Raw genomic sequence first — 57,671 nt, 5'->3', positions numbered from 1 at the left:
ATCTAAACTTGTCTGTTTTTTCTTTAGGCACAATGCGCTATCTGGCTTCGGAAGAAATTGCAATAGCTACTGTAGATCGTGCAGTCTCTATGGGAATTAATCACCTAGAAACAGCTAAGGGTTATGGTAAAAGTGAGGAATATCTCGGTGCAGCTATTGGTACTCGATTGCCAAGAGAGCGCGATCGCCTTCACATTACCACAAAAATTTCCCCCACTCCCAACGCTGCAGCAATAGATCGCTCTATCGATGAATCTCTAAAACGATTAAATCTAGATTATCTCGACTGTTTAGCAATTCACGGCATCAATACCTGGGAACATTTAGACTCCGTACATACTTCTATCCCAACTATTCGCAAGGCTATAACTGATGGCAGAGTGAGGCATATCGGGTTTTCTACTCACGGGTCTTTAGAGTTAATTCTAGCTACCATTAATACAGATTATTTTGATTTTATTAATCTACATTATTACTATTTTTTTCAGCGGAATGCGCCAGCAATCAAGTTAGCCTCGGAAAAAGATATGGGCGTTTTTATTATTTCTCCTGCTGATAAAGGAGGAAGACTTTACACCCCGCCCGAAAGCCTTAAAAAATTATGTTTGCCCTTTTCGCCCCTAGAATTAAACTATAGGTTCTTGCTAAGTGACCATCGAATTACTACAATCAGTGTTGGGCCAGCTAACCCAACTGAATTAGAATTGCCTCTGCAATGTTGCGATCGCGATTATCCCCTGACATCCGCAGAAATTGACATCTTTGAGCGCTTAGAAACACAATCCGCAGCGAGTTTAGGAACAGATAAATGCAGTCAGTGTTATGCTTGCTTACCCTGTCCAGAAAATATTAATATTCCTGAAGTATTACGCTTGCGTAATCTCGCTGTTGCCTATAACATGACAGACTTTGGTAAATACCGTTATGGAATGTTTGAAAATGCTGGACATTGGTTTCCGGGTGTTAAGGGAAATCGATGTACAGATTGCGGCGAATGTCTACCTCGATGTCCAGAAAATCTAGATATTCCAGCTTTATTAAAGGATACTCATCAACGGCTATCTGGTACTAGCGGCCGTCGGCTTTGGGATTAATTAACTGTTATGTTAGTAGTTAGTAGTTAGTTGTTGGTGGTTAGTTGTTGGTTGTTGGTTGTTGGTTGTTAGTCATTGTTAGTTATTGGTTTCTGTCATTGTTCGCTGTGCGAAGCAATCCCAAACCCTTCCTACATCGTTAAAATGCTAAGTATTGTCTATGCTATTCTTAACTAATCAAAGCAAAATTACGATCGCAAAGTTAACCTTTAGCAACCCGAAGCAATCTCGGTCTAAGGCGATTGCTTCGGGCAAGATCCAGCTTGCTTCGTTCCTCGCAACGCTTCGCGCCTCAGATTGCTGCGCTTGGCTCGCAATGACAACTAACAACTAACAACTAACCACTAACCACTAACCACCAACAACTAACAACTAACAACTAACAACTAACAACCAACTAACAATGCAGTATGAAAATATTAAACCTATTTATTCTTATTAACTTTTCCTTTTTTCTTCCCAGTTTACTAGGGCAAAAAACTGCGATCGCAGTTGCTCAACAGTCAACCTGTCCAACTGCAAATTGGTATCAATTGCCATCACCTCCTCTATCTCAAATAGAGCTGAGTATCCCCAGCCTTTGGTTGACAAAACAACAATTTGGAGGGAAACTATTAGACAACTGGTTTGTTGAATCTAATAATAATTGGGTAATTCTGATAGTTAACCGCCAACTCTGGAGCTTATTGGATTATTTAGAGAGATACCAATTTGTCAATCAATTCGGTACAGCGGCGAGAGATTACGGTTATAACGTTCGCGTTTGTAACCCTCAAGGAGAAGCTTTAGCAATCTACTCTTGCAAATTCTCGACCGCTCAAAATAATCCTTCTACTCAACTAGAATGTAACCTAGAACTAGATTCTTTATCTAATGGTGGACTGCGCGGTAAACCAAGACGATTTTAATTCTCGGCTGGGTTAGAAACCGGGTTTCTATCAAAATCTCTGCTTCTTTAAGCCAAACTGTCTCAGAAACCCAGTTTCTCAACTTGTAATATAATATTGGGAAATGACACAATATTAGATCTTTCCAGACCAGGTGTCTGGGAAACTTATGCGGTAACAGTCCGCGATGTAGAGCATCTAACAGGTTATAACTTCTTCTCCGGACTTCCTCAAGAACTTCAGGATGCTATTGAGGAAGACCGTAACACCAACTTTTTCCTCAATACATCTACCTAATGCGAGACTGATATCATGTCCTGTTGATTACCATAACAAAAACTGTTAGTAGTGCAGGTTGCAGAAGGCAGGCTCTTGCAGATGGCAGCCCGCACTACTAATCAAAATCCGATGGCTGGTTGAGCCGTCGGGGACGATCTAACTTTCCGTTTCGCTTAATGAACTCCCAAGCATCTTTGAGGAACTCTCCATCAGGAAGGATGATATTGTTTCCAGCAATATCGTCTGGATCGAAACCGATGGCTCCCGTCAAATCAACATTCCATATACCCCCACCGTTAGAATCATTCCATATCGCTCCCTCCAGATTAATATTTCTCATGTTACACTCGGAAAAAGTTATGCGATTTAGTTGAGCGCCTCGGAAAGTAGCTCCTTCCAAATCGACAGATTTTAAGTAAGCATTTTGCAGGTTAGCACCATCCAAATACACTCTCCTCCAGTTGGCATGGTGAGACCAAACAAGACACAAATCGGCACCAGATAAATTAGCGCTTTCCAAGTTAACTTCGTGAAGGTTGCTGTCTATCAAACTAGCTCCGCTCAAACTAGCTCCGCTCAAATTAGCTCCACTCAAATTACTACAATCGAAGCAGATTCCAGGTAAGTTAGCTCCGCTCAAATCGATACCGCTCAAGTTAGCCCTCCTAAAATGTCTGTTTCCGGCAGCATAGCTACTTAGCAAATGCTCGGTAGTTATATCAGTCATACTTTAACACCTCGACTGAATGATAGTAAAATCAGCATCAGTTAAGTTAGCATATCCAAAAGAAGTTTCCAGTACCTTCGATCCACTAAATTTACACCCACCCTACATTTAATTGTATCCAGATACTAACAACTAACAACTAACAACTAACAACTAACCATGCTTAATATTTCTGATTTCTTGCCACAAGGAGCGATATTGCTCAATAGCTACATCCGGGAGAGGAAAAAGAAATTCACTTTTAGAAATAACCTCTGATTCCGGTAAAAGTAAACGATTAATACGAAGTTCTTCGGGCAAATCTTCACGCTTCATGCTAATAATAATAGGAGAGCTAGCTTGAGTTAGCAGAGACATTTGAGTAGCTATTTGTGGCTGCCAACAAAAATCCATCCATTGTTCTGCTAACGATAAATTTGATGATTGATTAGATACCGGTTGTACCCACAAATCTACCCACATTGATGTTCCAGAAATTGGAACTACTGCCCCAATTTCTTTCTGATTCTGCATTAGCCGTAATACATCCCCAGACCAACCAACAGCCGCCCAAGTATCTCCTAAAATTAGAGGTTGTAGGTAAGAATTAGAACTGTAAAGTTTAGATTGGCGGTGTAAGTTGCTTAATTCTTCTTTGAGGTTAGCTACTTTATTAAGATCGCGGGTATTGTAGGATTTACCAAGTTTCTTTAAAGTCAAGCCGATAACTTCTCTAGGATTATCCAGCAAAGAAATGCGATCGCGCAATTCTTCCCGCCAGAGATCGCTCCAGTCTGTAGGAGGTTTCAAACCCAAGGACTTAAATTTGTCAATTCGATATACTATAACTGTCGTGCCCCAGCGGTAGGGTGCAGCCCAAATTTTGCCTTTTTCATCCGCAATACCAGAGTCATTACGCCTTACTAATGTTTGCCAAGCAGGAGGTAATTGCGACCAGTTTGTAAGCTTTGCAGGGTCAAGAGGTTGAATTAATTTTTGTTGAATTGCCTTTGCTAACCAGTAATCACCAATCATTACTAAGTCAGCTTTTTCCTGTTCCTTACCCTGGTTTTGTGCTGAAGTTTTGCTCTTCCAAGTTTGCAATAGAGCAAATAATTCTTGTAACTGCGTTTGTGGCACAATCTGTAAAAGCGGCGATGGTTGCAGTTGCTTGCGAAATTGAGCGACAACTTGTGCGGGAACGGAATTTTTCAGCGATCGCACTTTTAGCGCCGTCTGGGTTCCGCATCCCCCCGCTAATTGACTCAGAGTTAGGGCGCTAGCCCCCAATAGCAAAGACCTTCGTTTCACTTTATCTGCATCCGCTTTTTTAGATACTGACCAAAAGATTGATTATATAACACCACGATCGCAAATTATACCAATTTTATTTATATAGCAACCGCTTTCGTCGGTTAGGACATTCTAAATTACTGAAACCCGCTGATTCTATTCCCTTGTTCCTGAGCATCGTAGCAAGAGAGCCCCTAGTCCCTAACTATATCATTACTCCTGCTCCCAAACAAGTGCAATCGCCAACCTTACCGCCTCACCAACCATCGAAAACCGAGCGTGTTCGGAAGCCGTTTTTTCCCATCTTATTAATTGCTCTAAAAACCCCCGATCTTGCTTAGCCCGCTGTAAAATAACTTGACCTACAACCTTCTTTTGAATATCCTCAGTTGAAACCCCTTGTAGCTTCAAATAGTCCAACAACCGCTCCACACTTTCTACAAATTTATCAGGAGTTTGAGTCATCACAATAAACTTAATTTGACGCGATATCTCCTTATATATCTCTCGCCGTTTATCCGTTAGCTCCTGTTGGCGAGGTGGCGAGGAAACCGGCATTGTTGTCTCCTCAATATCTCTAGATTTATCCTTAACTACAACAGCAAGATCGAGCAATTCCAAGATTTCTATCCGCCGACTTAAAACTCGTTGTAACATCTCAGAATAAAGCTGTAAAATATGCTCAGCTAAAATTTTCGCGTTCACCAAATTGTTCGCGCTTAGCCGTAGTAAATGCCTATCCTCCGCAGATTCAAAAAATTGGATATTCAGCTTGAGTTCCCGACTTTCCAGTTCCACCTGAGCCACCGTAAAAACCAAAGCTTCCCAATTAGGAAATTCAGGAAACAATACCTCGATTATAGAACTATTTTCTCGATCTTGGTTGCCAAATTCTCCCGGCTCAAAATCCCGACCCACAGGATAACGATTACTAGGACTTTTAGTAGTATAATTAAATTGATTAAATACATATCTGCAATCAACCTTCGATAAATTTACTTCCTCAGTATGCCAATTATGAATACAGCATCCAGTTAGCTGCGCTCCCTCCAAATTCGTGCGGATTAGATGGCTCTCAATCAACAGAGCATCTCTTAAATCAGCTTCACTTAATATCGCATCGCTGAGATAAGCTCCACTTAAGTCTGCCTTGCGTAAATCCGCACCGCGCAAATTTGCCTCTGTCAAATCTGCCCATAGTAAATAAACTTCTTGTAGATTAGAGCGGAGCAAATGTGCTTTCTTAAAACTCGCTTTTAACAAATAAGCACCAGTCAAATTAGCCCGACTCAAATCAGCACCATTAAGTACCGCTTCCGTTAAATCTGCACCTGTTAAAATCACCCGGTGCATATCAGCTTCAGTCAAATTTGCTGACCGTAAAATTACGCCATTCATGTCAGCTTCAATCAAATTAGCGCCCTTTAAAATAGCCTCTCGCAAATTAGCCTCTGCTAAGTGTGCTTCTCGCAAATTAGCACCAGTTAAATTCGCCCCCGCAAGACTGGCACGATTAAGATTTGCCTCCATTAATTCCGCATCCATTAATCTCGCCCCATCGAGTCTAGCCTTTTCTAGATTAATTTGATCGGATTTAGCTCTTTGAAGGTCAGCGCCGCTAAGATCGGCTTCTTGAAATATTGCCCAATTCAGATCGGCTTCTTGTAAATAAGCGAGTCGTAGATCTACTTTAGTAAGATTTGCCCCGCTCAAAATTGATTGATTAAGATTAGCACTGGTGAGCATCGCACTACGGAGATCTGCTCGCCGTAAGCAAGCGCCTACTAATTTAGCGTGGCTTAAAAATGCCCAACTGAGATTTGCACCTGTGAGGTTAGCACCTGTGAGGTCAATTTCCCGCAGGTTTGCTCCGCTTAAACTCGCACCGCTAAGGTCAATGTGAGCAAAGTTGCGCTCTCCCTGTTGATACCGCTCTAGAAACTCTTGCGTTTGCATACAGCAGAGATGGGGAAGAAAGAAGGAATAGGGAAGAAGGAAGAAGGAAGAAAGAAGAGGGAAATTTCGCTATTTTCCCCATTTCTGCATCTCCCATTTTCTCTTATTTTTTCCCTTTTAATATTTTACTTGTACGCTTTGAATATCTTTATCTGAAATGCCTAATCCCCGCAGAATCGTGTAGGCAATAATGCGGTTGCCGGCCTGGTTGGGGTGTACGCCGTCCCTTGTTAATAGATTAAGCGATCGCCCTGCGTGTTTCTGAAATGCGATTAGCACTTCCCGAAAGGGCGAGTTGAGGTCAATATACAGGCAGTTATTCTCGATCGCGATCTGACGCATCACAGCCATATACTCTGGTAGGCGGCGATTTTCTGGGCCGTGCAGCACTTCTCTGATTGGGGTGGGAGACAGCAATGCAACTCGAATACCTGCGGCTTGAGCCGATCGCACCATTTCGGTGAGTTTTTGGCGATACACTGCTAATGTTACACCGGCTGGGAGGTTGCCTTCGGGGTGGACTTGGTTGGTGTTGAAGTCAAAAAATGCCAGCCAAACATCGTTAACGCCGACATTGATAGTAATTAAATCGGGATTTTTAGCGATCGCATCTTTTTGGAAACGTGCCTGCATATCTGTAGACTTGTTACCTGAGATCCCCGCGTTGACGATCTCAATTTTTTGACTAGGGTAGAGAGCGTTTAAATAGTTTTGTAACAGCCAGACATATCCACCTGTATACTTCCCCGCTTCGGTGATGCTGTCGCCAACCGTGACGATTTTGCGCTTACCTTTGAGTATATTCTCTATTTCGGGCGGCGGTGTGGCGATCGATTGAGGTGTCTGGAACACGGTAGTTAAATCTGGGTAGAAAAGAATGGTGGCAATAGCCGTAAATACTGCTAGGGCTAGTACGATTAAAATTTGAAGCAGTGGGCGTTTGGGACGGGGCGATCGCGCATTTACAGGCATCTGTGACAGTCTTAAGGGAAGAGTTGAAATATTTTTAAATTGTAGCAATTCTCACTATTTTTTCCCTCGGCAGTGAAAGCTGAGCAATTGTGATTATTGTCACATTATATCAATGACAGTTATCACTTATGTTGATGCTTCAGCTCATATTTATATAGTCTTCTCATCACTCAACACTTTAGAGATTATAGAATATATTATAACTAAGGGTAAAAAATGAATTTTAAAGGAGATTATAAAGATGCTGGATAAGTCAAGTTTTTTATATCCTAAATGTCGTTACTACGGCGATGTCAAGCCAGAGAATTTAGTTTTTGATGCTAACTTACAGGAATTTGCTCATCGAGTGGGTTACATCAGTGCTTTAGCTACTAATGGGAAGATTCCTCTAGCTCAGGCAATTTCTGAGATTGAATTACTTTGGGAAAAGTTGGAAAAGTCGAAAAAAGAGTTAGGCGTTGGGGAACATCCGTTTGCGGCTTGAAAGCTTGTAGAACTGGTAGGGATATGAAATATACAGGTTAAATGTATAGGACTTACGCAAGTGTCACAAGATAGGAGTTAATTTTTTGGTATGTAGTTGCGCTTCAGCGCTCTTAGCATACGAAAGAGCGCACAAGCGCAACTACATACTTTTTTAACGATGCCCATTGAGTAAGTCCTGATGTAGAACAGCTTATCTGTTGTTGATATAATTCAATTTGTTGTAGAGAAAAATTTACTTAATTAGTGATTATTTCCGATAAGATTGCTATACTATTTACATCATAGATTGAAAAGCATTCCGATCGCATGGAGGCGCAAAAGCTATGTTAAGTGAATCTTCGCGCCTTGTTTACGGCGATGAATTAATTACCGCAACGGAATTAAACCAACAACCGGGTCGAGTTCTAGATTTGGCAATGGAACACCCTGTCACCATCATTCGCAACGACCAGCATTTTGCTTTACTGCGCCGCGAGGATATGGCGCTGTGGGTAAAAGCTGCAACCCTTTCTTTGAATGTATTTGAGTTGACGGCGGCGGCTTACCGGCTGCGCTTGGGAGAAGCCATTAGTTCAGAACATCCCTATCAGTGGTTGAAAGTATTTGACTCTGAGGAACTCAGCGAATTGATTGCAGAATTAGAAAAAGCTTACCGACTTGCGGAATCGGAACCTGGGGCGTGGACTCTGATTGAGATTATAATCCATGAATGGCATGAGAGCGCGATCGCACTTTATAGCCCGGAACTCGCAGCAGCTTTCAGCGATGAATTTGACGAAGTGTTGCTAACTCCACCTCAACTAGAAATTAATTAAACATTCTCAACTTTTATAAACCAAAACAGTAGCGAATCGCCGCTTCAACTTCTAGCATCTTTTCTGCTGAAATTTGCCCTACTGAATCCCTAGAAAATCGCTCTTTATCCAAAGAGCGAATCTGAAAACAGAGGAAAACTGTTTCTATTAGCAAGCCACTTTCAGACGGAGAAACACGCACATTTGTTGGATATTCCCGGTGAATGTTAATTCCTTTAGTGCCTACAATTACAGTAACAACTAAAGGTAACTGATTAATAGCGTTAATGGAAAGCACCAAAACAGGTCGCATTCCAGCTTGCTCCCTTCCCTGAATTGGGTTAAGATTGACAAAATAAATTTCCCCTCGCTGAATGCTCATAGCCCTTCTAAACCATCGATTTCTGCAACAACAAACTCTTGATTGATAGCAGCAATTTCAACTTGAATATCGGGATCTAAGGCCATCATTGCTATTTGTTCCTCCATATATTTAGCATCACCCAATTTATGAGCTGTGTAAGTTCTTTCTCGCACTTGATGAGCGATGCGTTCCAGTAGCCAAAGTTGTTCCTCGATGGACAGAGAAAGAATTGAACGTTCAATCTCTAGTAAAGTTTGTGAAATCATTTTGCTTCCCTCTTGTTTTTTTGATGATTATAAATTATCCAGAAATTCTTGCAGGAAATCGCGCCAATTACGAATAGACTGATCGTTAGGCGCGATCGCCAAGGAGCGATTAAACGCCGCTAGTGCTTCTTGGTAACTCTCCTGCGCCTCCGGTTTCAGAGATAACTTTTGCTGCAAATTACCTAGTTTTTTAAGCGCTTCTCCTTTGTTATTGTAAGCAATAACATAGTCAGGGGCTTTTTCTAAGGCTTTATTGCAGGCGAGGATAGCTTCTCCGTAAGAGAATAATGCCTCTGAAGGCTGATTTAGTTGATCTTGCAAGTCCCCTAAATTTATCCATACCTTGCCTTTATTTTTTAAAGCTGCAACAAAATCAGAGGTTAATTGGAGAGCTTGAGTATAGACATAAATTGCCTCTTTATAGGATTGCAAAGCCTGTACATTTTTATTAAATTGAGCTTCCAACTTGCCTAATCTTCGCATTACCTTACCTTTGTTATTAAGGAGATAGACATCTTTTGGGGCAATCTTAAGGGATTGATTGTAGAGCACAAGGGCATCTTTATAACTCTCTAATGCCTCTGAAGACTGATTGAGCTGATGTTGCAAATCTCCAATACATCTCAGCACTTTACCTTTGCTGCTAATAGTATAAATTTCATCGGGGTCACATTGGAATGCCCGATCGTAGATATCAATAGCATCTCTATAACTCTTCAGGGCCTCTGAAGACTGATTCAGCCGAGCTTGTAGTTTTCCTAAACTTCGGAGGGTATTACCTTTGTTGTTAAGAACATAAACGTTATCTGAAACATAATCAAGGGAAATTGTGTAAGCTGCGATCGCGCCTTGATAAGAATGCAAGGCATCTGGATACTCAGAAAGCACAGCCTGCAAGTCTCCTAAACTTCGTAGTGCTAGGCCTTGATTATTGAAAATAATATCATTTTTAACGATTTCTCGACCGTAAGCAGCAACAGCCTCTAAATATCCCTGCTTTGCTTCCTGATATCCAGCTAATCTGAAAAAGTAATCCCCTTTAGCTCTTGAAACACTTCCCCTCCAAAACTCACTCTCAATTACGAGTTCATTCATAACTTCTAATAAGCTACGGCATAGATCGTAGATACTATTCTCTAATCCCTCATTAAAAACTCCTACCCATTCATCAACACCCCATTCCCAATCCAAGCGATTAGCATGATAAATTGCCTCTGGTACATTTCCTAATTCTCGATAGTGTGCCTCTAAAACTTGATGAGCTTCACAAGTTATAGAATTGTCCCTTTCATAATCCAATCGATGCAGCAACTCATGGATGCGATACCATTTTTCACCCCGTTGTCGATCGCGCCAAACAAACGAAAAGCTAGTCAGAATCTCAAAATTAGCAGCACTAGCCAGGAAGTCACAACCTCCTCCCAATTTCATATACAACTCTTGATTAAAAGCACGGCAAGCACTCAGCGAATTAACCGCAGATTTTACTTCCCTATCTGCATACCGCAATAAGCGCTCTGTCAATTCCCTAGCCTTATCCTCCAGCTTCGGGATACTCGCAAAATCTGCCGCCTGTAACTCTATTCCCTTAATCTTTTCTGTTAGCACCACATCTGCACATAAGCCAAGATAAAACGGGTGTACCTGCAACTCCCCTGACTTTTCATCGGGGTTAACGCTGGCATACTTAATCAAAGCTGCAACCAAAGCCGCCTGGTAAATTCCGGCTTTTTGTAGATAATGTTTTGCATCATTAGGCGAAAGATGCCAAAGCAATTGGGGGTCTAAATTTTCTTGAGGAATGCCAAATGTAGGTGCATCTGTCCACCACAGTTGCTCAATAGGATGATCGCGTCCTGCCACTACCACCACCACACCTAATTCTAGTGGCAAACCTCTCAGTAAGCGCCGCAGCCACTCATCCTGATAGAACAACTTTTCTCCCTGAAAATGTCGCTTCTCATCCCAAAACTTCTCATGGGTATCAAAAAACAGCACAATGCGTTCAGGCTTATTTTTTCCTGCCATTGCCGCCTTCAAATCTTGAGCAAACCATTTAGGCAACTCATTAATTAATTCAGTATCAATATCTTTCTTACAAATTTCATCCGATTGTTCTTCTGTAACCTCTAGCCGTTTTTTGAGTAACTCAATTTGTCGCTTTTTACCTCCCACTTTATCCAAAAATTTGAGCAAGGCTACCGCTTGTGCCATAACTGGAAATTTAACAATAGTATCAGAAATAAATTGAGCAATAGCATCAGGAATAGCAGAATCAATTCCCGGAGTTAATAAACTAATCCAATCATCAGAAAACAACCGCTCAAGTGTTTCTTTTGATTCTCCCTTATTGAGCAAATACCAATAGCAAGCAAAATCATAAACAGGAAACTTGAATCTATATTGTGCCGTTGCTACTCCCAAATTTCGCCGCAACATCAACAACCCATAAAAGGGATCTTGCGGCAGATCTTCCTTAATTGGCGGCATTCCGAAATCGTGCAAAATTGCTGGTATAACAGTGCAATCTTGACTTAGTTTAGCTTTTTGGATATAATCGGCAACTTCGGCAACTCTATCATCGGGAATCGCCTTAAGTTCCTGCCACTTTTGCCGCGAAAATCGCTTACAGCATTGAATTCGCAAAAATTTTAGTAGTAATGACTTACCGTTACCACCATCTCCATGAAAATACAAGACTTTTTTGCGCGGCGGATCGTCGTTTAAGTATTCAGCAAATAACTTAGTAAACTCATATCTGTCAGTGAAAAGTTCCAGTTTGCGATCTTCACTAGAAAATTCGCTATTCAACTCTTCATCATCAATGCTCATAGTAAGTATAGCTCAAATGCTAATTAAAATTATAACAAGAGATTGCTTCACTACGTTGGCAATGACAGAATTACGTTACATTCGCAATGACAGAATTACTTTGTGCATAAGTCGCGTCCACTTTTTCACCCCAACCCAAAATCAGATGCCAAAATAGATAAAGTAATCAGCCCCATTCCCCCGCCATGAGCTCAGACTTAGTGCCCCTTCCCCCAAAAGTCCCAATTAATCGCCGGGCCTTCGCCTTCGCGATTGACTGGGCGATCGTATCCTTAATTAGCCTAATTCTAGGTACTAATTGGTTCGTCCAGAGCATATTCTTTATGATCCTCTGGCTGCTGATGCGCGTCTTCCTCGCTGTCAGAAACCAAGGTCAAAGCCTTGGCCACTGGGCCTTAGACATGAGAGTAATCGATACCCGCTTTAACAGAACTCCCACTATCCAAGAATTAGTCAAGCGCGAGGGTATACTTGGCATTGGGGCCGCCCTGGCTGCGATCGCATTTACCGGTCTAACCAGCCGCAACGCCGCCGTCCTATTACTGATGCTACCCCTGGCCCTAGACTGTAGCGTAGCCTTAGCCGACACCGAGAGATACCAGCAAGCCTTTCACGATCGCTTCGCCCAAACCATCATCGTTGGAACCCGCCGGGGCTACTCCCTTGACATAAAACTTAGAAAAATGCTTGACCAAATACAGCGCAATGTGAGATGATAGGAAATTGTGTCTGAATAGTAGGCTTATAAACTCAGTACCTCTGAGCGAGTGAGTAGTCGCTGTGAGACTCAGGCTTTAAGAATCAAGTTTTTTGTGGATTTATCCCAAAAAGGTTGTCCTGTAAAATTCCCGTGTCGTTAGACTGGGGAGTGTCAATTAGTCCAAATCTTTTTAGAATTATGGCTAAAGGTGTCCGAATCATCATTACATTAGAATGTACCGAGTGCCGAACTAACTCAAACAAGCGCTCAAATGGCGTGTCCAGGTACACTAGCACCAAGAACCGTCGTAATACTACGGCGAGACTAGAACTCAAAAAGTTCTGCACCCATTGCAACAAGCACACAGTCCACAAGGAAATTAAGTAATTTGTTAACGGTTAACGGTTAACGGTTAACTGTTAACTGTTAACTGTTAACAGCTAATAGCAATTAGCAATTAGCATTTCCAAATTACGAACTACCAACTATCAATTACCATGACATATTTTCGCCGCCGTGTTTCGCCAATTAAGCCAGGAGATCCGATCGACTATAAAGATGTCGATTTGCTCCGCAAATTTGTAACTGAACGGGGGAAAATTCTGCCCCGCCGGATCACAGGATTGACTGCTAAACAGCAGCGAGACTTGACCACAGGCATCAAAAGAGCCAGAATTCTAGCTTTGATGCCCTTCGTCAACCAAGAAGGCTAAAAAAACTCCAGAAAAAGCTATAGGCGCGGATCGACAAATCTGCTAGACTCGATCCAATCAAGGGCGATTAGCGTAAAGCGCAAGCCTCCCGCGAAAGCCTCAGCAGCTTAGCGGTAGTTAACTAACTTGCCGGAGCGCACTTTAAACTTGCAGATAGTCCGCAAAATAGCACGCGACCTTGGCAAAAGCTTGTGGAGAAGGGAACTTTAGTTGAATTTCGACTGCACGGTGAGCGGCGACTTGCCGTAGCAGATCGTCCTGATGGCAAAAAAAACTGGGTTGTGGTAGATGAAAATAGTCAATCCCACAGCATACCGCCTAAGCAAATTAGCTATGAGGTAGTTGGGGAAACTTACAAACCTACCCAAATTCCCACATTCCTCAAGGAAGTGGAGAATTATTCAGACCCAACGAGTTTAGAAGTCGCTTGGGAACTTTTGGTTGAGGATGGAGAAACCGTAGATCCACCAGGTTTGGCAATGCTGCTGTTTTCAGAAGCGACTCCGCCTCAGTGCTACGCGGCCTATTACTTGTTGTCGGTAGATAAGCTTTATTTCAAGCAAAAAGGCGATCGCTACGAGCCGCGTTCAACAGCGATGGTAGGTGAAATCAAACACCAGCAAGAAGTTGAACGGCAGCGACAGTTAGAATTGCATGGATTTTGGGAGCGGGTGAAGACAAAACTCGCAGGGGATGAGGTAGAGTGGCAGCAGAGCGATCGCACCCGCCTCGATGCCTTAGAACGCTTCGCTCTACTTGGAGAAGAAGCAACACACCGCACCCCCGCCTTAGAAACATTAGCCAGCTTGGGACGTTCGGAAACCCCCGAAGCTGCATTTCAACTGCTGGTCGATCTCGGTCTTTGGAGTCTCCACGAAAACTTATTTTTGCGGCGCAGCCAGATCCCGACCCACTTTTCTGCAAAGGTACTGGAATTGGCTTCTTCTCGCCTGGAAAATCCCCCGCCTGACGTTGAATCAAATCGCCTCGATTTGACTCACCTCAAGGTTTACACCATAGACGACGAAAGCACGACGGAGATCGATGACGGTCTAAGCTTAGAATTTCTGGAAAATGGTCAACAACAGCTTTGGATACACATTGCCGATCCCACTAACTTACTCTCCCCTGGCGACGATCTGGACTTAGAAGCTAGAAAGCGCACTACTACAGTTTATCTGCCTACGGGCATGGTGCCAATGTTCCCGCCAGAGCTGGCAACAGGGCCCATGAGTCTCGTACAAGGGCAAGTTTGCCCCTCCCTCAGTTTCCGAGTGATTTTGGACGAAACGGGGGCCGTACAGGATTACAGCATTCACATCACGCTAATTAAGCCCACTTATCGCCTTACTTACGAAGATGTAGATGAGATGCTACATTTGGCGATCGCGGCCGAACCAGAAATTAGCGCGATCGCAGCTTGGGCAAAATTGCGACACGGGTGGAGGCAAACCCAAGGCGCAATCAGCATCTATATGCCAGAATCGGTTATTAAAGTATCCGGTGACGATGTTAGCGTTCACGTCTTGGATGACTCCCCCGCACGGGAACTCGTAGCTGAGATGATGATTTTAACCGGAGAAGTCGCTGCACAATACGGTCAAACTCATAACCTAGTCTTACCCTACCGCCATCAGCAGCAACCCGAACTCCCCCCAGATGAAGAATTACTGTTATTACCCGCTGGGCCGGCCCGCGCCTGTGCGGTGCGCCGTTGTATGCCACGTAGCGAGATGAGTTTGATGCCAGCGCGACACGCAGGTTTAGGCTTAGAAGCTTATACTCAGGTGACATCTCCCATTCGGCGTTATATGGACTTGCTGGCTCATTTCCAGATTAAAGCCCACTTGCGAGGGGAAAACCTGCCATTTTCGGCAGAACAGATGCTAGAAATGATTATGAGCCTCAGTCCGGCGGTGAAAGAAGCATCAAATGTGGAACGTCAAACTAACCGTTATTGGGGGTTAGAATATTTGCGTCGCCATGCTGGGGAAGTATGGCAAGCAATGATGCTGCGCTGGCTGCGGGAAGATACGAATGTGGGTTTAGTGTTGTTAGAAGAGTTAGGCTTAGAGTTGGCAATGCGGTTTAGTCGGCCTGTGGAAATAGGCGATCGCTTAGAAGTGAAAGTCACTCACTGCGATCCGCGATCGGATGCCATTCAGTTTCAAGAAATGATTTCTAATCCAGTTGCTTCTATCTGAGCCAATGGTAACTGGTAATCAGTTATCTTTAAGCTGATACTAGGCATTTGAGCAGGTCAGTGAGGTTAGATTGAATGCAGCAATTAATAACGATCGAACTGGGAAGAAAAAGCAGAAAGCATCTTTGCCAGTTCGTAGTGGCTGTTTTCTTCGTTCTCAATGTTTTGTCTTATACTAATGTTGTTAGAAGTCGATTAAGAGAAATCAGAGTTCCCACATTTCCGCTGGTTATTTTTCCTAACGCGGGTCATAATTTACTCGTTACAGTCGATCGAGAACATTGGAAGCGGAGTGTTGACCAGTTTCTCGCAGGAATTTAGATGAGCGGTTAAATTTTAGGTATGTAGTTGGGCTTTAGCCCTCTTTCATATCCTAAAAGAGGGCTAAAGCCCAACTACATACCTTTGTTTAATGTGCCAGTTGGCCTTAGTCCTAAACTACCAACCACTAACCATCAACTACTAACTAACAACTAACAATTAACAGTAATTTAAAAATGCCCAACTCTACTAGCCACGTTCAACGGCCTCTAGAATTTATACCTCCAGATTTCAACCCCTTGGTACTGCGGGTATGTCAACAACTCCTCCCTTGGTGGCTGAAATTACGGACACCCATCAGCCAAATAGAAGCCGAAAATGTCGAAACCCTCGCCCATCTTTTCAGTCAATTTCAAGATAGTAAAGTCCGCTTTTTAGTCGCCTTTCGCCATCCCAATACAGACGACCCCTTCTGTTTGGCACAACTGTTTTGGAAACTACTACCGGAAGTAGCTAGAAAAGAAGGAATAACACTCAAATATCCCATACATTCTCACTTCATCTACGATCGCGGCATTCCTCTCTGGGCCGGTGACACTGTAGGCTGGCTATACTCCAGATTAGGTGGTACGCCCATAATTAGGGGTAAAATAGACAGAACGGGATTGCGATCTGCCCGCGAATTATTTGCTAACAGCAACTTCCCGATTGCAGCCGCTCCAGAAGGAGCAACTAACGGACACAATGAAATAGTTAGCCCCCTAGAACCGGGGATCGCTCAGATGGGATTCTGGTGCGTAGAAGATATGTACAAAGCCGGACGAACTGAGCAAGTTTTCATCGTACCCGTAGGTATTCAGTATCGTTATGCAGAGGCTCCTTGGGAACCCTTACAAAAGCTTTTAACCCAATTAGAAATTGATTGCGGTTTGCCGCTCCTAGACGAGGTAAATAGGGGAGAATTAGATGCTTCAAATCAACACATTCTCTACTCACGTTTAATCCGATTGGGTGGCCACTTACTGGTGATGATGGAAGAATTTTATACGAGATTTTACCATCAAACCCTACCCAAAGATACACCAGAACTGACATCTTTTCCCATTTCCGAAGGCACTGAATCAGCTAACGAAGCTTTAGTACAAAGACTTTTAAACCTTTTAAATATTTCCTTGCAAGTAGCAGAACAGTATTTCAACTTAAAGCCAAAGGGGAGTTTAATCGATCGGTGTCGTCGTTTAGAGCAAGCAGGCTGGGATTATATTTACCGAGAAGATATTAAAGATGTTGCAGACTTGTCGCCCTTAGAAAAGGGATTGGCAGACCGCATCGCCGAAGAAGCAAGCTTGCGGATGTGGCACATGAGACTGGTAGAAAGTTTTGTAGCCGTGACAGGGAAATATGTCCAAGAAAACCCGACCGCAGAGCGATTTGCAGAAACAACTTTACTACTGTGGGATGTTGTAACTAGAATCAAAGGTGGAAGTCCTTTTAGTAGACCTCAGTTGGGCAAACAGCGGGTAAAAATGATAGTAGGGCAACCGATATCAGTTTCTGACCGCTGGGATAGCTATCAAGAAAGTCGCAGATTAGCCATAGCTGAACTGACTCAAGATTTGCAGGTAGCTCTAGAAAAAATGATTCAATCTTAACAGTTCTTTGATATCTCCCTATCATCTCAGCAAATGACCAGCGAACATTAAATAAATGACGAATGATTAACCAACCCACAGATCCACTTAATAACTCTATTAAAGTAAAATTACTGACTTATTTAGCTCAGGAATTGCTAACTCCGCTCACTTCAGTTGTCGGTATGGCGAGTGTTCTGAACCAAGAAATTTACGGCCCGCTGACAAGCAAACAAAAGGAATACCTCGATATCATTCAAAACAGTAGCAAACAGTTGCGATCGCTCGTGGAAGAAATTGTTGGGCTCGCAGAACTTGACGACAACCCATCAACTATTAAATGCTCCGCTGTTGATATTGAAACTTTATGTCAACAGGCTGTTGGCTCTTTATCGCAGGTGGTTTCCCGACAAGAGCAAGAAATTTCTCTCTCCATCAGTCCAGGCTCCCGATTGTGGTTACTGGATAAAGATAAAGTCCAGCTTATGCTACACCACTTGATATTTAGTGTGGTTCAGTCGGCTGGTTCGGGTAGTGTAATTCGGATTCACCTATCTCGGAAAGAACAAGGAATTAACATCGCAGTTTGGGTTTTTCACCCTTGGCTAGGAGACAGCCTCCCCCATGCTAAACTCTACTCGGATTACTTATCAAATAGTGAAAGAGCCAACTATTCAGAGGTGAACTCCGGTGGGCGTGAACCTCAGATAGCCGAGCAACTGCCATCTTTACCTACACAGGGATTGAGTCGGCTGGTGCTCTCGTTCTCTGAATTATCCGCCTTGGTTGCGGCTGATGAGGCAGATAAGACACCTCAGCTAGCTGGTTACGGAGCACGGGAACGTTTGGGGTTATTGCTTTGTTGCCAATTGGTGGAGATGCAAGGGGGTCAACTATCAATTCAAGGTTCGCCAGATTCGGGATATCGATATATGCTGGCACTACCCTGTTTAAATGCAATGGAATTGTTGGAAGGTTAACTGTTAACTGTTGACTGTTGACTGTTAACGGTTAACGGTTAACTGTTAACTGTTGACTGTTAACTAACAACCAACAACTAACAACCAACAACCAACAACTAACAACTAACAACTAACAACTAACAAATTAAAAATGAACTCAGTTTGGCAACAGTTGACGCTTTTTAATTTGCCACTTTATCAGTGGCGTAGTGCCAGCTATTTATACAGTTTGACTTGTGGCTCTTTGCGGAGTTGGCGGCAGGGTAGCTGGTTGATGCAATGGGCAGAACCCCTTGGTTTTGTTTTACTTTCTTTGGTTTTTGCTTTGGCTCCTTTTGTGGGCAATGCGTTAATAGGTTTACTATTAGTTGCTGGTGGTGCTTTTTGGGTATTAATGACACTTTCCGATTGGCAGGTGATTGTTTTTACGCCTATTCATTTGCTAGTTTTACTGTACTGGAGTGTGGCAACGGTAGCAACAGCAATGTCACCAGTAAAGGCGGCTGCTTTTGTGGGTTGGGGTAAGCTGACGCTTTATTTAGTATTTTTTGCGTTGATGGCTAGGGTATTGCGATCGCCTAAACTACGAGGGTGGTTAATTGCGCTTTATTTGCACATTGCCTTAATTGTCAGTTTTTATGGGGTGCGACAGTGGATAGATCAAGTTCCGCCGTTGGCAACTTGGAATGACCCTACTTCTACTCAGGCAAATTTAACGCGGGCTTACAGTTATTTGGGTAATCCAAATCTTTTGGGTTCCTATTTGTTGCCGGCAATTGCTTTGAGTTTTGCGGCAATTTTCGTCTGGAAAGGCTGGGGCCCAAAAGCTTTAGCTGTGACGATGCTGTTAGTTAATTCTGCTTGTTTGCGCTATACGGATAGCCGGGGGGCTTGGATTGGTTGTGTGGTGATGATTGTATTGTTTGCAATTTTGATGTGGTATTGGTGGAGTCCTAGAATGCCTCGTTTTTGGCGTACTTGGGCACTACCTCTTGGGTTGGGAAGTTTTGCTTTTGCGATCGTTTTAGGGCTGTTATTGGTGGAACCCCTACGGAATCGCGTTACCAGTATTTTTGTGGGGCGTGGAGATAGTAGCAATAATTTCCGTATTAATGTTTGGACGGCTGTGATTCAAATGATTCGCGATCGCCCGATATTAGGGATTGGCCCTGGGAATGTGGCTTTTAATAAGGTTTATCCCCTTTATATGCGACCGCGTTACAGTGCTTTGAGTGCCTATTCTGTACTGCTAGAAATTACGGTAGAAAGTGGTTTCATCGGTTTAATAACTTTTCTGTGGCTGCTAACGGTGACATTTAATCAGGGATTTGTGGAACTAAAAAGTCTACGGGATGGACAAGCGATGGAGTCTATTTCACAGGTTGAAGTTGTTAATCAAAATTCCCCAATCTCCAATTTAAAATCGAGTGAAGGGTTTTGGTTGATGGCTGCGATCGCGACTTTAGCTGGTATGATGGCTCACGGTTTTGTCGATACTGTCTGGTATCGGCCAGAGGTTAATATGCTTTGGTGGCTGATGGTGGCAATTATTGCTAGTTATTACGCAGTTATTCGGAAGCCAAGTTTGAGTACAGGTGAGTAAGTAGGGTGGGTGCAACTTTACTTTTGCGTAAGTCCTGACTGAATTACTATTGCCATGAAAATTTCGCACAAACTGGTTAGTAGCTTTATTGGTGTTTCCCTATTAACAGGGGTGGTTGGTACAGTTGCGATCGCCCAAAGTCATAAAATTGCTGAAACCCTAGCGATCGCAGAAGCCGAGCACGTTGCCGAGGTACTGGCGATCGCCATTGTCAAAGATAGCTTTTCTCATCAAGAACCCATTCCTGTTAAACGCTCAGACGAACTGCAAAACTACACCAAGCTACTACATGACTTGCAACAGCGCGACATTGTGGTAGTCGATCGCCAAAAGCGGATTTTAGCAGATGCCGTTCCTGAAAATATCGGCACTACTTTTGACCACGATCTGGGCAACGAAATTCAGCAAACGATGCAAGATGGCAACTCTAGAACCTTTCTGGAAAAGAGCGACGATTATCCCCAAGGGATTAAGCTGATTGTTATTCCACTGAAAAACGAGGGAAACAAGATTGATGGTGCGGTGATTCTGGAGTATTCGTCAATGTATGACGAAGCAATTTCCCAAGCCCAACCCACCATGATTCTAATTGGCATAACCAGTTTAGGCTGCGCGATTCTAGCATTAATCATCGGATTGCGAATTGCCAGTAGTATTTCCAAGCCGATACAATCATTGACAGACATCGCCTTGCAAGTCACACAAACCTCTAACTTTGACCTACAAACGGCCGTCACCACCAATGATGAAACAGGCATTCTGGCAACTGCATTCAACGATCTAATTCAACGAGTCAAAGCACTGCTGAATGAAAAAGAGCAAGGTTCATCGGACTTTCAGCAAAGTAACCAGGCGCTTCAAGAGCAAACTAGCTTGATGCAACTGATCCTTAGCAGCATGAGCGATGGCGTAATTGTTGCCGATGAAAAGGGTCAATTCCTGATCTTTAACCCTGCCGCCGAGCAGATGTTTGGCAGCGGAATTACTGAAAGCCAACAGGAAGCATGGTCAGAGGAATATGGGGTGTATCAAACCGATCGAGTGACTCTGTTCCCAACGGAGCAGCTTCCCCTGGTGCGGGCGCTTCAGGGCGAGCAAGTAAGCAATGTGGAGATATTTATCCGTCATAGTAAAGCCCCAGAAGGCCTTTGGGTGACAGTGAGTGGAGCACCTCTAAAAGATGCCAGTGGTACCTTGAAAGGGGGCGTTATCGTTTGCCGCAATATTAGCGATCGCAAGTCTGCCGAACTAGAAATATTGCAAGCAAAAGAAAAGGCAGAAATTGCCAACCGTGCTAAAAGCCAATTTCTCGCTAACATGAACCACGAATTGCGAACCCCCCTCAACGGCATCCTTGGCTATACTCAGATTCTCCAGCGCGATCCCGCTACTACTGCCAAGCAGAGGTCAGGATTGGGAGTGATTCACCAGTGCGGTTCTCACCTACTAACTTTGATCAATGACATTTTGGATCTGTCCAAACTGGAAGTGCAAAAGATGGAACTCTATCCCCAGGATTTCCACTTCACTAATTTCCTCATTACCACTGTAGAAATTTGCCGGATCAAAGCAGAACAAAAGGGCGTTACTTTCCGTTACCACCCGGCTGCTAATCTGCCCACTGCCGTCTATGCCGATGACAAACGTTTGCGACAGGTGTTGCTAAATCTGCTCAGTAATGCCATCAAATTCACCGATTTTGGTAATGTCTCTTTTAACGTTGAAGTTGTGGATGATGGGGAAAAAACTGACGCTGCATCGCCGAGAATTCGCTTCCAGGTGAAAGATACAGGCATTGGCATCCCACCAGAAAAGTTACAAGCTATATTTTTACCCTTTGAGCAGGCTGGGAAGCGCGATCGCAACAGCGAAGGTACTGGTTTGGGGTTAGCAATCAGTCAGCAAATTGTGCAAATGATGGACAGTTCTATCCAGGTTAATAGCACCTTGGGCAAAGGTAGCACTTTCTGGTTTGAGGTGAATCTGCCTATTGCTACCGATTGGCTTACCCAATCTGTCTCTGCTAATCAACGGGTAATTGGCTATCAGGGGGAAAGGCGCAAAATTTTAGCGATCGACGATCGCCGGGAAAATCGTGCTGTGCTTATGGGAATGCTGGAACCCTTGGGTTTTAAAATGGCTGAGGCTGACGATGGGCAAACCGGACTGGAAGTCGCCCTACAAATGCGCCCAGATTTGATTATTACCGACGTGATGATGTCAAAAATGGATGGGCTGGAAATGACCCGCCGCCTGCGGGAACTACCGGATTTTGCCAATATGCCAATCATTGCTTCCCCTGCTAGTTTGTCTCAGGTGGATATGCAGGATGCGATCGCGGCTGGATGTAATAGCTTTTTCCCAAAACCAGTCGAGTTTAATGGATTGCTAGGCGAATTGCAGCGCCACCTAGATTTGCAATGGATTTATGAGACATTACCGGAGACGGAGGAACTTTCTGCTACGGTTTCCGACTCAGTGGATTGGGTAGTGCCACCAAGGGAAGAACTGGCAGTCCTTTACCGGGCAACCCAGGATGGCTTTATGGCAGATATTCAGCAAGAAGCTAACCGCCTTAAGCAACTCAATCCTCAGTATGCGACTTTCAGTAACAAAATACTAGAATTAAGCCAAATGTTCAATGACGAAGCTATTATCAATCTGCTAGAACCCTATATATAGGTCTTTATTATTAACTTAATTAGGGAGTTCAGCTATGTCATTTGATGCTAAATCTCAACTCGGAACTATTCTGGTGGTGGATGATAACCCCACTAATATTCAAGTGTTATTTGATGTGTTAAGTGAGATGGGTTATCGGGTAGCGATCGCCAAAAGCGGGGAAGCGGCTCTACAAAGGCTCCAGTCCTACCTTCCTGATATTATTTTGTTGGATATAATGATGCCGGGAATTGATGGGTTTGAAACCTGTCAGCGGCTCAAAGCCGACCCCACCACCCGCGACATTCCTGTGATTTTTATGACGGCTCTTTCTGACTCAGTGGATAAGGTTAAAGGGCTGAGTCTGGGAGCAGTGGATTACATTACGAAGCCAATTCAGCATGAAGAGGCATTGGCACGCATCCGGGTACATCTGCAACTGCGCGACTCTCAAAAGAAACTGGAAAATCGTACTGCCGAACTCTCTCAAACCCTAGACAACTTGAAGCAGGCACAGGTACATCTGGTGCAAAGCGAAAAGATGTCGGCCCTTGGTCAACTGATGGCAGGAGTGGCGCACGAAATCAACAATCCTGTAAATTTTATCCATGCTAATCTTGCACCTGCTGAAGAATATATCCTGGCTCTGATTAACTTTGTGGATTTGTATCAGGAATGCCATCCCCAACCCCATGCCAAAATTCAGGCATGGATGGACGAGCAGGATGTAGACTATCTGAAAGAAGACTTGATTAAGCTGCTCCATTCTCTAAATGTAGGAAGCGATCGCATCAGCCAACTTGTTCGTTCTCTGAAAAACTTTTCCCGTCTGGATGAATCGACAGCCAAGGCGATCGATCTACATGAAGGGATTGAAAGTACCCTGCTGATTTTACAACATCGCCTCAAAGCTAGACCAGATCATCCCGGCATTCAGATTGTGCGGAACTATGGAGAATTGCCGTCGGTGGAATGCTATCCCAGCCAACTGAATCAGGTGTTTATGAACATTCTGAACAATGCTATTGATGCCTTGGAAGAACGCGATCGCCAGCGTAGCCATGCTGAGATGCGTGAAAACCCCAGCAGCATCACGATTCGCACCCAATCATTACCCAATCAGGCGATCGCTATCTACATCGCTGATAACGGTTTTGGTATTGAGGAAAATATCTGTGCCAAACTATTTGAACCATTCTTTACCACCAAGCCTATTGGCAAAGGCACAGGATTGGGACTTTCCATCAGCAATCAGATTATTACCGAAAAACACGGCGGCAAGATTTACTGCCAATCCACACCGGGACAAGGAGTAGAGTTTGCGATCGAAATTCCAGTGCACCAAGCAATGTGTCAGGCAGCCTAGTAGTGTTCTCTCAGGAAAAGTTTTAGGGGGTTGATTATCTAGTTTTTCCTATTTTTTATTTCCAGCTAAAAAACTTCAAATTAGCGAAACTAAAGTTTTCAAATCGGGTACTTCTAAATCAGCTTCACCACTAGCGGCCTTAGTTGCACCAAATCCTTCTTTCCCAACACGCCGATTTACCCACACTGTTGATAAACCCATTGCTTTTACGGGTATAACATCATGGTAAATGCTTTCAGCAACGTGCAGCAGTTTATCGGGAGATATCCCCATTTTTTGAATAGCAAATTCAAAATTGCGCGGTGATGGTTTATAGGATTTGACTTGTTCTGCTGTAATAATCCAGTCAAATTCTACTTGGAGATGTTTGGCGGTATCGGCAAATAATTCATCGTCTGTATTGGAGATAATCGCCAGATGAAATCTCTTTTTTAGCGCTTTTAGTGCTTCGACGGTATCGGGGAAAGGTTGCCAATTTTTGAGGGAATCAGGAAGGCTGTTTAATTCTGCTTCTGTGACATCAAAATTAAACCGTTCGCTAATTTTTTTCACGACTTGTCGCAAAACTTCCCGATATTTCAGATATCCATTTGTGTCCTTTTCTAATTCTGACTCAAATTCTGCAAATAGTTCCAGAATCTGCTTGTCACTCTGATTAATATTGTGGGTTTCCAGTAGGTTTTTCAATACTGGCAGTATCCCTCCTTCCCAATCTATGAGGGTTCCGTAGCAATCAAAACTTAAGACTTCAAATTGACTAAAATCTAGCATTTTTACCTCCTATGATGCTCTGAATTTGCCAATAACTTCAATCAATCCGATAATATTTTGATTGAATTCTGCTAATTGTTCTGCTGGAATCCAATATTCTTGATGTCTTGAACTGCCAACAGTTTGTATCGCATATCGACTTAAAAAGTTTGCACGAACTCGAAATGTGGTGACATAACCAATATATCCCGATGCTGCATCTTTTGTATTCCAATCTCGTGCAATTTGCACGGCATATTCTTCAGAAAGTACGGGATAGAAAATAGGCTGGAAAGGTAGACGCGGGGGAAAGGAAGTGTAACCACTTTTCCGAATTAATTCCATTTCTTTTTGACCGACTGGACGAAACAGAGTCACTGTTTTATCAATTACTCCCATTTGATACATTTGCTATTTATGTAGATACACGCTGATATTGGTAATTGGTAATTGGTAATTGGTAATTGGTAATTGGTAATTGGTAATTGGTAATTGGTAATTGGTAATCACCCATCCTCCCCATCTTCCCCTCTTCCCTCTTCCCTCTTCCCTCTTCCCTAGCCCCTAGCCCCTAGCCCCTAGCCCCTCTTCTAATTTCGACCCGTAACTGACAATCCTTCTACAATTACAGAAGGGGTGTAACAAGAACCGTTCCACTCCGCATCGCTTCCTAATTCTACAAGTTGCTTAAGGGCTGTGTAGACATTTCCCGCAACCATTGTATCTTTGACTCTGCCAATTATTTGACCATTTTTTACTCTGTAGCCAAGTTCGACATTAATAGAAAACTCGCCAGAAATCCCAGCACTTCCGCCTAGCATTTGATCGACTATCAATCCGTCATCTAGTTGGGCAATTAAATCAATTAAACTCCGTTTTCCTGGTTGAATTAACTCATTAAATAAACCCGGAGTTGGATAACTCCCTAAACCGGGGCGGAAGCCGTTACCGGTTGTACCGCTACCTAAGATTTTACCCGTAGTGCGATCGGCATAAAAGAGCTGCAAAACTCCTTTTTGGATGAAAACAATCGGGCGGGTAGGAGTTCCTTCGTCGTCAAAGGGACAGCTATAGGGCCCTGCATCGGGGGCTTGGGAAAGGGTGAGGAGGGGGGAGGTTACGGGCTCGCCGAGGCGATCGCTCCAAGGTGAGGCCCCTTCGAGCACGAGTTTGCCGTTGAGGGCCGCAGAAACGGTTCCCCACAGCAGATCCGCTGCTTTGGCTGTGAATAAAACAGGTACTCTTCCTGTCGGAGGGACGACATTTTCTTTGGCCCAATTTAACCGTTGTAATATCCGTTTGGTTAAATCTACTGGATCGAGGTTTTCTCGCTGGGTTTCGCCATCGGAAACGTTCAAGAAATCTTCTCCTCGTACCCATTCTGCACCTAGATAGCCGCTCAGAGTTGTGTCTGTATAGCTGCTATCTAACCCCAAGGAATTAAGTAGGCGGATGCTTTCTACTTCGCAGTCAAATTCAGCAGTACAGAGGATTTCTGGGTAGGATTCTCGGATGGTGGCGATCGCATCTTTTCCCCAAATTACTAACTGTTCTACTTCTACCGATCGTCCCAAATCTGGATAAGAAGTTTGCGAACCTGTAGTTAGTTCTATTGTCTCCGGGACACCGAGTTCAGAAAGTGCGATCGCGCGATCGATCAAAGCTTGGGGTTCTACTGGCCCATAGGCCACCGCTAAACCCGGACAACCATCTCGCCATAGCCGCAACCCAGTTCCTTCTGATTCGATACTTTCTAGTTGTTTGAGCCGATTTGCTTCAAAAAACACTGGTCGCGAATGCGATCGCGACTGAAATACCTCGGCGGCTTGTGCCCCAGCTTTAGCTGCTAACTCTAGCAGTTGTTCTGCTGATTGGTCGTTGCTCATTGCTAATTGCTCATTGCTAATTGCTAATTGCTAATTGATAATTGAAATTGCTCCCTCGCTCCGCCGCTTCCTCGCTCCCCACCTAAAGATTAAATTCTTGTAGTAGCCAAAATCCGGCGAAAGACTCAGCTTCAGGATGGGACTGGATAGCTAAAAAATGTACTTGATTGGCTGCAACCTTGGCTGATTCAAAGCCTTTGACTTCGGCGACAATACTTAAATCTCTGAGATTAGCTAAAATCCAGCGATCGCTAGCTCCTGTTTCTAACACTAACCTCGCAGGAGGGCCGCCATCAAAGGTCACAAAAGCTAACTCCAAACCCGACATCCACGCGGCTAATGCTGTGGCCCTGGATGAGAAAATAATCAGTCCCGGAATTGGTGTCTGAGGCTTTAGCCCAAAGGCTTCTAGTCCAAAAGCTTCTCCAAACTCAATCTCCCAGTCGGACATTTCCTCGAAAGCCTCAACTGGTAGAGTCACGAAACTCCATTTCTCGCCAAGGAGAGCATCTGGTAGAGCTTGCGGGATCTCAGAGCTATATTGGACAGAAGGAGTCAAGCCAGATTGAAAACCAGGGTGAGTAGGATACACATCCTCCATCCGTTCTCGCAGCCACTGTTGTAGAGCGTAGGTACGACGGCTGGGGGCGGTGGGAATGTGCAACTCTTCGCAAGCTTTGACAATCATGTTGGTCATCTGGCGGCGAAAAAAGCGGATTTTTTCAGGAGGGGAAGGAGAAGATGCGATCGCTTCTTTGATAGCCGCCGCCAGCCATAAGGAGTTCACGGTAGAACTTGGACAAAACTGGGAGTAGCGAAACAATGACTCTGACTTGTCGCCTACATTTAGGGGACTCTCGCAAATCAAGACTTCCCAGAGTTTTTTCTGTTGGTCGTCCACAATCGGACGGCTGTAATAATCGAGTTCCCAGATAGTTGCCATGCGCTAGTCTTATCAATTCTGTCCTGATAACAGCTTAAAACTAAAGGGCAACAATTTTGAGGAAATACTTCCCTGACTACAGGCCGACACGCTAAATTAGATTAATGAGTGAAAAGAGTGAAAAGAAGAGCGAAGGCTACAAAATAATCAGCGACAACCGCCAAGCCCGCTTTCTCTATGAAATATTAGAGACTTACCAGGTTGGAATTGAGCTGAAGGGCACCGAAGTAAAATCGATTCGGGAAGGCAAAGTCAATTTGCGTGACGGCTATGCTTTAGTTCGCAATGGCGAAATCTGGTTGATTAATGCCCACATTTCGCCTTGGGGAAAGGCCAGCGATTATTTTAACCACGATCCCCGCCGCACCCGCAAACTGTTGATGCACAAACAGGAAATCCGCAAGTTGCTAGGTAAGGTGGAGCAACAGGGCTTGACTTTGGTACCTTTGAAGATGTATTTCAAGAGCGGCTGGGTGAAACTTGATATTGCTTTGGGGAAAGGGAAGAAGCTACACGATAAGCGGGATAGTATTAAGGAACGGGATGATAAGCGAAGTATTGAACGGGCGATGAAGCAGTTTTAATTATTGAATTTGATTAAATTACGGCGATGCAATCTATCTCGACTAAGACATCTTTTGGTAGGCGAGAAACTTCGACGCAGGCCCGTGCTGGTGCTGTTGTGCTATCAAAATATTTGCCATAGATGGCATTAACAGCGGCAAAATCGTTCATATCTTTGAGATAAATGGTGGTTTTGACGACATCTAACCAAGTAGCACCGGCTTCTGTGAGGATGGCTTCGATATTTGCCATGACTTGTTCTGTTTGTTTGCTTACGTCTTCGGTATAGACGACTTGGTTAATACGGATGTCGATCGCAATTTGACCGGCTACGAAGAGCATTGTACCGCTGGCTGCGATCGCTTGATTGTATGGGCCTACTGGTTTGGGTGCGTTTTCGGTACAGATAATTTTGCGTGTCATAGTTATTGAATTTTCTGATTTTTGGTTAGAGGTTTCTGACTGATACTTTTCTCCGTTTGGCATTATCGCACCTGTGAAGTCGGTATTTTGAATGCTTGCGCCATAGAGATTTGCTCCTGTTAAATCCGCTTTTTTCAGGTTGGCTCCATCTAGGTTTGCCATCATCAAATCAGCATTTTGAAGATATGCTCTCTCTAAATTTGTACCCCGCAAATAAGCTTTTCTAAAAATCACCCCCGCGAGTTCTGCTTCACCTAAATCTGCTTCAGCTAGATTTATACCTGACAAATTATACGTAGAAAAATTTACCCCCCGCATCTTAACTCTGTGGAAGTTTACATTTGGGAGTTGCACGTTAGTTAGGACGGTTTGAGTTAAGTCTGATCCAGTCAAGTTTGCCTCAGTCAGATTTGCCTTTTTTAAGTTAGCTCTAGTTAGATTAGCTTCAATCAAGGAAGATCCTATTAGGCTTGCATGATTTAGCACAGCATCACTTAAGTTTGCCTTGTTTAGGTTGGCATTACTAAAATTGCAATGATTCAAATTTGCATTACTGAAATTAGCATAGCTGAGGTCTGCATAACTCAGATTTGCTGAAGGAGCTCCCAATAATTTACTCAAATTTGCGCCTCTCAGGGATGCCTGAGCGAGATTGGTGCTATTAAGTATCGCTCCAGTGAGGTTTGCCTCATTTAACTCTGCTCCCGTCAAATTTGCACCGCTTAAGTCTATCCCACTTAGATCGACACCGTTTAACTCCACTCCTCTCAGCATTACCGAATGAAATTTTCGTTCACCGTTTGCATATCTTTCTAGCAGTTCATTCGCGTCCATATTTACCTTTGTTATCAATTCTCTCAAATTAGTCTACCACGAAATGCCCAATCGATCGCAAATTTATTTATACTGATATCTTGCATCATATTTAATCGGCCCCGGCGAATAGAATTCGCGGCTACACAAACGAAGTCCGCCTACGCGGACTAATAGAATTTCAACCCGCGAAGGCGGGTTTTGTCTGTGTAGACGCGGTTTCAACCGCCGGGTCTAAATCCGGTCTTCAAGCATGATAAAATTATCCTTGATAACTAATAACAGACACCTCAAATGATTGCTAACCCAGAATTCCGCTACATGACTCCCCAAGAATATCTAGAATGGGAAGAACAGCAACCTCTGAAATATGAATATGTCAACGGTGAAGCCTTCGCCATGACAGGCGGGACTATTCCCCACAACGATATTGCTGTTAATCTAACCAATGCCTTGAAAAATTATCTGCGCGGCAAAGGCTGTAAAGTATCTATGGCAGATGCCAAAGTTATGATCTCTGAAAATGGCCCCTTTCACTACCCAGATGTCATGGTAAGTTGCGATGAAAGAGACAGACGCGCTATCGAATTTATCCAATATCCTTGTCTAATTGTTGAAGTCCTCTCCCCTAGTACAGAAGGATTTGATAGAGGTAAGAAATTCACCAATTACCGCCGCATCAATACATTGAAAGAATATGTACTCATCAACGCTCAAGAAATTAGCATTGATTGTTATCGACTCAACGATCAAAATAAATGGGAACTCACCCACTACCAAATTGATGAAACTACTCCAGAAGGAACTGAACCTGAAGTTTACCTAACTAGCGTTGACTTCCAATTTCCTATTTCCCTCCTCTACGAAGATGTAGAATTTCCATCAGAAAATCAATAACACAAACTTTTTCTATCGAAATCAAAGCCGCCCTTAAAAAACTTAAATACTTGATAAGTAAGTAGACACAAATAAATGCTATAATTTGTAAGGTGGGCGCTCGCCGACTCTACGTTTAATTTACAGGACTTACGCACCCAACCAAAGAAACCGTTTTTTTACGAAAATACTTCGTTATGACCCACAGATCCTCTCAAAAACCCGGTTTCTGGGACGACCTGCGTAAGTCCTACTACGGATGTCAAAAAATGAACGATAACTTCTCTAATTCTATTGCCTTACCCGTAAGTATTGCCGATGTTGAGTCTGCGGCAATGCGCCTGAATGGTCAGGTAAATAGAACGCCTGTTTTCACGTCCCAGACTGTTAATAAAATTACAAATTCTCAGGTATTTTTTAAGTGTGAAAACTTTCAGCGCACAGGTTCATTTAAGTTTCGCGGTGCGTACAATGCTCTATCTCAACTATCAGCAGAACAAAAAAATCAAGGAGTTATAACTTTCTCTTCGGGAAACCACGCACAGGCGATCGCACTAGGAGGAAAATTACTCGGAATTAGCACAACTATTATCATGCCTAGCGATGCTCCCATCGTCAAGCAAGAGGCGACTCGCGGCTATGGGGCCGAGATTATTTTTTATGAGCGATCGCAGACTTCGCGAGAGGAACTTTGCCAACAAATAGCTAGCGATCGCGGCTCTACAATTATCCCTCCCTACGATCACCCCCACGTCATCGCTGGCCAGGGTACAACGGCGTTAGAACTCATAGAAGAAGTTGGGGAATTAGACCTATTACTGGTATGTTGCGGCGGCGGAGGTTTGCTTTCTGGGTGCGCGATCGCCACTAAGGCGCGATCGCCTAAATGTCGAGTCATTGGTGTGGAACCGCAACAAGCAGATGATGCGGCGCGATCGTTCCGCACAAAAACCCTACAAACTGTTCATAATCCTGATACTATTGCTGATGGCGCACGTACTCCTTTTTTAGGTAAATTAACATTTCCTTTAATCCTCCATTATGTAGACGACATCGTAACAGTTTCCGAGGATGCTATTCGTAAAACAATGTTTTTTATGTGGGAACGCATGAAACTTGTTGTCGAACCTACAGGCACTTTAGCAGCAGCAGCGTTGTTAGAAAATATTATTCAAGCTGAAGGTTTACGAGTTGGCGTAATTGTCAGCGGTGGGAATGTCGATCTTAAACAAGTTTTTTCTACTAACTTCCAGAATAATAGCTAGTAATACCAATAGTGATAAAATGCTTTAGTGCTAAATTTTTGATGTTATTCCCAAATGTCTACTGAAACAAACTCAACAGAAAAAACAACAACTGGTGCTGATGCGATCGATGTAGCGATCGCCTCTGGTCTCGACTTTGACGGTACTCCCATCCCCACAGCTAAACTAGAACTATATAGCAAAGTCATGGGTTTAGAAGCCGGAAGACAGCGCAGCGGCGTGTCTAATACCATGCGATCGCGCATCGTGCGGATAGGCGCTAAGCACATTCCCCAATCAGAGCTCAATCAAATGCTTGCTGATGCAAATTTTGCCCCCCTTAAAGACAAAGAAATTGCCTTTTATTACAGTGGTAAGTAAGAATTGGTAATTGGTAATTGGTAATTGGTAATTGGTAATTAGTCTTAATAAGTAGTCGGACATAAATAAACGTAGCTATGTCATTGCGAGCCCAGCGAAGCAATCTCAAAGCGCAAGCGAATTGCTTCGGGATTGCTTCGTACCCTCGCAACTGCGCTTCGCTTGGCTCGCAATGACATTCTTTATTTTTGTCCAGCTACTTAACTAACAACTAACCACTAACCACTAACTACTAACAAATAACAATTAGCTAGATTTTTCTGGCTTCACAGTTCTTTCCATCAGCGCTGCAACTGCTTGCTCAGGGGTAATTATACCATTAATTAAACGATAAACTTGAGTAGAAACAGGCACTTCAATTCCCTGTTTTTTAGCCAAATCGATCAATACATTAGTAGTATTTACCCCTTCAGCAGTGCTCTTTAACTCCTGCAAAACCTGCTCTAAAGATTTGCCTTGAGCAAGTCCATAACCAACCCGATAATTGCGGGATAAAGCACTATTACAAGTCGCAAGTAAATCTCCCAAACCAGATAACCCATAAAAGGTTTCAACTTGTGCTCCCAAACGTACACCTACCCGAATCATTTCTGGTAAAGCGCGGGTAAGAAGAGCCGATTTTGCATTAGTTCCTAAATGCAAACCATCGCAGACACCAGCAGCGATCGCGAACACATTTTTTAAAGTCCCTCCTAACTCAGTACCCAAAGGATCGCTATTAATATAAACCCGAAAAGTTTCAGAATTGTAAATATCTTGTATCCGCTTAGCAGCCTCTAAATCTAGACTAGCAGCAACCGTCGCAGTAGGCAAACCCTGCACAATTTCCTGAGACAAATTGGGGCCAGAAAGTACAACAATAGAACGTTCGGGAAAAGCATCACGCCAAATGCGAGAAGGAGTGCAAGTAGTAACAGGATCTAAACCTTTAGTTGCCGTAACTATGATAGCATTAGCATTTAATTTTATCCGTTTAATTCGCTCCACAGTTTCGACAACTCCCTTCATAGAAACTGCCGAAACAACAACATCTGCCTCAATTAAAACTGATTCTAGATTAAGAGAACTACTACGCGACCAGACACTAACTTCATGGCCATTATCACTAGCTAAATTTGCTACTGCGGAGCCCCAAGCACCCGCACCTAAAACTGTTAAATTTGCCATATTCTTGAAGGAAGAAGGAAGAAGGAAGAAGGAAGAAGGAAGAAGGAAGAAGGAAGAAGGAAGGAAGACTGGGAGAGGGGGAGAGGGGGAAGATGGGGAATCTAGCAGTTAGCAGTTAACAGTTAGCAGTTAACAGTTAACAATTAGCAATTACAAACGAGGTCGTATTCCATAGAAACGGTAACGACAATAATCTCGTAAAATGCGAGCGTGGTCAAAACAAAGTTGAGTTGGAAACTGCCAAGGTTCAAAAATTTCTAAGGTTTTAGCATCATCAGCAGCTTGGGGTTCCCCTGTTGCTGCGGCCAAAAATACAATGCTAAGAGTGTGTTGGCGAGGGTCACGATTTGGGTCAGAATAAACGTAGAATTGCTCAATTAATTCTACCTCTAATCCTACTTCTTCTTGAGCTTCCCGCTTGGCCGCCGTTTCTACGGTTTCGCCATAATCGACAAAGCCACCGGGAATAGCCCAACCGTAGGGAGGATTGCGCCGTTCAATTAGTATAATCGGCCTTGAGGAGCGATCGATTAATTCGATAATGATGTCAACTGTAGGAGTAGGATTGCGGTAAGTCACAGGTTTGCGTAAAATTTATACTAATTTTATGATACTTGGAAGTTATAATTTATGAAAGAGTTGTAGAAAGGTAATCTTATGACTACTAATGTTACTGCCCCATCGGAAAAATCGACATCGGAAAAATCGAGTAAGCTAACTTATCCGGTTATGCTTGAAAAGCAAGAAAATGAAGGATATAGAGCGACAGTATTGGGTTGGCCAGAGTGTCAGGCTTTTGGTTCTACCCGCGAAGAAGCTTTGACCAGTTTACGCCAGATTGTAACAGAGCGCTTAGACAAAGTAGAAATAGTTTCTCTAGAAATCGATCGCCCAAAACCAGAGCATCCTTGGATGAAGTTTGCGGGAATGTTCAAAGACGATCCCTACTTCGATGAGATGCAAGCTGATATAGCAGCTTTACGTCGCGAACGAGATGAAGAGATGGAAGCTTATTACCGTCAAATGGATGCGGAGGAAGAGACAAAATGAGTTTGTGGGTACTCGATACGGATCATGTTTCGCTTTTTCAACAAAATCATCCAATAGTTAGTAGTCGGATTACCGCAGTCAATTCTGAAGAAATTGCTGTTACTGTTATTACAGTAGAAGAACAATTTTATGGGCGGCTTAATCAGATTAGAAGGGCTAAATCAGCAGATGCAATATTATCAGCCTATGCAAGATTGAGAGCCACATTAAATTATTTCAAAACTGTCAATTTGCTCGATTTCGACCAGGAAGCTTACAATTGCTACACCGAATTAGTTCGCCAAAAAGTCCGCATAGGTACGCAAGATTTGCGAATTGCTGCTTGTGTGATTTCCAGGCATGGGGTTTTGGTAACTCGCAATCGGCGCGATTTTGAACGGGTTCCTGGTTTGAGATTTGAAGATTGGACAATATAATTATCTTGTTGGGTTCGGCGCGATCTAATCTCTCCTCAAAATTAAAGTTAAATCACGATCCCCCTTGCCTAATTCAAATATCAAAAATATGAGATAATGAAAGACTGTTCTTAGCCTACTGCGGCCTTGAAAACACAACCGTAAATACTAAGATCACAATTACCATTTGTAGGTAAAAGTGTCAAGCACTCTCTACAAAATCCAAAACTCTATATTTTAGGTTTCTTATGCCTTTTCGCAGATCTAGCGGCCTTTTACTTCACCCCACATCCCTACCCAGTCGATTCGGTATTGGAGACTTGGGATTAGAAGCCTATCGCTTCATTGACTTTTTAGTAGACAACAGTCAACAATACTGGCAATTATTGCCTCTGGGCCCAACGGGATATGGCAATTCCCCCTATATGTGCTATTCAGCAATGGCGGGAAATCCATTCTTAATTAGCCCTGACCGGTTGCGAGATGAAGGTTTACTAACAGATGAAGACTTCGCAAACCTACCAGGATTTCCGATTGATACCGTAGATTTCGATCGCGCAATTCAAACTAAAATTCCCCTGCTGAAAAAAGCCGGCGAAAACTTCAAAGCTCAAGCAACTTCCATGCAGCAAACTGAATTTGCTGGTTTTTGCGAAAGCAAGGCTCACTGGCTAGAAGATTACGCCTTATTTATGGCCCTAAAAGATACCTTTCAAGGTACGAGTTGGCATACTTGGGAACCGGGAATTGCTAAACGTCAACCAGAGACCTTAGAACTGTGGCGGACAAAGCTAACTGCGGAAATTTTTCACCACAAATACATCCAATTCGAGTTTTTCCATCAGTGGACAGAATTAAAGCGCTATGCAAACCTGCGGGGCATTAAAATAATTGGAGACATTCCAATTTATGTATCCCATGATAGTGCAGATGTTTGGGCTAATCCTGAAATATTTTGCTTGGAAGAAGAATCTCGTCTTCCAGCTTTAATGGCCGGAGTTCCTCCCGATTACTTCAGCGAAACAGGTCAATTATGGGGTAATCCCGTATACAATTGGGAGCAACTGGAAGCAGATAATTTTCATTGGTGGGTGCAGCGTTTCCAGAGTATTTTCGATTGCGTAGACGTAACTCGGATCGATCATTTCCGAGGTTTTGATGCTTACTGGGCAGTTCCACAAGGTGAAAAAACTGCTATGAATGGTACGTGGATTAAAGCGCCAGGAATCGCCTTGTTTGACGTAATTCAAGAGAAATTTGGCAGCTTGCCAATTATTGCCGAAGATTTAGGCGTAATTACCCCAGAAGTAGAAGCGCTACGGGATAAATTTGAGTTTCCAGGGATGAAGATTTTACAATTCGCCTTTGGTGGCGCTCGCGATAATGCTTTTTTACCTTTTAATTATGTCCGCAATTGTGTAGTTTATACCGGCACTCACGACAATGACACAACTATCGGCTGGTATGAACAACTCCAACCCTACGAAAGAGACTTCTTCTTGGGTTATTTAGGCTGCGTCGATCCTCAAGGAATCAACTGGTCTTTGATCCGGTTAGCCTTAAGTTCGATTGCGGATATAGCGATCCTTCCCGTTCAGGATATCTTAGGTTTAGGGAATGTTGCCCGGATGAATTTTCCGGGCAAAGAAGAGGGAAACTGGGGCTGGCGGTATCGGTCTGGGGCTTTGAGTCAGGAAATAGGCGATCGCCTTAATTACCTCACCAAAATCTACCGCCGAGACCCGATCAAAGAATAAAAACCCCTGAAGAACGAAGAAAGATTTAGTTATCTAGGAGAGCAGGAAGAATGCTTATACAGTCAGCTTTTTCCCTCAGTAAAACCCCTTTTCAACCTTGATCTTTCCTCTTTTCTGTAGCTGGGGGTTCATTGGCTTTTAAGACCACTTCTTCTATCGCCCCCGGCTTTCCTAGTTGCTTCGCCTCCCCGTTATTCACAGCTAGCAGTACCCCACCAGCGTTACCAGCTCTAAAAAATAGTTGTTCTTTAGCTTGCCAAGTCCGCTGAGCCCCCACAGGTAAATTACCCTCAAACTCAGTTTTGCCATCAACTTCAATCAACACCCAAGTCTCCTCCTTGACAGTGACACTAATACTCACTGGCTGATTCGCCGTCGGTCGATCTGAAGCGTTAGTTGCTTTTACAGACACTGATGGTGATGCTTGCTCTGAAGTATTGGTTACTTTTGCCGATATAGAGTGAGTTGGCTCGTCAGAAGTATTCATTGGCAATGGCTGTGGCGACGAGGCATAGTCATCGCGGAGGGCAGCATCAGGGAATGACGGCGGCTTAGCCTCAGAAGTAGGAAGCTTGGCAGTATCGGTCACTAAACGGCCTTGATTTCCAGTCGATTTGGTAACGCTTCTGCTGTCGGGAATGGATGGCTTAGCTGCGGGTTTTGATGCCGTTACTCCTGTTTCCGCTGTGTCTGAACGACCGATCGCATGAGATAGACCATTTACAGACGCGACAATCACAAATAGATAAAGCAGGTAGAGGTGTACCGGTCGCAGTTGAGCTAGGGGCGAATCTCGCCAAGAGGTTTTTGGAGGTTCCAGTATGGATTCGGCAGGGCAAAAGTTGGCGAACTGTTCGCCATCTAAGCCCATCGCCTCTGCGTATCGCTTGATCAAGCCTTGAGTGTAGACGGCTTCAGGCAGTTCATCGAGTTCGCCCTCCTCAATGGCTTGCAGCAGGCGCGATCGAATCATTGTTACTACCGACACTCGTTCTAAGGAGATTGAGTGCTGTTCTCGGAATTGGCGGAGTTGAGCGCCAATTTCTGCAAGGCTTTGGGCCTGTTCGGTATTGGCTGACTCTAGGTTCTTCTTAGTTTTTTTGAAGAGTAAAAAAAATAAATTCTTCGTCATATGCTGTGCTCCTTGACATCTACTGGCACATTTACTGATGTTAGATTGACTCGGTTCCACAAAAAACTAATTTCAGAATCGAGTAGAGGTCGGTAATTTCCTGTTGGCAATTCCGCCTCTCCTGGCGGCTGCAATAGAATTGGGCCGATGGCTGTGCGGTGCAGATTAATCACTGGGTATCCCAACTGTTCAGCGACTCGGCGCACCTGTCGATTTCTCCCCTCGTAAAGAATTACTTCCAAAAGTGTCTGGGAACTTTTACGCTCTTGCACTCTAACTTGAGCTGGTAATGTCATTCTGCCTGATAGGAGAATGCCTTGACTCCAAGCTTGCAATACCGATTTTGGGGGATTGCCTTCTACCCAAACTTGATAAGTTTTGGGGACGCAATGGCGCGGATGGGTCAAAGCGAAGGTGAGATTACCGTCGTTGGTGAGCAGTAGAGCTCCTGTGGATTCTACATCTAAGCGCCCTACGGGGTGAATGCCGCAACCGGCACGCAGTTTGCGCGGTAACAGATCTAGGACTGTGGTGCGCTGCACTGGATCGGAGCAAGTTGATACGACTCCGGCTGGTTTGTTGAGTAACAAATAGACCGGCTGGGGTCTTTGCTCTGATTTGACGTGCACTCCGTCAACTTCTATGCGATCGCTCGCAGGATTAGCTTTTTGTCCGAGCTGGACGTTATTGCCATTAACTCGCACTCGTCCAGCAAGAATCATCTCTTCTGCTTGGCGGCGAGAGGCAATGCCCCACTGGGCGAGTATTTTTTGCAGCCTTTCATCCATACAGCGGACGGCTTGGGGGAGTTGTCGAATCAATTAAGGACAAGCTAAATCTTTGCATGATTTAGATAGACGACTATGTACAAATATTACAGGAATAGTTGCTGTCTGGATGTTCTGTTTTTGATAAGGATGAGTTGACTGCTGAGGGGTGTGACCCCCTATTACAGATAATGTATCATAACAAATTACTCTGGAAACCCCTTTGAGTAGAGTTAGGGGGACGGCGACAGTGGGTTTAATAAAGTGCCACTTCAGATTAAATTGATATAAGTTCTGAAGTTGGCTATGGCTATGGGTTTTGATTCTCCCCAATCGGGTGATGGTTCTGATGAGGTGAATGAATTGGGGAATGGCGATGCCGACCGCTGGCGTAGCTGCGGCGCTGTATTTTCCGAGGAGTCTCGCGGGGGTGGGGGTAGTAGGATTGTGAGTGCGGTATTGTCCCCGGCGGTACAGTTGTTGTTGCGATCGCAGGTTTCTCAGGTAAAGGAGTTATCTGTGGAGATTTCGGGTAGCGATCGCCAAATTTTGGGCGGTACGGTTCCGAAGGTGGCGATCGCAGCTAAGGGTGCTGTATATCAAGGATTGCATTTAACTGATATTTCCCTTGTTGGTACTGGTATCCGTATCAATTTGGGTCAAGTGATTAAAGGTAAACCGCTACGGTTGTTAGAACCGATTCCGGTTGTCGGTGTTGCGAGGTTAAATGAGACCGATCTGAATACTTCACTTTCAGCACCTTTATTAGCTAATGCTTTGAGTGATTTTTTGTTGCCGTTGTTGGCAGTGGATGTGGGAGATATTCAGCAGGGATTAAATTTGCAAAATCCGCAGGTAAAAATTGAGGCTGGTAAGTTAATATTAAAGGCGGGAATTTTGTTGAATAATGGTCAAAAAATTGCTTTTTTACTGCGAACTGGTTTGGGTTTAGCAAGTTGTCACGAGTTACTATTTGAACAGCCAGAAGTGGAAATTTCGCAGGGATTAAGTAGTGGTAATTTAGATAGTTTTAAGTTAGATTTAGGGTCAGAAGTTGAGCTTGAGGAATTAATTTTGAATCCGGGTGAGTTGATTTGTCGCGGGGGAATTAGAGTATTGCCTTAGTTGTTGGTTGAGTGAGTCTGGTTTGCAGGAGTTTGGGAAGGTTAATGGCTTGGGTGACGGCTTGCAGGTAGATGTCGGCGGCGGCGCGATCGGAGTTATAGAAAAGGATAAAAAAATATGAGCATTATATCTTTTCAAGAAATTATAGATTCTGTTGAAACCCTCTCTCTTGAGGATCAAGATTATTTGTTTGATTTAATCAAAAAAAGAAGAATTGAAAAGCGACGTTTAGAGATTGCTGCCAATGCTAAAGCTAGTTTAGACTCTTTAAAACAAGGAACAGCAAAAAAAGGAAGTGTGGCTGATTTAATGGCTGATTTATGGGATGATAAAGACGATGAAGATAGTTTGGGATAATAGCTTCAAACGGGCTTTCCGAAAACTTATCAAGAAGAATCCTGAAATGAGCGACAGGATTATTAATGTGCTTAATTTGTTAAGTATCGATCCTCTTACTCACTCTTTAAAATCTCATAAATTAACAGGTTCTTTGGAGGGTTTATGGTCTTGTTCGGTAGCTTATGATTGTCGTATTATATTCACATTTGCTCAAGATGAGGAGTCAGAAGAGTCTCTGATTGTTTTAGTTGATGTTGGCAGCCATGATGAAGTTTATTAATGGAAAAACCTTTATAGGTTATGCTTCTAAAACAGTGCGTTGTAGCCAATTCATAATAGTTTGAATCAGTTGCGGATCTTGGGGTGAGAAAGTGGGAATGGTGGGATGGGGTGAGTCGGTAATAACGCAGATTGTCGCGTCGAAGCGAGAGAGAGAATCGAGAAAAGTTTGGCTAAAACCTTGAGGTATCGCGTCTTCGTAGAAAATGAGAATGGGGTGTTTATCCCAGTCTAGGAGTTGCCAGTAGATTTTGAGTTCCGTGAGGGTGCGGGGAGTGCCTTCTGTGGATTTGGGGCAGTGGTGTTTTTTGACGAGTTGCAGGTAGATGTCGGCGGCGGGGTTATCGCAGTTATCGAATTTGCTGCCGTCGATGCAGAAGAGTTGGAGGGTTTGGTGGAGGTTGGTTTCGGTGAGTTGGGTTTGCAGGAGTTGGGGGAGTTGGGCGAGGTTGACGGTTGGGGTGTCGCTATGCCATAATTAGCAAATAAGCAGGTGTTGAGTTACGTTCCCTCAACCCAACTTAGAAAATCGACAATCACACCAAGAGATAAGGTAATGGATTCAGAAAAAGACGATCAAAAACAAACTATAACAGAGATCATCAAATCTGGTCAATTACACAGTATCTATTTTAACGAGTTTGGTATTGGAGTTTCTAAGCATGATATTTTCATATTATTAAGACGCAATGGAAAAGAAGAAGCAATACTTAACGCATCTCACATTACAGCTAAATCACTTGTAAGCTCTCTAGGTGAGGCTCTGAGAAGATTTGAAACTCAAACAAATCAAACAATACCGGATTCAGATGAAATTGAGAAATTAATGGAAGAACAAGACGATGACAATAATCTGTGATAATAAAATTTCTTATGTTAGCGAAAATAAAAACCCTACTTATATTAATCGGGATACAGTAGTTAAAAGTTTGTCTCCTCTTCAACTAAAAAGTCTTCCATTTGTTTATATAGAATACAAATCGCAAAATCTCGAAACAACCAAAAATAAATCAAGTAAAAGAGATGAAATAGATAAATTATCGACCTTTGAAGAAATACTGAAATATGCTATTGATGCTATTAAGTTGAAGGATGATTATTTTTTCAATCGTATTCGTGAATTAAAAGAATTATGCGATTCAGAAGAAGACTATGATATTTCTTTGGAGTCGCTTAAAACGATGTTTTTATTTGTTGAAGTAATTGGAAGTATTTCTAAACCCAGTAGCTTAACGGTAAGTGAAAGTGGCATTTTTTATTTAGAATGGGAGAGAGATAAGAACAATTCAATAACCCTGCGATTCAAAAAAGATTACTTTTTAGACTATGTTATTTTTAAGCCAAGTTCGCATATAAATCAACGAATTATTTTGAAAGGTTCGATGTATGCTCTAGATTTAATCGATCTACTTAACGGTTTTAACATAAAGATACACAAAAAAATATAAACAATAAACATAACAATGACAGAGATACAAACTGGTGATGTTACGCGCTATTGTAAACCTTCAACTTTGGAGAATGGAATACCAAAGAGTTCGGCTTTTGAAAGGCGAAGTAATGAAAATTATTTGTCTGTCTATTGGCTTGACTTTTTTGGCAAAACAACTGAATTAGAAAACATTGGAAAAGTTAAAGCCTATATGGAACAAAAAGGTTTTACTTGCAAACCTAATGGGTCTTTTGCTATTATTAATATACAGCAATCTAAAGAATATATTTTTGAAGAAATATCATCAGATATTTCCTATAGAGAAGAGAACTTACCTCATTGTGGTATTTTCCATGAGGATGACGATCTATTAATAGCAAAGTTACTTACTGAGTGCGTTCAGAACAATTATCTCGTTAGAAATTTAGTTGATTCAACTACTTCACCCCCATAACCGCCTGAAAAATCGGGCGACTTCTCAAAACCTTCACCACCCAACTTTCCCGCAACCGTAACCGCGAAAGCATGGAAAAAGGATCGATAACCATAATCCGAGAGGTGTTGAGAGTTGACAGTTATTCTAGCATTTAGCTGTTAACAAGTGTGGTACTTAAGGTTAATTTAACGAGCGATCGCCCCAAATTCATACCTATGTTCCTCAAGCTATCTTGATTCTAACCTCAGCCTGTAATTCTGTGATTCTATTTTAGTAGTTTCAGGGGCAGAACCTACCCAACAAAAACTCAAAAATAAGAATCAATTAACGGCAATGCCATAGTTACAAAATAGTAAACCAACGGCGCAGTAAAAACATAACTATCAGTGCGATCGAGAATACCACCGTGACCGGGGATTAACTGTCCCGAATCCTTAACCCCAGCATCTCGCTTCATCATCGACTCCGTTAAGTCTCCCAACAAACTAGCAATCCCAATCAACAAACCCAAAACAACGCCAGTATAAGGCCACCCTGGCCAGTTTAAATACCAAGATCCTGCTACTGCCACTGCGACACTACCACAAACCCCAAACACAGCACCTTCAACAGTCTTTTTAGGACTAATGTGAGAAAGGGAAGTGCGGCCAAAGAATTTACCCATGAAGTAAGCCCCGATGTCAGCGGCCCAGATGCAGCCGAAGGCCAGTAGCAGCGTCGTCAACCCTAAAGGCAAAGTGCTGGTATTTGTCCAATCCGCCCACTCACCGTTAACGGGTGCATCACTGGCTACCGCTTTAGACATGGCAAATGCGGTTTGGTCGAGGCCAACTCGTAAGCGTACCCAATAGCTAGGCAAATAACCGCCGTAGAACAATCCTAAGATTGATGAGGAAATGTCCGCGATCGTTGACAACTTGGGCTGGAACAGCAGGTAAAAACAGATTAAGGTTCCCGCCAAGGCAAACATGGCATCTACCAGGTTTGGTGCGAGGGCTGCTGTTACTAGCAAAACTTGACTCACGGCTAAAGTCGTTTTGCCAGCGGGTGCGATACCCTTGGCGCGGGCCAGTTGAAAATATTCCTGCTGACCGAGATAGACAATAATCCCAAAGCCGATGGTGAAGTACCATCCGCCTAAAAAAATCATTCCCAAGGCAAGGGCGATCGCAACTATTCCACTGAGGATACGAGACCAAGACATAAAACGAAGTTCTCTTGCAGACTGCTAGGCGACTCAATCCAGCTATTGAAGCTCTTGATCTTAAGTATGAAGGTTAAATGAACGTAAAAAAGGTTAAGAATTACATTTGTCACTTAATTTTAACCAGTCTACAAAACTCCCTTAGAACTTGGAATCGCACTCGCACGACGGGGATCTATTTCTACAGCCATCCGCAAAGCACGGGCAAAAGCCTTAAATGTCGCCTCAATAATGTGGTGAGAATTAATCCCCTCTAACTGCCGAATGTGCAGTGTCATTTGAGCATGATTGCACACTGCTACGAAAAATTCTCTGACTAACTGTGTGTCGTAAGTACCCACCCGCTGAGTTGGAATTTCTAAGCCATAACTTAAGTGAGGGCGGCCCGAAAAATCTAGCGATACCTGAATCAAAGCTTCATCTAAAGGGGCGATGAAATGACCAAAGCGGACAATGCCTTTGCGATCGCCTAGGGCCTTCCCCAAGGCCTGTCCCAGCGTAATGCCCACATCTTCGTTGGTGTGGTGGTCGTCAATTTCCAGATCGCCAATTGATTGTACATCCAAATCGATCAGTCCGTGAGAAGACAACTGGTGCATCATGTGGTCTAAAAAGGGAATTCCTGTCGCCGCCTTACAAGTCCCTATGCCGTCCAGATTGAGGATGACGGTTACATCTGTTTCTCCAGTAGTGCGTTTGACTGCGGCGGCTCTAGCCTGATGGGTTACGTTTGCAGGGAGAAGAGGAGAGCGATCGCTAATTTGCATAATTGTTAATTGTTAGTTGTTAATTGTTAATTGTTGGTTGTTAATTGTTAGTTGTTGGTTGTTCGCTAAGTGGCCGCACATAAAAAACTATTATTTCTTCGTAGTAGTGGCTTTAACTGCTCAATTTAGAATTTAGTGGCTAAAGCCACTACTACAAAAAACCGACAGTTAACAGTTAACAATTAACAGTTAACCATTAACTACATTCCCATAATTTCGTAGCCAGCATCTACGTACAAAATTTGACCCGTAATCCCGCTAGCTAAGTCGCTGCAAAGGAAAGCTGCTGTATTTCCAACTTCTACCTGAGTCACAGTTCGCCGCAAGGGAGCAACTTCTTCAACATGGTGAATCATGTCTAAAATACCACCAACTGCGGAAGAAGCTAAAGTGCGAATCGGGCCTGAAGAAATTGCATTCACCCGAATATTTTGGGGGCCAAGTTCGGCCGCCAAATAGCGGACATTCATTTCCAAGGCCGCTTTAGCAATGCCCATCACATTATAGTTGGGAATCACCCGCACCCCGCCCAAATAACTTAGAGTTAGAATACTACCACCCTCAGTCATCAAAGGTTTAGCTGCCGCACTCATCTGGACGAGGGAGTAAGCGCTGATTTCTAAAGCTTGAGTGAAACCTTTGCGAGAAGTATTGCTGAAGTCGCCTGAGAGTTCATCCTTGCCAGCAAAGGCTAGACAGTGGATGAGGATGTCTAATTTTCCCCATTTGTCGCGGATTGTCTCAAAAGTAGACTTAATTTCGTTGTCGTCTTGGACATTGCAAGGTACGTAGAGACTGGGATTGAGCGGTTCTACAAGTTCCGCCACTTTTCTTTCGTGTCGGCCCTTTTCGTCCGCTAGATAAGTGATCCCAAGATTAGCCCCAGCTTTGTGGAGCTGCTGGGCAATGCCCCAAGCAATCGAGCGATTGTTGGCAATGCCAGTTACAAGAGCGTTTTTTCCAGTCAAATTTAGCATAGTAGTATATTCTATAAGCAATTGGTACGATCATCAAAGGTATTTTGCCCCTTTCTACTCAAGTTGGGGTTTCGCGATCGCGAGCTAATGCTACTGAGTTGGGAGTTTCTGACCTGACGGCTCTGGCCCGATGGCTCTAACTAGCACCCGGTAGACCTTCTTTACCTTTGTCTCTTGTGAAATTACAGCCGATAACTGTAAGTTATTACAAGTTTTGTTTAATTTAATATTAAATGAACATAATAATCTCAGAGTGCAAAGGAACTTTCGTTTTATAAGAAAATATCCTGAAAACCCCTCGCGTCAAGCTTGGAGATGTAAGGTAATGGCAGGATAAATCCTGTCAGTGAAAAATGATTCAGGTGAGTATCAATCGTATTGGTTAGTACAAAGGATCTAGTCGTGACCCATGATAGACCGCTAGCAGCCGTGTTCCGCCAAATTAGCGGCGGAGCGTTTCCCCCAGTTGTCGAAAGCTTTGAACGGGGGAAGACTATATTTTTCCCTGGAGACCCGGCTGAGCGCGTCTATGTTCTCATTAAAGGTGCCGTTAAGCTCTCTAGGGTTTATGAGGCGGGGGAAGAAATTACCGTAGCTCTACTGCGGGAAAATAGTGTTTTTGGGGTGTTGTCTCTGATTACGGGACATCGTTCTGACAGGTTTTACCATGCGGTGGCTTTTACGCCGGTGGAATTGCTCTCGGTACCCATTGAACAGGTGGAGAAGGCTCTTAAGGACGATCCAGAACTGTCGATGGTGATGTTGCGGGGGTTGTCTTCGCGGATTTTGCAAACTGAGATGATGATTGAGACGCTGGCTCACCGAGATATGGGATCGAGGTTGGTCAGTTTTCTGTTGATTCTGTGTCGGGATTTTGGGATTCCGGGTGCGGAGGGGATTACGATCGATTTGAAGTTGTCTCATCAGGCGATCGCGGAGGCGATTGGTTCGACGCGGGTGACTGTGACTCGTTTGCTTGGGGATCTCAGACAGGAAAAAATGATCTCTATCCATAAGAAAAAGATCACGGTTCATAATCCGGTGGCTTTAAGCCAGCAATTTACTTGATTTTAAGGAGGAATCGGTAAATTTTTGCTCTCTAGAATCTATCGATAACTGTCTATTCAGAGTTGAGCCTTCCTTCATCTAAGGGATCGATGACTGCCGGATATATCCTGGTAATTGTAATGCTAATTTTGGGGGGCGTAATCGCTACCCTGAGCGATCGCTTAGGTACGAAAGTTGGTAAGGCTAGGCTTAGTCTTTTCAAGCTCCGCCCTCGGAATACGGCTGTTTTGGTGACGGTTCTGACTGGTAGTATTCTTTCGGCTACTACTCTGGGGATTTTGTTTGCGGCGAGTAAGCCGTTGCGGACGGGGGTTTTTGGGATTGATGAGATTCAGAAAAGGCTGAATGCTGCTCGTAAGGATCTAAATCAAACGACGCAGGATAAAAATCAAGTTGAGGCTGAGCTGGCTAAGGCGAGGGCGGCTCAAGCACAAGCAAGGGCGAGTTTGGATGAGATTAATCGTTCTTTGGAAGCGGCGAATGCTGAGCAAGCTCAGACTGAAGCGAAGTTGAATTCGCTGAGGATTCAATTAAATCGGGTGGAGGCGGCAAAATCGAGCACTCAGGAGCAGTTGAGTCGGGTGGAGGCGGCGAAATCGAGCACTGAGTCGCAGTTGAATCGGACTCAGAGTCAGTTGAAAACTGTTTCTAAGCAAAAGAGGGCTCTGGGTGCGGAAATTTCACAATTACAAGCGGAACAGGAGGAGTTGAGGGAGCAGGGGGAGCGGGTTAAGGCTCAAATTGCTAAGCGCGATCGCGATATTGCTCAGCGGGAGAAAGATATTGCTCAGCGCGATCGCGATATTGCTCAACAGGATCGGGTGATTGCTGAACGGGAGCGCGATATTGCTCAACGTAATGCTGAAATTGCTCAGCGCGATCGCTCTTTGCAGGAACGGGAACAGGCTATTGCTGAGCGCGACGGGGTGATTGCGGAACGGGAAGCGCTGTTAAAAAAGTTGGGGGAGGAACAAGCTTCGTTGGAAGATCAGCAAGCATATTTGCAGCAACAGGTGCAAATTTTGGAGCGAGATTTTCAGGCAATTCGCAGCGGTACGGTGGCGATTCGGCGGGGTCAAATTTTGGCGGCGGGTGTGGTGCGGATTCTGGAACCGAATGTGGCGCAGCAAGCGATCGATCGGTTATTGCAGGAGGCTAATCGCTTGACTGTGCGGTTGGTTCAACCTGGTAAGCCGAATGGGAATGAGCAGGTGATTGATATTACGAAGGCTGAGGTTGAGCAGTTGATGGCTCAGATTAAGGATGGTCAAGATTATGTAGTTAGAATTTTGGCGGCTGCGAATTATCTTCAGGGTGAAAAACGGATTCAGGTGTTTGCGGAGGCGGAAATCAATCGGGTGGTTTTTCGTGTGGGAGATGTGGTGGCGGGGACTTCTATAAATTCGACGAATTTGACGAATGAAGATGTGCGGAAAAAGCTGGAAAAGTTGATCGATGCTTGCAATTTTCGTGCTAATTTTATGGGAATTGTGGGGGGGCGAGTCCAAATTGCTGATGATAAGATTGAAACTTTGTTAGGTTTTATCGATCGCTTGCAGCAATATAAGAAACCTTTGGATGTGCAGGCGATCGCGGCTGATGTGACTTATACGGCTGGCCCGTTGAAGATAAATTTGGTGGCTATTGATGATGGGGTGGTACTTTTTGGTACGGGTCAAGTAGGGTCGGGGCCTGGAGGTTCTGTGCAGAAGGTTGACGATCATCTATGATATTAATGTGATAATAATGTCATTGCGAGCCAAGCGAAGGAATCTCTAGTCCCTGGGATTGCTTCACTGCGATCGCAATGACAATGATGTTAATGGGATGATAATGTCATTGCGAGTTCTGCGAAGCAATCTCTAGGCCCTGGGATTGCTTCACTGCGATCGCAATGACAATGATGTTAATGGGATGATAATGTCATTGCGAGTTCTGCGAAGCAATCTCTAGGCCCTGGGATTGCTTCACTGCGTTCGCAATGACAAGAATTAGGTTGCAATGACAATGACAAGAATTAGATTGCAATAACAAAGTTAGTGGTTAGTCGTTAATATAAAAATACAACTAACTACTAACTACTAACTACTAACAATTAACAATTAATGATTTTAGGTTTCGATCCGGGGCGCGATAAGTGTGGAATAGCTGTTATGGGATTAGATGGACAAGTTGCCTATCATCAGGTGGTGTTGGCTGAAGATGCGATCGCGACTATTGAATCTCTATGTTCGCAGTTTCCGATTGAGTTAATTGTGATGGGGGATCAGACTACTTCTCGTAGTTGGAAACAAAAAATTTCTGGTAGTTTGCCGTTGGTGGATGTTGTGCAGGTTGATGAGCGCTATAGTAGTTTGGAGGCACGCGATCGCTTTTGGGAGATGTTCCCTCCCAAGGGTTTTAACCGCTTGATTCCTCAAGGGATGCGTACTCCTCCCCGGCCGGTTGATGATATTGTGGCGATTGTGTTGATTGAAAGGTATTTGAATCAGGGGTTAGGGGCTAGGGGCTAGGGGCTAGGGAAAGAAGGGGAAAACAAGGGTTAGGGGCTAGGGCTAAGGAAATAATGTAAGTTCATCATTCAGAGTTGCGATCGCAAGTGAAAGATTTGCATCTACCCAGCTTAAATATAGGCTATGGGTTGAGAGCACAACTTGCTTCATCATCAGCAGTTTTTATTGCTCCTAAAAGTGTTGTCACTACCGCACATTTTCTGGCTGTGCCAAGCTGAGAATGCTCTAAAGTTATACGCTGGGGTATTGTAAATGCTGTCACCGCGTCTGTACACTCTTTCTCTTTATCGTCCACTAAACAACCTTGACGATTAAATATGGCTATGTACGTGCCACTTCCAGGTAGCAAATTTGTCGCTCCTGTACCAGTAGTAGATATAGAAATCTTATCCTCTAGGCTGTACCATACATTAGGTGCAGAAGAGGGAGATGTTGATACTGGCAAACTCGTCGGATCTGTAGTTGCAGGATGAACAGCCCACTGCACTAAGTTACCTTGTGTTCTAAAAGTCGCTTGCCATGCTACTTTATCACGTTTAGCATTACTTTGAGCTAACTGCAAGGCTCCGTAAACTCGGCTTTGGCTAGTGCGTAAACGTTGATTATTAATGAAAGCTAACCAACCTGGAGCCGCGATCGAGCTTAAAATACCGATTATCAGTAGGAGAATTAGCAGTTCTATTAACGTAAACCCTGTGTCATGTTGCTGATGTTTTTTTCCTAATCCTATTCTTGACTGGCTAGAAAGTCCGCTTAATTGTTGCAGATGTGGCTTGCTGGATGCGGCTAAACTTGTCTGCCAAAGTTTTAATAGTGTTGGGTTTTTCATATTCCTCTCTGGTTTTTATACCTTAGTTTGACACTAATTGATCTATTTTAAACTGAGATATTGCATTATTGCCAAAGCCCCTCATATTAAGTCTGGTTAATTAGAGATAATTTCTGTAGGGGCGGGTTCGCCAAGATATCCAAATATAAGCGATAACTCCAGAAAACCCGCCCCTGCCCAATACTTACGCTGATATCTTGCACCAATATCAATAAAGGACTCGATCGCGGGGTGGGGGCGGGTTTTTTAGTCTTTACAGTACCGTTAAAGCTCTTGGCGAACCCGCCCCTACAGGCTTTTGAAAATGTACAAGATGCGAACTTTAAATAAAGATTACTGCGCTAATACCCCCAATCCTTGAACTTGAACGCTTGCTGTTGGGAAAAATGCTGAATTGCTGCTACTGTAATTAGCGGTATTTTGCATTTTCCGTAAAGCACTTCCTCTGATCGTAACTCGTGCTACTGTTTTAGATGAATCTACACAAGCGTAGAAACCAATTTTTGTAGGATCTGCGATCCTTAATTGGGCTTCAGATACTGCCTGAGTAGTCCCATTTGCTAATGTTGTTGTTGGATTACCTAAAGCCTTCTGGCATTCATCAGACGTTGGATATGTAGCTGTAACTGCACTTGTATCAATATAATTAACTAGCACTGGTACTTCCGCTGCTGGAGGTGCACTAATAGCGGGTGTCGTTCCATCTGGCTGAAGCGGCCATTTGTTCATTTTTTCCTGAAGATTAGCTCCCGTTATAGAGAGGTTAAATGGTAAAAAATCAGTAGGTTTAGCCGCTCGCGGATCTGGAGCTGTAAAATAGACGGGTGGAGTAACATTAGTATTTATTACTCCATCCCGATATTGATACCTTGTAATTCGGGCTGGGCAAGTTCCACCACCAGGCTGACACCAGATATTACTAGCACTATTATTAGTATCTGGTCTTAAGTAGTAGGCAACTAATGAATATACATAAGAGTCATTGCAGGTGTTATTATCATTGTTAGGACAAGTTGCATCTGTTGTGGCAAGAGTTGGCAATACCTTTTTCATCAACTGTCGCTTCCAAAATACAAGAATCGGCGTTCCATTAGTAATAGGATCGTTGGGCAAACTATCTACAATTGAATCAACTCCTGTTTTATCGTAAATATAAACTGCTTGACCCAAATCTTCAGCAATAAAATCAAGGGCCGCTTGAACTTCTTGCTCTGTATTTGACTTAACTTGTTCTTTTCTATCAGTATTCAGGACATCAACAACAAAACCTAACAAAGGTGTCAAAATTAAGAACGTCATAATCATTGCTACTAACAATTCAATCAGCGTAAAACCGCTAACTGTTCGATCGACCTTAGAGCAATTTGGCTTGAAATTAGTTTTTAGTAGCAACCTGAGTAAACTTTTCATAACGATTTTTTCCTGTGCTTGAGAGTTCATCGACCTTAATTAAAATCTAGTAGCAATTCAGATTATGGCGTTGGACAGCCAACGCGAGCGCACAAATTCTGAAATCCCGACTTTGCGGCTCCGCTGCTAGTACCAATCTCCGTAGTCATTTGTACTACTGGAATGCTGGGATTTCCTATTCCTCCTGAGATTGTTGATTGTTGTTGTTCTTGGGGATCAGTTACCAGGGTTACTCCCGATTTGAAGGCATCGGCTCTGTAAACTCGAACACCCAGTAAGTAGCCTTGTCTGGGGTCAGTTTGATTTGCTGCGGGAATGCTACGGTAAGCTTGGATCAGCATATCTTTGACACTGTTAGGATCGCATCCGGGCGTGTCGTCAAGATTAACGCAGTACAAACTATTAGGAGAGGCTGGAGTTGTGCAGTACCCATCAGTTTGGCAGTCCAAGCCAGCATTATTGGGAGCAGGAACCTTAAAATCCTCTCTGTCAGGGTTAGTATCTGGATCTACCACTGTTGTCTCAATGATTGGTGTGCTGGGATTAACGGTGGTATCGGCGACTAGGATCGCACCGCTTCTCACGCCGTCAATGTAAGTTCTAGCAGCTTGGGTTGCTAACTCCACCCGTCGAGCTTGTACGCGAGTCCCTGTGGAAAAAACTAGGACTGGCGCGATCGCAATCATCAAGACAGCAACTACAATCATCGCCATTATTGCTTCGATGATAGTGTAACCGGAGTCTTGAGACTGCCGTAAATTTTCCAGTGGTGTAAGTTTAGTCATAGTTTATCCCAATCGGTTGGTGCATTGTCATCGCAGAATTGAGTTGGTCTTTGGTCATCGCTGACGGCATTTTCTGTGGGAGTTTCATCTTTTTTCGCACACAGTAAAGTTTTCACCCAAACGTCATCCCGACCTACTTCTCTGAAAAATTTATCAGAGTTAGTCTGTGTGGTAGGAGTGGTGAAAAGTTGAGTAAACAAGTCGGGAGATTGAGATAACAGGCCGACATCATAACCCCATTGGCGGTTCGGCGCTACGAAAGTCGGAACTGTTCCGCCGGCGTTTTGAATTTTATAAACACTAGGGTAGTCAAAAAGACTAAATGTAGGAGTCTTGTTCAAAATAGCAACGTAGGGTGCTGTGGAATAGGCACTACGGCTTAACTGAATGAAGGAACCCTGAATCCTTGTATCTTGAGTTCCAAGTGTTGTAGGATTCCAGTTCTCAATGAAACGGGTTAGGTTTTGCATACCCCCATTGGAGTCACCGTTGGGACGAGAGGGAATGTCGCTGGCGGCGACAACGAGATTAAAGTCTGTAGTCTCAGCTTGTGAGAGCCACCTGGTATTATTTAAGTCTGTTCTACCTGTATTCGCACCGGTGGGATCGCCGGTTTGGGTTACGTGGATTTGTAAGACTGGTGCTAATTGTGGCTGCACAGTTCCAATGGGCGCGTTTTGGTAAAAGAGCCGATCTGTTGCTGTTGCAGTGTAGGTAGCAGTTGTGCTTGGAAGAGTAGTAGAAGTAGTAGTCTTAAATCTAAGACCATTGTTATTGGCAGCCAGATCGGGTATCCCAGTCTGAGTTGCATTCGCATTCAGGGTAACTCCAAATTCTTGTATATTTCCACCTAGGATTCCTATGGGAATCGGAAGAGGAGGGGTGCTACCATCGAATAACAGTTGATTATTAGCTGGATTTCGTCGAAAAGCTACGCGACGTGGATAATGTTGAAGTCTTTGCTGAAGTGGTACATCCGCTGGAGTAGTAGTACCGGCAGGTATAGCTGTCGTACCTGAACCTGAATCAACAACACCGCGTGCTTGACCTATTACATCGCTTGCCTTCACAGGGGTACCAGTTGCATTAACCTGCCAATCACCAGGCCCGCAAGCTGAAACAGGCAATTTCAAACACATTTCCATCACATACTCTGGAAATGCTCCTCGCCGCTGAACAGGGGTGACGAAGTTGTTAAAGTAAGAACTATTGGGAGCCGTACCACCAGTAGCCGAATAGTTAGGATCTGGTGTTACGCTATCTGTTGGTGAAACGTCAGTACCGTTAATATTGAATGTTGCACCGCTACTCAGACCGTTGGTAACAAAATTATTGTTATAAAAACCATTGAGTAACCTAGCTGCCTTGGCCGTGATTGGTGTAGTCTCTGCACCAGCGATCGTACCATCTCCATCTAAGTCATAACCACCAGTTACAGCCGCCGCACCAGCATTATTTCTTAGGTCAAAGTCTCCCTCATTGCGGAAACCAGGGCGGAAATTCCGAGAAAGGACTGTCACAGCATCCGCCAACACTGTTGCAGCTCGCCAAGTGTCACCATCAGTACAATTAGGAAGCCGGGGATCTCCTGGCCGACAAGCAAAATTTGGATTTAGAGGTAAAGCACGGCTGTAAAAGTTTCCCCATGATGGCTGATTTAAGTTGCCTACTGGTCCAAACTCTTCTTGACTATGCACGTTAAAGTTATCTTGGACGTAAACTGGCAAGTTAGAAACCAAGGTTAGTCCCTTCTCTTTCACCACATCCGAGATATTTGTGGGAGCCGTATCATTTTGACCATCGTTATCTGCATCATTCCGAGCGAGGAATCTGCCATTAATCAGCATAATCCCGTGAGGGCGGCGGGTGGGGTCGAGTATAGAGTCAGTGCGGCTGACTATCCCACTTTGAACTGCATCAATTCCGTAGGGAATTACGGCAGTGTTAGTGGCATCGGCTGCGCGATCGCTCCTATCCGGCGCAGCATCGTCACGACTGGCATAAATAATGCCGCTATTTGGCAACAAATACTCTGGGGATGGCCCTTTAATCCCACTTGCCAAGGGGATAGTTGTATTTCGCAGCAGATTTAGGTCAATTTGAGTAACCCGAATTTCCAGCGGCATCCGTTCTTCCAAGGCGAGGTTATAGTTACCACTATTTGCAGAAGTTGTACCAGGGGGGTTCAGGGTAAATGTTTCATCTACGGTGGTGGTTGCTGGATCGTCAGCATCTACAGCCTTAACTTCTCTGGAATTGAGCAGCGCCACTTCCTTGATCGCACCGGCAGGAATAGTTGCCGGCGTACCCAAGGTAAAATCGGCCGACGTATTCAAAATGCCAAAGGCGCAGGCAGTAGAATCAATAGCTGCTTGTTCTGCCAAGTTGCGGCCTGTCTCAGGTTTCATCAAAGCCGTTCTTAACTGCTCGTTGACGAATCTACCATCAGGAAAGACCATATTCGCCTGATCGTAAAGTTCCTGTGGAGTACCCGTAAGTATGCCATTGGCAGGAATTGCCGCAGCAGTTGGTATCGTGTAAGTAGGAGGCCCGTAGACTATACCATTGTTGGAGCCGATGTTAGCGTCCCGTGTCCCTGATGTGATTTCCCCACTGACATCATCAGCAAGAGTGCTGAGGTTTCTGGCCGTTGAAGCGGTACTTGGGTCGTAGTAGCTGCTGATGCAGGCAATGGGAGCTTGGCTCTTCTTTAAATATACTTCGGAATCAAAATCTGGTTGGTCGTAGTAATCTTGGGCATAGTGATATACCGCCGTTGCCCGCATCCGTAGGTCGCCTTTGGCATACTTGAGAGTATTAGGGTCAATAGTAGGGGTAGTTGCTGGTGGCAGAGCGGCGGAGGTTGCAGGTAGTGGAGTGGTAGCCCAACTGTTAGCTGTTGTTACAGTGTCAGTCGTTCCGTTGTTATAAACCCTTTGACTTTCCAAGACTGGTGACATCGGCATACTGTCTGGCCACACCACTGGATAAGCTTCTGTTACAGTCGTCGTTGCCGGATCATCGTAGCCATCGGTAGGGGCAGTTTTCATCGTATTAGTAGTTTGATCCAACCAACTGGGAGGCGGTAAAAAAGAATTTGTGCGCTCATAAACCCCTGCACCAGTAATCACGCGCAAACCACCGATGGAAGTTAAAGGATTTTCTGGTTTTTGGGCTGCTGCTTTTTCCCAGTAGTCACCGCGATCGCTAATCCCCACAGCCGCAAGTACCTGCTTTTGGCTAGTGCGAGTCCGCTGGCTACCGTCTGACCAAGTACCGCCATCAACTTCCTGTGCTGTTGTCCCACCAACAAACTTAGTGCCATTCCACCATTTGAGGGGTAAGTTGTTCCCGGCAATGATGCGATCGCCCAAAAAATCCTCTTTTGAAGGTTTTGTGCCTCCATTTGGATTCGGGTTTTGAGCTGCTAACTGATCGACCCTGATATTTAGAGTTGTTGGCCCGTCAGACTGTGCAATGCTTGCGTCAGCATTAACATTTGTAGGTAGTGCCCATGCTTGAATTGGTCGCAGCGTGTCACCGCTAGAGCCTGCTTCGATCACCGTACCAGTAGTGTCTTCCAGAACCCCCACCCCAACTTCCGCAAAGGGAACTTTCCGAGTCAGAGTTTCAAAATAAGTCTGTAATGCTTTATCACGGTCTTTATCCCCGGATACTGCTTTTTGCACCGATGTGGGATCGTTAGCATTTGGTGGGACTGGCGTTACTACTGGATCGGGAAATGCCGCAATCTGTGCATTTACTAAAGCAGCGATCCGTCTGGCATAAGCATTGCCGTTGTAAAGTACGGCGGTTGCAGCTTCGTTTACCGATTGATTTGTGGTGGTAATTGTATCTGTTTCGGGTAGGGGCGTGCTACCGGCTGGCTGAAATAGATGTATTGTACTTGTACCAGTGGGAGCACCACCAGCCCAGCCATTCACGACATTACCACCGACAAAAATCTTGCTATTTTCTTGTTTGTAGTAACAAGAATTTTCACCGCTAATTAGGAATATATCTACAGTCTGGCTGTTCGTTGAAGTAACCAGAAGATTGCTGTTTGTCAGCATCCCGCCATTGATCCGAAATGCAGGCCCAGGTGATATTTCTAAATCATCTTCATAGACTACTGCATTATTTAACAAAGGAACCCGTACTCTATCTTCCTGATACTCCAGAGCCGAAAAACCTTTAGTACCTTTGTATTGTTCAAGTTGTGTCGCATCGATACTAGCATTATGTGCCGCTGGTGATGAGTCAGTAATGGGTACTGTCACCGTGTAAACATAAAAGCTTTTCTTCAGTTTACCATCGGATTGATACCAGCCTGAATCTCCCACCAAACTAGCGCTAGTACCAAGGGCGGCTGCACATTGTTGATTTCCCAGCGTCCCTGGCATCGGTGGAGTTCTTGTCTCTAAAGGCTTTCTTTCTGCGAGAAATTGTCCCGAAGTTGCTCCTGTAGCATTGCTGCGAGGAGGACTGCGAAAATAAACCCCGTAGATGGTATAACTATCAAACTTACCGTTGTTATCTGTATCGACTGGAAATCTCCAAGCCGTATTTATTACTTCTTTATTTTCAACTAACTCTTCATTAGTGCTATCCCAATCTTGTAGTGAACTCCTCTCAAGCTTGTAGCCTACTCTCAGACGAATCTCATCGTTGAAGGTATAAGTATCCGCTCCAGTTGAAGGCTTTGAAAGTGCTCTTTTAATAGATATATCAGAGGGTGTTCCCGTAGGTCGTGTGGGGTCTTCGTTTAATAAATATTCTATTTTCGCTTTCGCTCGTTCTAAGGCCGGAGTAGCCGCAGCTAACACCTGTTGATTCACCCTCACATTCCGAGCATTTTGCGATCTGTCAAACGATCGCAGCGTAATTGCCAAAGTCAGCAATACCACCACTAACATTACCATCGTCACAGTCGGCAAGACAAATCCTGCTACAGGCAACTTGGCACGTCGTCCCATCGCCATTAGCGATCGCAACATAGCTCTCATCAGCCGCTTCGCACCGGCCCTAGATACATTCGCAATCCGTCTCAACAGTGATACGATAACTTTAGCTAATTTGCGCTTAAACATAGACGCTTTCCCAAACTAAGGCAGAGATTGTCTTGCAGATGGCTGCTTGGCAGTAAAATTCCTACTTCTATAGTTCCCACTTTTCCCAGTTTTGACATCACCTCGTTACATTTTGTAACAGAGGGTTAGACCCCTAGGAGCTGTAAGCTACTATTTCCCATAGCTTAAAGCTTTACGCCAAAGCTTGTAATAGGTTGCTAGAAAACTATAAATCTAACTTTAATCTAATGGTATGCAGTCAGTAGGAGAATCGGGGGCTATGGATCACCGCCAGCCTGTGTTTGCGATCGCACTAAACTAATTTAGTAAAATTATCTATTAAAAGGAAAGTTAAATAATGTTCAAAAAGCTTTTAGAGGCAGTCAGGAAGCAGTTTAGCAAGCCATCCCCCCTAGGATGGAAACCAGATTTTATCATCATCGGCGTTCAGAAAGGGGGAACCAGTTCCCTTTATACTTACCTAACTCATCATCCCCAAATAGCTGAAGCTCGTCAGAAAGAAGTACATTTTTTTGACTTAAACTTTGAAAAAGGAATAAAATGGTATCGATCGCAATTTCCCAGTATTGGTGACGGAACCCAAAGACTGAACTGCGAAGCCAGCCCTTATTACATCTTTCACCCTTGCGTTCCCCAACGAGTATACGATCTATTTCCCCAAGTTAAGCTGATATTATTACTGAGGAACCCAGTAGACCGAGCAATTTCTCACTACTACCATGAAGTCAGACTAGGATTTGAATCTCTATCACTAGAAGACGCGATCGCAGCCGAACCCAGCCGACTCGAAGGCGAAATCGAAAAATTAATTGCCAGCGAAACCTACTACAGTTATAACCACCAACACCACACCTATCTATCACGCGGCATCTACGTAAATCAACTGCTAATGTGGATGAAACTCTTTCCCAAAGAACAAATTTTAATCCTCAAAAGCGAAGACTTATATACAGATCCCGCCGCCACCTTCAACACCACCCTAGAATTTTTAAACTTACCCCCTCACCAACTAGAAAACTACGAAAAACATAACAGCGGCGAGTACCCCTCCGTCAGCGAAGAATTATATCAACAATTAAAAGACTATTTTCGACCTCATAACCAGAAATTAGCAGAATATTTAGGCAAAGACTTCGGCTGGGATTGAAGATTTTGGTAATTGCTAATGGCTAATGGCTAACGGTTAATTGCTAATTCAAAACTTACGCAAAAGTATCCGTAACGCCGCCATCCTGGCGGT

General features: G+C 43.9%; 54 protein-coding genes and 1 pseudogene (1 of these 55 running past the window's edge). 32 read left to right on the top strand and 23 right to left on the bottom strand.

Translation table 11 applies throughout. The features are described from left to right. Positions 1-1,094, top strand: partial view of an aldo/keto reductase gene (locus tag PY364_RS22550; RefSeq protein ID WP_275526471.1) — the 3' portion only. Its footprint begins 28 nt before the window's first position; the window shows 1,094 of its 1,122 coding nt (coding positions 29-1,122); the start codon falls outside the window, past its left edge; it ends in the stop codon at positions 1,092-1,094. A 410-nt stretch (positions 1,095-1,504) separates the two neighbouring features. Continuing rightward, on the top strand, positions 1,505-2,002 hold the full coding sequence (locus PY364_RS22545; RefSeq protein ID WP_275526469.1) for a hypothetical protein: 498 nt from the start codon (positions 1,505-1,507) through the stop codon (positions 2,000-2,002). A 373-nt stretch (positions 2,003-2,375) separates the two neighbouring features. Here the strand turns inward: PY364_RS22545 and PY364_RS22535 are convergent, their stop codons facing one another. From PY364_RS22535 to PY364_RS22520, 4 genes are all read right to left on the bottom strand, one after another. Then, a complete protein-coding gene (locus PY364_RS22535; RefSeq protein WP_275526465.1) occupies positions 2,376-2,987 on the bottom strand; it encodes a pentapeptide repeat-containing protein in 612 nt (203 codons plus the stop codon). A 153-nt stretch (positions 2,988-3,140) separates the two neighbouring features. After that, positions 3,141-4,277 (bottom strand): extracellular solute-binding protein, encoded by a 1,137-nt coding sequence (locus tag PY364_RS22530; protein ID WP_275526464.1) that lies wholly within the window; start codon positions 4,275-4,277, stop codon positions 3,141-3,143. 195 nt (positions 4,278-4,472) lie between these two features. After that, the gene (locus PY364_RS22525; protein ID WP_275526463.1) at positions 4,473-6,215 is read right to left on the bottom strand and encodes a pentapeptide repeat-containing protein; all 1,743 of its coding nucleotides are present in this window, start codon (positions 6,213-6,215) and stop codon (positions 4,473-4,475) included. Positions 6,216-6,332: 117 nt separating this feature from the next. Then, positions 6,333-7,235, bottom strand: coding sequence for an SGNH/GDSL hydrolase family protein (locus PY364_RS22520; RefSeq protein WP_275526461.1), 903 nt, complete (start codon positions 7,233-7,235; stop codon positions 6,333-6,335). A 193-nt stretch (positions 7,236-7,428) separates the two neighbouring features. On the opposite strand from PY364_RS22520, the gene PY364_RS22515 reads away from it, so the two are divergent. Together PY364_RS22515 and PY364_RS22510 are read left to right on the top strand one after the other, a co-directional pair. Beyond that, positions 7,429-7,671 (top strand): hypothetical protein, encoded by a 243-nt coding sequence (locus tag PY364_RS22515; RefSeq protein WP_275526459.1) that lies wholly within the window; start codon positions 7,429-7,431, stop codon positions 7,669-7,671. Positions 7,672-7,996: 325 nt separating this feature from the next. Further along, positions 7,997-8,488, top strand: a complete 492-nt coding sequence (locus tag PY364_RS22510) for a hypothetical protein (protein ID WP_275526457.1) — start codon at positions 7,997-7,999, stop codon at positions 8,486-8,488. Between the two features lie 13 nt (positions 8,489-8,501). Here the strand turns inward: PY364_RS22510 and PY364_RS22505 are convergent, their stop codons facing one another. From PY364_RS22505 to PY364_RS22495, 3 genes are read right to left on the bottom strand one after another with little or no spacing between them, the layout of a single operon-like run. Continuing rightward, positions 8,502-8,849 carry a type II toxin-antitoxin system PemK/MazF family toxin gene (locus tag PY364_RS22505; RefSeq protein WP_275526455.1) on the bottom strand — a complete coding sequence of 116 codons (348 nt, stop codon included), beginning with the start codon at positions 8,847-8,849 and terminating at the stop codon, positions 8,502-8,504. Then, positions 8,846-9,097 carry a hypothetical protein gene (locus tag PY364_RS22500; protein ID WP_275526453.1) on the bottom strand — a complete coding sequence of 84 codons (252 nt, stop codon included), beginning with the start codon at positions 9,095-9,097 and terminating at the stop codon, positions 8,846-8,848. Before PY364_RS22500 ends, PY364_RS22505 begins: the two co-directional genes overlap by 4 nt. A 27-nt stretch (positions 9,098-9,124) precedes the next feature. Then, complete coding sequence (locus PY364_RS22495; protein WP_275526451.1) at positions 9,125-11,929, bottom strand: tetratricopeptide repeat protein; 2,805 nt, start codon at positions 11,927-11,929, stop codon at positions 9,125-9,127. Positions 11,930-12,114: 185 nt separating this feature from the next. On the opposite strand from PY364_RS22495, the gene PY364_RS22490 reads away from it, so the two are divergent. The 10 genes from PY364_RS22490 (at position 12,115) to PY364_RS22445 (ending at position 24,029) form a co-directional block, all read left to right on the top strand. Beyond that, entirely contained in the window at positions 12,115-12,645 is a 531-nt protein-coding gene (locus PY364_RS22490) for an RDD family protein (protein WP_275526449.1), read from the top strand. A 182-nt stretch (positions 12,646-12,827) separates the two neighbouring features. Continuing rightward, the gene (rpmG, locus tag PY364_RS22485) at positions 12,828-13,016 is read left to right on the top strand and encodes a 50S ribosomal protein L33 (RefSeq protein WP_071592493.1); all 189 of its coding nucleotides are present in this window, start codon (positions 12,828-12,830) and stop codon (positions 13,014-13,016) included. 110 nt (positions 13,017-13,126) lie between these two features. Further along, on the top strand, positions 13,127-13,342 hold the full coding sequence (gene rpsR / locus PY364_RS22480; RefSeq protein WP_007358575.1) for a 30S ribosomal protein S18: 216 nt from the start codon (positions 13,127-13,129) through the stop codon (positions 13,340-13,342). A gap of 191 nt (positions 13,343-13,533) precedes the next feature. Then, positions 13,534-15,546: a ribonuclease R family protein gene (locus PY364_RS22475; protein ID WP_275526447.1), complete on the top strand. Its 2,013-nt coding sequence runs from the start codon at positions 13,534-13,536 to the stop codon at positions 15,544-15,546. Between the two features lie 74 nt (positions 15,547-15,620). Then, complete coding sequence (locus PY364_RS22470; protein ID WP_275526445.1) at positions 15,621-15,866, top strand: hypothetical protein; 246 nt, start codon at positions 15,621-15,623, stop codon at positions 15,864-15,866. Positions 15,867-16,042: 176 nt separating this feature from the next. Then, positions 16,043-17,458: a 1-acyl-sn-glycerol-3-phosphate acyltransferase gene (locus PY364_RS22465; protein WP_275526443.1), complete on the top strand. Its 1,416-nt coding sequence runs from the start codon at positions 16,043-16,045 to the stop codon at positions 17,456-17,458. A gap of 62 nt (positions 17,459-17,520) precedes the next feature. After that, the gene (locus PY364_RS22460; RefSeq protein ID WP_275526441.1) at positions 17,521-18,417 is read left to right on the top strand and encodes a histidine kinase dimerization/phospho-acceptor domain-containing protein; all 897 of its coding nucleotides are present in this window, start codon (positions 17,521-17,523) and stop codon (positions 18,415-18,417) included. Positions 18,418-18,550: 133 nt separating this feature from the next. After that, positions 18,551-20,002: an IctB family putative bicarbonate transporter gene (locus tag PY364_RS22455; RefSeq protein WP_275526439.1), complete on the top strand. Its 1,452-nt coding sequence runs from the start codon at positions 18,551-18,553 to the stop codon at positions 20,000-20,002. A gap of 54 nt (positions 20,003-20,056) precedes the next feature. Beyond that, positions 20,057-22,684, top strand: coding sequence for an ATP-binding protein (locus PY364_RS22450; RefSeq protein ID WP_275526437.1), 2,628 nt, complete (start codon positions 20,057-20,059; stop codon positions 22,682-22,684). Positions 22,685-22,718: 34 nt separating this feature from the next. Next, the gene (locus tag PY364_RS22445; protein WP_275526436.1) at positions 22,719-24,029 is read left to right on the top strand and encodes a response regulator; all 1,311 of its coding nucleotides are present in this window, start codon (positions 22,719-22,721) and stop codon (positions 24,027-24,029) included. 75 nt (positions 24,030-24,104) lie between these two features. On the opposite strand, the gene PY364_RS22440 is transcribed toward PY364_RS22445, so the two are convergent. The 4 genes from PY364_RS22440 to PY364_RS22425 all read right to left on the bottom strand — a co-directional run bounded on the left by PY364_RS22440 (position 24,105) and on the right by PY364_RS22425 (position 27,608). Then, positions 24,105-24,800, bottom strand: coding sequence for a haloacid dehalogenase type II (locus PY364_RS22440; RefSeq protein WP_275526434.1), 696 nt, complete (start codon positions 24,798-24,800; stop codon positions 24,105-24,107). A gap of 9 nt (positions 24,801-24,809) precedes the next feature. Continuing rightward, entirely contained in the window at positions 24,810-25,178 is a 369-nt protein-coding gene (locus PY364_RS22435; protein ID WP_275526432.1) for a hypothetical protein, read from the bottom strand. A gap of 191 nt (positions 25,179-25,369) precedes the next feature. Beyond that, the gene (locus PY364_RS22430) at positions 25,370-26,665 is read right to left on the bottom strand and encodes a TldD/PmbA family protein (protein ID WP_275526430.1); all 1,296 of its coding nucleotides are present in this window, start codon (positions 26,663-26,665) and stop codon (positions 25,370-25,372) included. An 82-nt stretch (positions 26,666-26,747) separates the two neighbouring features. Next, positions 26,748-27,608: a Tab2/Atab2 family RNA-binding protein gene (locus PY364_RS22425; protein WP_275526429.1), complete on the bottom strand. Its 861-nt coding sequence runs from the start codon at positions 27,606-27,608 to the stop codon at positions 26,748-26,750. A gap of 104 nt (positions 27,609-27,712) precedes the next feature. Between PY364_RS22425 and smpB the strand changes: the two genes are divergently transcribed. Then, complete coding sequence (gene smpB, locus PY364_RS22420; protein ID WP_275526427.1) at positions 27,713-28,192, top strand: SsrA-binding protein SmpB; 480 nt, start codon at positions 27,713-27,715, stop codon at positions 28,190-28,192. 13 nt (positions 28,193-28,205) lie between these two features. Here the strand turns inward: smpB and PY364_RS22415 are convergent, their stop codons facing one another. Continuing rightward, positions 28,206-29,429: a Rid family detoxifying hydrolase gene (locus PY364_RS22415; protein WP_275526425.1), complete on the bottom strand. Its 1,224-nt coding sequence runs from the start codon at positions 29,427-29,429 to the stop codon at positions 28,206-28,208. 273 nt (positions 29,430-29,702) lie between these two features. On the opposite strand from PY364_RS22415, the gene PY364_RS22410 reads away from it, so the two are divergent. The 3 genes from PY364_RS22410 (at position 29,703) to PY364_RS22400 (ending at position 31,909) form a co-directional block, all read left to right on the top strand. After that, the gene (locus tag PY364_RS22410) at positions 29,703-30,305 is read left to right on the top strand and encodes a Uma2 family endonuclease (RefSeq protein ID WP_275526423.1); all 603 of its coding nucleotides are present in this window, start codon (positions 29,703-29,705) and stop codon (positions 30,303-30,305) included. Positions 30,306-30,553: 248 nt separating this feature from the next. Next, complete coding sequence (locus PY364_RS22405) at positions 30,554-31,549, top strand: threo-3-hydroxy-L-aspartate ammonia-lyase (protein ID WP_275526421.1); 996 nt, start codon at positions 30,554-30,556, stop codon at positions 31,547-31,549. 54 nt (positions 31,550-31,603) lie between these two features. Next, positions 31,604-31,909 carry a DUF4090 family protein gene (locus PY364_RS22400; protein ID WP_275526419.1) on the top strand — a complete coding sequence of 102 codons (306 nt, stop codon included), beginning with the start codon at positions 31,604-31,606 and terminating at the stop codon, positions 31,907-31,909. A 246-nt stretch (positions 31,910-32,155) separates the two neighbouring features. On the opposite strand, the gene PY364_RS22395 is transcribed toward PY364_RS22400, so the two are convergent. Together PY364_RS22395 and PY364_RS22390 are read right to left on the bottom strand one after the other, a co-directional pair. Then, entirely contained in the window at positions 32,156-33,076 is a 921-nt protein-coding gene (locus tag PY364_RS22395) for an NAD(P)H-dependent glycerol-3-phosphate dehydrogenase (RefSeq protein WP_275526417.1), read from the bottom strand. A gap of 150 nt (positions 33,077-33,226) precedes the next feature. Further along, positions 33,227-33,655 (bottom strand): NUDIX hydrolase, encoded by a 429-nt coding sequence (locus tag PY364_RS22390; RefSeq protein WP_275526415.1) that lies wholly within the window; start codon positions 33,653-33,655, stop codon positions 33,227-33,229. 78 nt (positions 33,656-33,733) lie between these two features. Between PY364_RS22390 and PY364_RS22385 the strand changes: the two genes are divergently transcribed. From PY364_RS22385 to malQ, 3 genes and pseudogenes are all read left to right on the top strand, one after another. Continuing rightward, complete coding sequence (locus tag PY364_RS22385) at positions 33,734-34,126, top strand: type II toxin-antitoxin system HicB family antitoxin (RefSeq protein WP_275526413.1); 393 nt, start codon at positions 33,734-33,736, stop codon at positions 34,124-34,126. Further along, positions 34,123-34,542, top strand: coding sequence for a type II toxin-antitoxin system VapC family toxin (locus PY364_RS22380; RefSeq protein ID WP_275526411.1), 420 nt, complete (start codon positions 34,123-34,125; stop codon positions 34,540-34,542). Before PY364_RS22385 ends, PY364_RS22380 begins: the two co-directional genes overlap by 4 nt. 218 nt (positions 34,543-34,760) lie before the next feature. Further along, positions 34,761-36,278 (top strand): annotated as a pseudogene (gene malQ / locus PY364_RS22375) (4-alpha-glucanotransferase); the annotation flags it as partial. 91 nt (positions 36,279-36,369) lie between these two features. Here malQ and PY364_RS22370 read toward each other — a convergent pair. Both PY364_RS22370 and PY364_RS22365 read right to left on the bottom strand, forming a co-directional pair. Continuing rightward, the gene (locus PY364_RS22370) at positions 36,370-37,410 is read right to left on the bottom strand and encodes a helix-turn-helix domain-containing protein (protein ID WP_275526407.1); all 1,041 of its coding nucleotides are present in this window, start codon (positions 37,408-37,410) and stop codon (positions 36,370-36,372) included. Continuing rightward, positions 37,407-38,198 (bottom strand): pseudouridine synthase, encoded by a 792-nt coding sequence (locus tag PY364_RS22365; protein WP_275526483.1) that lies wholly within the window; start codon positions 38,196-38,198, stop codon positions 37,407-37,409. Before PY364_RS22365 ends, PY364_RS22370 begins: the two co-directional genes overlap by 4 nt. 285 nt (positions 38,199-38,483) lie before the next feature. Between PY364_RS22365 and PY364_RS22360 the strand changes: the two genes are divergently transcribed. From PY364_RS22360 to PY364_RS22330, 7 genes are all read left to right on the top strand, one after another. Next, positions 38,484-39,302, top strand: a complete 819-nt coding sequence (locus tag PY364_RS22360; RefSeq protein ID WP_275526405.1) for a DUF2993 domain-containing protein — start codon at positions 38,484-38,486, stop codon at positions 39,300-39,302. A 117-nt stretch (positions 39,303-39,419) separates the two neighbouring features. Beyond that, positions 39,420-39,659, top strand: a complete 240-nt coding sequence (locus PY364_RS22355; protein WP_275526403.1) for a hypothetical protein — start codon at positions 39,420-39,422, stop codon at positions 39,657-39,659. Then, positions 39,628-39,921 carry a type II toxin-antitoxin system mRNA interferase toxin, RelE/StbE family gene (locus PY364_RS22350; protein WP_343278491.1) on the top strand — a complete coding sequence of 98 codons (294 nt, stop codon included), beginning with the start codon at positions 39,628-39,630 and terminating at the stop codon, positions 39,919-39,921. The genes PY364_RS22355 and PY364_RS22350 overlap by 32 nt, the downstream gene beginning before the upstream one ends. Positions 39,922-40,158: 237 nt before the next feature. Further along, positions 40,159-40,398 carry a hypothetical protein gene (locus PY364_RS22345; protein ID WP_275526401.1) on the top strand — a complete coding sequence of 80 codons (240 nt, stop codon included), beginning with the start codon at positions 40,159-40,161 and terminating at the stop codon, positions 40,396-40,398. A gap of 78 nt (positions 40,399-40,476) precedes the next feature. Next, positions 40,477-40,779, top strand: a complete 303-nt coding sequence (locus PY364_RS22340) for a hypothetical protein (RefSeq protein WP_275526399.1) — start codon at positions 40,477-40,479, stop codon at positions 40,777-40,779. After that, complete coding sequence (locus tag PY364_RS22335; protein WP_275526397.1) at positions 40,763-41,368, top strand: hypothetical protein; 606 nt, start codon at positions 40,763-40,765, stop codon at positions 41,366-41,368. Before PY364_RS22340 ends, PY364_RS22335 begins: the two co-directional genes overlap by 17 nt. Positions 41,369-41,383: 15 nt before the next feature. After that, positions 41,384-41,806 (top strand): hypothetical protein, encoded by a 423-nt coding sequence (locus tag PY364_RS22330; RefSeq protein WP_275526395.1) that lies wholly within the window; start codon positions 41,384-41,386, stop codon positions 41,804-41,806. Positions 41,807-42,095: 289 nt separating this feature from the next. On the opposite strand, the gene PY364_RS22325 is transcribed toward PY364_RS22330, so the two are convergent. From PY364_RS22325 to fabI, 3 genes are all read right to left on the bottom strand, one after another. After that, on the bottom strand, positions 42,096-42,992 hold the full coding sequence (locus PY364_RS22325) for a phosphatidate cytidylyltransferase (protein ID WP_275526393.1): 897 nt from the start codon (positions 42,990-42,992) through the stop codon (positions 42,096-42,098). Positions 42,993-43,120: 128 nt separating this feature from the next. Further along, positions 43,121-43,759, bottom strand: coding sequence for an imidazoleglycerol-phosphate dehydratase HisB (gene hisB / locus PY364_RS22320; RefSeq protein ID WP_275526391.1), 639 nt, complete (start codon positions 43,757-43,759; stop codon positions 43,121-43,123). A 200-nt stretch (positions 43,760-43,959) separates the two neighbouring features. Further along, a complete protein-coding gene (fabI, locus tag PY364_RS22315) occupies positions 43,960-44,736 on the bottom strand; it encodes an enoyl-ACP reductase FabI (RefSeq protein WP_275526389.1) in 777 nt (258 codons plus the stop codon). A 378-nt stretch (positions 44,737-45,114) separates the two neighbouring features. Between fabI and ntcA the strand changes: the two genes are divergently transcribed. The 3 genes from ntcA to PY364_RS22300 all read left to right on the top strand — a co-directional run bounded on the left by ntcA (position 45,115) and on the right by PY364_RS22300 (position 48,317). Next, on the top strand, positions 45,115-45,804 hold the full coding sequence (gene ntcA, locus PY364_RS22310) for a global nitrogen regulator NtcA (RefSeq protein WP_343278484.1): 690 nt from the start codon (positions 45,115-45,117) through the stop codon (positions 45,802-45,804). A gap of 89 nt (positions 45,805-45,893) precedes the next feature. Next, positions 45,894-47,534, top strand: coding sequence for a DUF3084 domain-containing protein (locus PY364_RS22305; RefSeq protein WP_275526385.1), 1,641 nt, complete (start codon positions 45,894-45,896; stop codon positions 47,532-47,534). A 375-nt stretch (positions 47,535-47,909) separates the two neighbouring features. After that, positions 47,910-48,317 (top strand): pre-16S rRNA-processing nuclease YqgF, encoded by a 408-nt coding sequence (locus tag PY364_RS22300; RefSeq protein WP_275526384.1) that lies wholly within the window; start codon positions 47,910-47,912, stop codon positions 48,315-48,317. 121 nt (positions 48,318-48,438) lie between these two features. Here PY364_RS22300 and PY364_RS22295 read toward each other — a convergent pair whose 3' ends face one another. The 4 genes from PY364_RS22295 to hpsA all read right to left on the bottom strand — a co-directional run bounded on the left by PY364_RS22295 (position 48,439) and on the right by hpsA (position 56,431). Continuing rightward, positions 48,439-49,146, bottom strand: a complete 708-nt coding sequence (locus PY364_RS22295) for a prepilin-type N-terminal cleavage/methylation domain-containing protein (RefSeq protein WP_275526382.1) — start codon at positions 49,144-49,146, stop codon at positions 48,439-48,441. A 333-nt stretch (positions 49,147-49,479) separates the two neighbouring features. Next, on the bottom strand, positions 49,480-50,556 hold the full coding sequence (hpsC, locus tag PY364_RS22290; protein WP_275526380.1) for a hormogonium polysaccharide secretion pseudopilin HpsC: 1,077 nt from the start codon (positions 50,554-50,556) through the stop codon (positions 49,480-49,482). A 62-nt stretch (positions 50,557-50,618) separates the two neighbouring features. Further along, entirely contained in the window at positions 50,619-51,341 is a 723-nt protein-coding gene (hpsB, locus tag PY364_RS22285) for a hormogonium polysaccharide secretion pseudopilin HpsB (RefSeq protein ID WP_275526378.1), read from the bottom strand. Beyond that, positions 51,338-56,431 (bottom strand): hormogonium polysaccharide biosynthesis protein HpsA, encoded by a 5,094-nt coding sequence (gene hpsA, locus PY364_RS22280; protein ID WP_275526376.1) that lies wholly within the window; start codon positions 56,429-56,431, stop codon positions 51,338-51,340. The genes hpsB and hpsA overlap by 4 nt, the downstream gene beginning before the upstream one ends. A gap of 337 nt (positions 56,432-56,768) precedes the next feature. Here hpsA and PY364_RS22275 point away from each other — a divergent pair, with 337 nt between their 5' ends. Beyond that, positions 56,769-57,578 (top strand): sulfotransferase domain-containing protein, encoded by an 810-nt coding sequence (locus PY364_RS22275; protein ID WP_275526374.1) that lies wholly within the window; start codon positions 56,769-56,771, stop codon positions 57,576-57,578. Positions 57,579-57,671 lie beyond the last annotated feature (93 nt).

The sequence above is a fragment of the Kamptonema sp. UHCC 0994 genome, from assembly GCF_029167235.1.
In the GTDB taxonomy this organism is placed as follows: Bacteria; Cyanobacteriota; Cyanobacteriia; order Cyanobacteriales; family Microcoleaceae; genus Kamptonema.
This window is presented reverse-complemented; position numbering and strand designations above follow the sequence as displayed.

Excerpts from the sequence above, each read along its gene's own strand:
- PY364_RS22545 (WP_275526469.1), top strand. The coding sequence starts at position 1,505 with ATGAAAATATTAAACCTATTTATTCTTATTAACTTTTCCTTTTTTCTT.
- PY364_RS22535 (WP_275526465.1), bottom strand. The coding sequence starts at position 2,987 with ATGACTGATATAACTACCGAGCATTTGCTAAGTAGCTATGCTGCCGGA.
- PY364_RS22525 (WP_275526463.1), bottom strand. The coding sequence starts at position 6,215 with ATGCAAACGCAAGAGTTTCTAGAGCGGTATCAACAGGGAGAGCGCAAC.
- PY364_RS22515 (WP_275526459.1), top strand. The coding sequence starts at position 7,429 with ATGCTGGATAAGTCAAGTTTTTTATATCCTAAATGTCGTTACTACGGC.
- PY364_RS22510 (WP_275526457.1), top strand. The coding sequence starts at position 7,997 with ATGTTAAGTGAATCTTCGCGCCTTGTTTACGGCGATGAATTAATTACC.
- PY364_RS22505 (WP_275526455.1), bottom strand. The coding sequence starts at position 8,849 with ATGAGCATTCAGCGAGGGGAAATTTATTTTGTCAATCTTAACCCAATT.
- PY364_RS22500 (WP_275526453.1), bottom strand. The coding sequence starts at position 9,097 with ATGATTTCACAAACTTTACTAGAGATTGAACGTTCAATTCTTTCTCTG.
- PY364_RS22495 (WP_275526451.1), bottom strand. The coding sequence starts at position 11,929 with ATGAGCATTGATGATGAAGAGTTGAATAGCGAATTTTCTAGTGAAGAT.
- PY364_RS22490 (WP_275526449.1), top strand. The coding sequence starts at position 12,115 with ATGAGCTCAGACTTAGTGCCCCTTCCCCCAAAAGTCCCAATTAATCGC.
- rpmG (WP_071592493.1), top strand. The coding sequence starts at position 12,828 with ATGGCTAAAGGTGTCCGAATCATCATTACATTAGAATGTACCGAGTGC.
- rpsR (WP_007358575.1), top strand. The coding sequence starts at position 13,127 with ATGACATATTTTCGCCGCCGTGTTTCGCCAATTAAGCCAGGAGATCCG.
- PY364_RS22470 (WP_275526445.1), top strand. The coding sequence starts at position 15,621 with ATGCAGCAATTAATAACGATCGAACTGGGAAGAAAAAGCAGAAAGCAT.
- PY364_RS22465 (WP_275526443.1), top strand. The coding sequence starts at position 16,043 with ATGCCCAACTCTACTAGCCACGTTCAACGGCCTCTAGAATTTATACCT.
- PY364_RS22460 (WP_275526441.1), top strand. The coding sequence starts at position 17,521 with ATGATTAACCAACCCACAGATCCACTTAATAACTCTATTAAAGTAAAA.
- PY364_RS22455 (WP_275526439.1), top strand. The coding sequence starts at position 18,551 with ATGAACTCAGTTTGGCAACAGTTGACGCTTTTTAATTTGCCACTTTAT.
- PY364_RS22450 (WP_275526437.1), top strand. The coding sequence starts at position 20,057 with ATGAAAATTTCGCACAAACTGGTTAGTAGCTTTATTGGTGTTTCCCTA.
- PY364_RS22445 (WP_275526436.1), top strand. The coding sequence starts at position 22,719 with ATGTCATTTGATGCTAAATCTCAACTCGGAACTATTCTGGTGGTGGAT.
- PY364_RS22440 (WP_275526434.1), bottom strand. The coding sequence starts at position 24,800 with ATGCTAGATTTTAGTCAATTTGAAGTCTTAAGTTTTGATTGCTACGGA.
- PY364_RS22435 (WP_275526432.1), bottom strand. The coding sequence starts at position 25,178 with ATGGGAGTAATTGATAAAACAGTGACTCTGTTTCGTCCAGTCGGTCAA.
- PY364_RS22430 (WP_275526430.1), bottom strand. The coding sequence starts at position 26,665 with ATGAGCAACGACCAATCAGCAGAACAACTGCTAGAGTTAGCAGCTAAA.
- PY364_RS22425 (WP_275526429.1), bottom strand. The coding sequence starts at position 27,608 with ATGGCAACTATCTGGGAACTCGATTATTACAGCCGTCCGATTGTGGAC.
- smpB (WP_275526427.1), top strand. The coding sequence starts at position 27,713 with ATGAGTGAAAAGAGTGAAAAGAAGAGCGAAGGCTACAAAATAATCAGC.
- PY364_RS22415 (WP_275526425.1), bottom strand. The coding sequence starts at position 29,429 with ATGGACGCGAATGAACTGCTAGAAAGATATGCAAACGGTGAACGAAAA.
- PY364_RS22410 (WP_275526423.1), top strand. The coding sequence starts at position 29,703 with ATGATTGCTAACCCAGAATTCCGCTACATGACTCCCCAAGAATATCTA.
- PY364_RS22405 (WP_275526421.1), top strand. The coding sequence starts at position 30,554 with ATGAACGATAACTTCTCTAATTCTATTGCCTTACCCGTAAGTATTGCC.
- PY364_RS22400 (WP_275526419.1), top strand. The coding sequence starts at position 31,604 with ATGTCTACTGAAACAAACTCAACAGAAAAAACAACAACTGGTGCTGAT.
- PY364_RS22395 (WP_275526417.1), bottom strand. The coding sequence starts at position 33,076 with ATGGCAAATTTAACAGTTTTAGGTGCGGGTGCTTGGGGCTCCGCAGTA.
- PY364_RS22385 (WP_275526413.1), top strand. The coding sequence starts at position 33,734 with ATGACTACTAATGTTACTGCCCCATCGGAAAAATCGACATCGGAAAAA.
- PY364_RS22380 (WP_275526411.1), top strand. The coding sequence starts at position 34,123 with ATGAGTTTGTGGGTACTCGATACGGATCATGTTTCGCTTTTTCAACAA.
- PY364_RS22370 (WP_275526407.1), bottom strand. The coding sequence starts at position 37,410 with ATGACGAAGAATTTATTTTTTTTACTCTTCAAAAAAACTAAGAAGAAC.
- PY364_RS22365 (WP_275526483.1), bottom strand. The coding sequence starts at position 38,198 with ATGGATGAAAGGCTGCAAAAAATACTCGCCCAGTGGGGCATTGCCTCT.
- PY364_RS22360 (WP_275526405.1), top strand. The coding sequence starts at position 38,484 with ATGGCTATGGGTTTTGATTCTCCCCAATCGGGTGATGGTTCTGATGAG.
- PY364_RS22355 (WP_275526403.1), top strand. The coding sequence starts at position 39,420 with ATGAGCATTATATCTTTTCAAGAAATTATAGATTCTGTTGAAACCCTC.
- PY364_RS22350 (WP_343278491.1), top strand. The coding sequence starts at position 39,628 with ATGATAAAGACGATGAAGATAGTTTGGGATAATAGCTTCAAACGGGCT.
- PY364_RS22340 (WP_275526399.1), top strand. The coding sequence starts at position 40,477 with ATGGATTCAGAAAAAGACGATCAAAAACAAACTATAACAGAGATCATC.
- PY364_RS22335 (WP_275526397.1), top strand. The coding sequence starts at position 40,763 with ATGACAATAATCTGTGATAATAAAATTTCTTATGTTAGCGAAAATAAA.
- PY364_RS22330 (WP_275526395.1), top strand. The coding sequence starts at position 41,384 with ATGACAGAGATACAAACTGGTGATGTTACGCGCTATTGTAAACCTTCA.
- PY364_RS22325 (WP_275526393.1), bottom strand. The coding sequence starts at position 42,992 with ATGTCTTGGTCTCGTATCCTCAGTGGAATAGTTGCGATCGCCCTTGCC.
- hisB (WP_275526391.1), bottom strand. The coding sequence starts at position 43,759 with ATGCAAATTAGCGATCGCTCTCCTCTTCTCCCTGCAAACGTAACCCAT.
- fabI (WP_275526389.1), bottom strand. The coding sequence starts at position 44,736 with ATGCTAAATTTGACTGGAAAAAACGCTCTTGTAACTGGCATTGCCAAC.
- PY364_RS22305 (WP_275526385.1), top strand. The coding sequence starts at position 45,894 with ATGACTGCCGGATATATCCTGGTAATTGTAATGCTAATTTTGGGGGGC.
- PY364_RS22300 (WP_275526384.1), top strand. The coding sequence starts at position 47,910 with ATGATTTTAGGTTTCGATCCGGGGCGCGATAAGTGTGGAATAGCTGTT.
- PY364_RS22295 (WP_275526382.1), bottom strand. The coding sequence starts at position 49,146 with ATGAAAAACCCAACACTATTAAAACTTTGGCAGACAAGTTTAGCCGCA.
- hpsC (WP_275526380.1), bottom strand. The coding sequence starts at position 50,556 with ATGAAAAGTTTACTCAGGTTGCTACTAAAAACTAATTTCAAGCCAAAT.
- hpsB (WP_275526378.1), bottom strand. The coding sequence starts at position 51,341 with ATGACTAAACTTACACCACTGGAAAATTTACGGCAGTCTCAAGACTCC.
- hpsA (WP_275526376.1), bottom strand. The coding sequence starts at position 56,431 with ATGTTTAAGCGCAAATTAGCTAAAGTTATCGTATCACTGTTGAGACGG.
- PY364_RS22275 (WP_275526374.1), top strand. The coding sequence starts at position 56,769 with ATGTTCAAAAAGCTTTTAGAGGCAGTCAGGAAGCAGTTTAGCAAGCCA.